The 44,236-nt window shown below is 50.3% G+C and carries 34 protein-coding genes and 3 tRNA genes; 15 read left to right on the top strand and 22 right to left on the bottom strand.

Annotated elements, in window-relative coordinates; translation table 11 throughout:
• Nucleotides 1-709: 709 nt before the first annotated feature.
• Complete coding sequence (syd, locus tag EC843_RS24060; protein WP_064543852.1) at nucleotides 710-1,258, bottom strand: SecY-interacting protein; 549 nt, start codon at nucleotides 1,256-1,258, stop codon at nucleotides 710-712.
• A 67-nt stretch (nucleotides 1,259-1,325) separates the two neighbouring features.
• Here syd and queF point away from each other — a divergent pair, with 67 nt between their 5' ends.
• From queF to EC843_RS24040, 4 genes are all read left to right on the top strand, one after another.
• Nucleotides 1,326-2,168, top strand: coding sequence for an NADPH-dependent 7-cyano-7-deazaguanine reductase QueF (queF, locus tag EC843_RS24055; protein WP_121815003.1), 843 nt, complete (start codon nucleotides 1,326-1,328; stop codon nucleotides 2,166-2,168).
• Nucleotides 2,169-2,283: 115 nt separating this feature from the next.
• The gene (ppnN, locus tag EC843_RS24050; RefSeq protein ID WP_121815002.1) at nucleotides 2,284-3,648 is read left to right on the top strand and encodes a nucleotide 5'-monophosphate nucleosidase PpnN; all 1,365 of its coding nucleotides are present in this window, start codon (nucleotides 2,284-2,286) and stop codon (nucleotides 3,646-3,648) included.
• 486 nt (nucleotides 3,649-4,134) lie between these two features.
• Nucleotides 4,135-5,433 carry an HAAAP family serine/threonine permease gene (locus EC843_RS24045; RefSeq protein ID WP_064543846.1) on the top strand — a complete coding sequence of 433 codons (1,299 nt, stop codon included), beginning with the start codon at nucleotides 4,135-4,137 and terminating at the stop codon, nucleotides 5,431-5,433.
• 69 nt (nucleotides 5,434-5,502) lie between these two features.
• Nucleotides 5,503-6,867 (top strand): L-serine ammonia-lyase, encoded by a 1,365-nt coding sequence (locus tag EC843_RS24040; protein WP_064543842.1) that lies wholly within the window; start codon nucleotides 5,503-5,505, stop codon nucleotides 6,865-6,867.
• A gap of 570 nt (nucleotides 6,868-7,437) precedes the next feature.
• Here the strand turns inward: EC843_RS24040 and kduI are convergent.
• Complete coding sequence (gene kduI / locus EC843_RS24035; protein WP_120063204.1) at nucleotides 7,438-8,274, bottom strand: 5-dehydro-4-deoxy-D-glucuronate isomerase; 837 nt, start codon at nucleotides 8,272-8,274, stop codon at nucleotides 7,438-7,440.
• A gap of 410 nt (nucleotides 8,275-8,684) precedes the next feature.
• Here kduI and kdgT point away from each other — a divergent pair, with 410 nt between their 5' ends.
• Entirely contained in the window at nucleotides 8,685-9,677 is a 993-nt protein-coding gene (gene kdgT / locus EC843_RS24030; RefSeq protein ID WP_064543839.1) for a 2-keto-3-deoxygluconate transporter, read from the top strand.
• Between the two features lie 53 nt (nucleotides 9,678-9,730).
• On the opposite strand, the gene EC843_RS24025 is transcribed toward kdgT, so the two are convergent.
• Complete coding sequence (locus EC843_RS24025) at nucleotides 9,731-10,915, bottom strand: PLP-dependent aminotransferase family protein (protein WP_064543837.1); 1,185 nt, start codon at nucleotides 10,913-10,915, stop codon at nucleotides 9,731-9,733.
• A gap of 220 nt (nucleotides 10,916-11,135) precedes the next feature.
• On the opposite strand from EC843_RS24025, the gene xni reads away from it, so the two are divergent.
• Entirely contained in the window at nucleotides 11,136-11,906 is a 771-nt protein-coding gene (gene xni / locus EC843_RS24020; protein WP_064543844.1) for a flap endonuclease Xni, read from the top strand.
• Nucleotides 11,907-11,984: 78 nt separating this feature from the next.
• Here the strand turns inward: xni and rlmM are convergent, their stop codons facing one another.
• The 4 genes from rlmM to EC843_RS24000 form a co-directional block, all read right to left on the bottom strand.
• On the bottom strand, nucleotides 11,985-13,085 hold the full coding sequence (rlmM, locus tag EC843_RS24015; protein ID WP_064543835.1) for a 23S rRNA (cytidine(2498)-2'-O)-methyltransferase RlmM: 1,101 nt from the start codon (nucleotides 13,083-13,085) through the stop codon (nucleotides 11,985-11,987).
• Nucleotides 13,078-13,473 carry a DUF423 domain-containing protein gene (locus EC843_RS24010; RefSeq protein WP_064543833.1) on the bottom strand — a complete coding sequence of 132 codons (396 nt, stop codon included), beginning with the start codon at nucleotides 13,471-13,473 and terminating at the stop codon, nucleotides 13,078-13,080. Before EC843_RS24010 ends, rlmM begins: the two co-directional genes overlap by 8 nt.
• A gap of 49 nt (nucleotides 13,474-13,522) precedes the next feature.
• The gene (gene gcvA, locus EC843_RS24005; RefSeq protein WP_064543831.1) at nucleotides 13,523-14,440 is read right to left on the bottom strand and encodes a glycine cleavage system transcriptional regulator GcvA; all 918 of its coding nucleotides are present in this window, start codon (nucleotides 14,438-14,440) and stop codon (nucleotides 13,523-13,525) included.
• A gap of 388 nt (nucleotides 14,441-14,828) precedes the next feature.
• Nucleotides 14,829-15,056 (bottom strand): YgdI/YgdR family lipoprotein, encoded by a 228-nt coding sequence (locus EC843_RS24000; RefSeq protein ID WP_064543829.1) that lies wholly within the window; start codon nucleotides 15,054-15,056, stop codon nucleotides 14,829-14,831.
• A 194-nt stretch (nucleotides 15,057-15,250) separates the two neighbouring features.
• On the opposite strand from EC843_RS24000, the gene csdA reads away from it, so the two are divergent.
• Both csdA and csdE read left to right on the top strand, forming a co-directional pair.
• A complete protein-coding gene (gene csdA, locus EC843_RS23995; RefSeq protein ID WP_133523175.1) occupies nucleotides 15,251-16,456 on the top strand; it encodes a cysteine desulfurase CsdA in 1,206 nt (401 codons plus the stop codon).
• Nucleotides 16,457-16,897, top strand: a complete 441-nt coding sequence (gene csdE / locus EC843_RS23990; protein WP_064543825.1) for a cysteine desulfurase sulfur acceptor subunit CsdE — start codon at nucleotides 16,457-16,459, stop codon at nucleotides 16,895-16,897.
• On the opposite strand, the gene tcdA is transcribed toward csdE, so the two are convergent.
• On the bottom strand, nucleotides 16,888-17,697 hold the full coding sequence (gene tcdA / locus EC843_RS23985) for a tRNA cyclic N6-threonylcarbamoyladenosine(37) synthase TcdA (protein WP_064543823.1): 810 nt from the start codon (nucleotides 17,695-17,697) through the stop codon (nucleotides 16,888-16,890). The genes csdE and tcdA overlap by 10 nt on opposite strands.
• Before the next feature lie 83 nt (nucleotides 17,698-17,780).
• On the bottom strand, nucleotides 17,781-18,881 hold the full coding sequence (gene mltA, locus EC843_RS23980) for a murein transglycosylase A (protein WP_064543821.1): 1,101 nt from the start codon (nucleotides 18,879-18,881) through the stop codon (nucleotides 17,781-17,783).
• 208 nt (nucleotides 18,882-19,089) lie between these two features.
• Between mltA and EC843_RS23975 the strand changes: the two genes are divergently transcribed.
• From EC843_RS23975 to EC843_RS23965, 3 genes are all read left to right on the top strand, one after another.
• A tRNA-Met gene (locus tag EC843_RS23975) sits at nucleotides 19,090-19,166 on the top strand.
• A 62-nt stretch (nucleotides 19,167-19,228) separates the two neighbouring features.
• Nucleotides 19,229-19,305, top strand: a tRNA-Met gene (locus tag EC843_RS23970).
• A 62-nt stretch (nucleotides 19,306-19,367) separates the two neighbouring features.
• Nucleotides 19,368-19,444, top strand: a tRNA-Met gene (locus tag EC843_RS23965).
• A gap of 120 nt (nucleotides 19,445-19,564) precedes the next feature.
• Here the strand turns inward: EC843_RS23965 and amiC are convergent.
• The gene (gene amiC, locus EC843_RS23960) at nucleotides 19,565-20,821 is read right to left on the bottom strand and encodes an N-acetylmuramoyl-L-alanine amidase AmiC (RefSeq protein ID WP_064543819.1); all 1,257 of its coding nucleotides are present in this window, start codon (nucleotides 20,819-20,821) and stop codon (nucleotides 19,565-19,567) included.
• Nucleotides 20,822-21,055: 234 nt separating this feature from the next.
• On the opposite strand from amiC, the gene argA reads away from it, so the two are divergent.
• On the top strand, nucleotides 21,056-22,387 hold the full coding sequence (gene argA / locus EC843_RS23955; RefSeq protein WP_064543818.1) for an amino-acid N-acetyltransferase: 1,332 nt from the start codon (nucleotides 21,056-21,058) through the stop codon (nucleotides 22,385-22,387).
• 155 nt (nucleotides 22,388-22,542) lie between these two features.
• On the opposite strand, the gene recD is transcribed toward argA, so the two are convergent.
• From recD to rppH, 12 genes are all read right to left on the bottom strand, one after another.
• Complete coding sequence (gene recD, locus EC843_RS23950; protein WP_133523174.1) at nucleotides 22,543-24,378, bottom strand: exodeoxyribonuclease V subunit alpha; 1,836 nt, start codon at nucleotides 24,376-24,378, stop codon at nucleotides 22,543-22,545.
• Nucleotides 24,375-27,935 (bottom strand): exodeoxyribonuclease V subunit beta, encoded by a 3,561-nt coding sequence (gene recB, locus EC843_RS23945; RefSeq protein WP_133523173.1) that lies wholly within the window; start codon nucleotides 27,933-27,935, stop codon nucleotides 24,375-24,377. The genes recD and recB overlap by 4 nt, the downstream gene beginning before the upstream one ends.
• A 167-nt stretch (nucleotides 27,936-28,102) precedes the next feature.
• The gene (ptrA, locus tag EC843_RS23940; protein ID WP_064543812.1) at nucleotides 28,103-30,988 is read right to left on the bottom strand and encodes a pitrilysin; all 2,886 of its coding nucleotides are present in this window, start codon (nucleotides 30,986-30,988) and stop codon (nucleotides 28,103-28,105) included.
• A gap of 210 nt (nucleotides 30,989-31,198) precedes the next feature.
• On the bottom strand, nucleotides 31,199-34,573 hold the full coding sequence (recC, locus tag EC843_RS23935) for an exodeoxyribonuclease V subunit gamma (protein ID WP_133523172.1): 3,375 nt from the start codon (nucleotides 34,571-34,573) through the stop codon (nucleotides 31,199-31,201).
• Between the two features lie 7 nt (nucleotides 34,574-34,580).
• Complete coding sequence (locus tag EC843_RS23930; protein ID WP_133523171.1) at nucleotides 34,581-34,922, bottom strand: prepilin-type N-terminal cleavage/methylation domain-containing protein; 342 nt, start codon at nucleotides 34,920-34,922, stop codon at nucleotides 34,581-34,583.
• Nucleotides 34,904-35,338: a YgdB family protein gene (locus EC843_RS23925; RefSeq protein WP_133523170.1), complete on the bottom strand. Its 435-nt coding sequence runs from the start codon at nucleotides 35,336-35,338 to the stop codon at nucleotides 34,904-34,906. The genes EC843_RS23930 and EC843_RS23925 overlap by 19 nt, the downstream gene beginning before the upstream one ends.
• Nucleotides 35,335-35,895 carry a prepilin peptidase-dependent protein gene (locus tag EC843_RS23920; protein WP_064543805.1) on the bottom strand — a complete coding sequence of 187 codons (561 nt, stop codon included), beginning with the start codon at nucleotides 35,893-35,895 and terminating at the stop codon, nucleotides 35,335-35,337. The genes EC843_RS23925 and EC843_RS23920 overlap by 4 nt, the downstream gene beginning before the upstream one ends.
• Nucleotides 35,886-36,359 (bottom strand): prepilin peptidase-dependent protein, encoded by a 474-nt coding sequence (locus EC843_RS23915; protein ID WP_133523169.1) that lies wholly within the window; start codon nucleotides 36,357-36,359, stop codon nucleotides 35,886-35,888. Before EC843_RS23915 ends, EC843_RS23920 begins: the two co-directional genes overlap by 10 nt.
• Nucleotides 36,360-36,543: 184 nt before the next feature.
• Nucleotides 36,544-37,338: a thymidylate synthase gene (thyA, locus tag EC843_RS23910; RefSeq protein ID WP_064543801.1), complete on the bottom strand. Its 795-nt coding sequence runs from the start codon at nucleotides 37,336-37,338 to the stop codon at nucleotides 36,544-36,546.
• 6 nt (nucleotides 37,339-37,344) lie between these two features.
• Nucleotides 37,345-38,220 (bottom strand): prolipoprotein diacylglyceryl transferase, encoded by an 876-nt coding sequence (gene lgt, locus EC843_RS23905; RefSeq protein WP_064543799.1) that lies wholly within the window; start codon nucleotides 38,218-38,220, stop codon nucleotides 37,345-37,347.
• 172 nt (nucleotides 38,221-38,392) lie between these two features.
• Nucleotides 38,393-40,639, bottom strand: coding sequence for a phosphoenolpyruvate--protein phosphotransferase (gene ptsP / locus EC843_RS23900; RefSeq protein ID WP_064543797.1), 2,247 nt, complete (start codon nucleotides 40,637-40,639; stop codon nucleotides 38,393-38,395).
• A 12-nt stretch (nucleotides 40,640-40,651) separates the two neighbouring features.
• The gene (gene rppH, locus EC843_RS23895; RefSeq protein WP_034457550.1) at nucleotides 40,652-41,182 is read right to left on the bottom strand and encodes an RNA pyrophosphohydrolase; all 531 of its coding nucleotides are present in this window, start codon (nucleotides 41,180-41,182) and stop codon (nucleotides 40,652-40,654) included.
• A 686-nt stretch (nucleotides 41,183-41,868) separates the two neighbouring features.
• On the opposite strand from rppH, the gene mutH reads away from it, so the two are divergent.
• The 3 genes from mutH (at nucleotide 41,869) to EC843_RS23875 (ending at nucleotide 44,101) form a co-directional block, all read left to right on the top strand.
• The gene (gene mutH, locus EC843_RS23885; protein ID WP_133523168.1) at nucleotides 41,869-42,555 is read left to right on the top strand and encodes a DNA mismatch repair endonuclease MutH; all 687 of its coding nucleotides are present in this window, start codon (nucleotides 41,869-41,871) and stop codon (nucleotides 42,553-42,555) included.
• A gap of 131 nt (nucleotides 42,556-42,686) precedes the next feature.
• Nucleotides 42,687-42,905, top strand: coding sequence for a YgdI/YgdR family lipoprotein (locus EC843_RS23880; RefSeq protein ID WP_064543789.1), 219 nt, complete (start codon nucleotides 42,687-42,689; stop codon nucleotides 42,903-42,905).
• Between the two features lie 155 nt (nucleotides 42,906-43,060).
• The gene (locus EC843_RS23875) at nucleotides 43,061-44,101 is read left to right on the top strand and encodes an NADP(H)-dependent aldo-keto reductase (RefSeq protein WP_133523167.1); all 1,041 of its coding nucleotides are present in this window, start codon (nucleotides 43,061-43,063) and stop codon (nucleotides 44,099-44,101) included.
• The last annotated feature ends 135 nt before the right edge of the window (nucleotides 44,102-44,236 follow it).

Raw genomic sequence — 44,236 nt, 5'->3', positions numbered from 1 at the left:
CGGCGGCCACATCTGTCGCTAAAATACAAAACGCCCGATGAAGTTCATCGGGCGTTGTAAGGCCGAAAAGTGTCAACCTATAGCAGGACTAGTCAATGATTTCTTAGTGCGGGTGAAAAAAGCATAAAAAAAGGGAGCACTGTATAAACAGTGCTCCCGGTTCGTTTCGCAGCTAATCCGGCTACTTTTGTTGCTCCCTGCTCGTCCGTGACAACTATGTCCTGTGGTCTCCTGACCTACAATCCATCGTACTCGCGTCCTGCTACCATCATCCTGAGGTGTTCCGGCATCGTCCTGATGCAATATCCTTTAGTCTTCCAGACCCACCGAACGTCCTGGCTCGGCTCTCATTCTCCATCCTGGAGGTGTCCCTTACTCTTCCTGAGTGCTCCTTGCTTCATCATGAAGCCTTCCGTGCAACACCATCCTGGTGTGTTCCCCTTCTTCAATGAAGTGACATCATCCTGACATCTCCTTCATTTCCCGACATCCTGTCGACGGACATAGAATCCTCTATTTCGTTCAATCTCGCAAGGCACTCACAACCAATGCTTACGTTTCCTTTCATTCAAAAGCGACAAGAAATCAACACAACTAATTAATAAATAACAACTATTACATTAATTATTAATAAAACTCCGAATGAAAAGTTAGAGATCTCTTACAGCTTGTGTAAGAGATCTCTCACAAACTCAGCAGCGATCAACGCTTAAATAACCTGCGGTTGAAGCTCCTGAAGGAACAAACTCAATGACGGTGCGAGTGTTGTCCGCTGTTTAGTGCCGATTTTTTCCAGCACGACTTCTCCCGTGAGATTGCAAAGTGAAACCACTTCCATTTCGTCAGGCGTGGTAGCAAGGAACAGAGTCGGAGAGAGCTTCAGGCGCTTTTGTGTCACCAGATGGCCAATCAGATTTTCCTGAACGCGCTGAAAATCCTCTTCGCTCCAGGCCTGCAAAAGCGTTAATGCCTGATGACCAGACAAAGCGGGCATGTCGCCAGCATACTGAGTGGTATAAAACTGATGCGCACCAGCTTGCAGAGCAATATCCATCGCCCGTTCGACTGCGCTGAGATCGTTTGCAGGAGTAAAAGGCTGTGGTTGCCAGCGCACATCATTACCGGTTGTTGTCACGATACATGGTGAAGGTACACCATAGAGTTCTTCACTCGCGGGCCATCCCCCAGCCTGTTCACGCCATGCGTGACAAAAGCGATTCGTAAAATCTTCCAGCGCCTGACGTACGTCGTTATCCACCAATTTCTCACTCTCTCAAGGTGCGGTACAATAAAGACCAATTGTACCTGCATTCTATCGGTGACACATGTCTTATGAAAAACACCAGGCGCTGAGCGGCCTGACGCTAGGTAAGCCAACCGCTTACCAGGATCAATACCAACCGTCGTTATTACAAGCCGTACCACGTAGCCTGAATCGTGATCCACTCGGCCTACAGGCGGATAACCTACCGTTTAGTGGCGGCGATATCTGGACGCTATACGAACTGTCCTGGCTAAACAGCAACGGTTTGCCGCAGGTCGCCGTTGGGCATGTACAGCTTGATGCCAACAGCGTAAACCTGGTCGAGTCCAAAAGCTTCAAACTCTATTTGAACAGCTTTAACCAGACGCAATTTGCCGATTGGGAAGCCGTCGAAGAAGCCTTAAGACGCGATTTAAGTGCCTGTGCACAAGGCGACGTCAGCGTGGTGCTATTCCGCCTGCATGAGCTTGAAGGCCAGGAGATCGCCGCGTTCACTGGCGAGTGTATTGATGAGCAAAATATCACGATTGAGAATTACGAATTTAACGCCGATTACCTGAGCGGTGCGGCGGGCGATGAGATTGTCGAAGAAACGCTGGTCAGTCATTTGCTGAAATCCAACTGCCTGATTACCCATCAGCCGGATTGGGGCTCTGTTCAAATTCGCTACCGTGGCCCACGTATCGACCGCGAAAAGCTGCTGCGTTATCTCATTTCGTTCCGCCAGCATAACGAATTCCACGAGCAGTGTGTTGAGCGCATATTCAACGACATCCAGCATTTCTGCGCGCCGCAAAGCCTGAGCGTGTATGCACGTTACACTCGTCGCGGCGGTCTGGACATCAACCCGTGGCGTACAAATACCGATTTCCATCCGGCATTTGGCCGTCTGGTTCGTCAATAAGTGCGAAACACCTCGCAGCCTGCGGAGGGAATGTTGTTTTCAGGTTGTTAAATTCAACGCGCCAGGGCTATTGTAATCATTGGGAGCAGCACTTTACGCTTCGTAAGGAGTTAACTTGATTACACATATTAGCCCGCTAGGCTCAATGGATATGTTGTCGCAACTGGAAGTCGATATGCTTAAACGCACGGCCAGTAGCGACCTTTATCAACTGTTTCGCAATTGTTCACTTGCCGTACTTAACTCAGGAAGCCAGACGGATAGCAGTAAAGAGCTGTTGTCGCGTTACGAAAACTTCGATATCAACATTTTGCGCCGCGAGCGTGGTGTCAAACTCGAACTCATAAATCCGCCTGATGACGCTTTTGTCGATGGGCGAATCATCCGGGCTTTGCAAGCTAACCTGTTTGCCGTGTTGCGCGATATTTTGTTCGTCAACGGCCAGCTTTCTAGCGCTGGTCGCTTCCAGAATCTCGACCTGGAAGACCCTGCCAATATCACCAATATGGTGTTCTCGATTTTACGCAATGCCCGCGCACTACATGTTGGCGAAGCGCCAAACCTTGTCGTTTGCTGGGGCGGCCACTCCATTAACGAAAACGAATATCTCTATGCGCGTCGCGTCGGTACTCAATTAGGCCTGCGTGAACTTAACATCTGTACCGGTTGTGGCCCAGGTGCGATGGAAGCGCCCATGAAAGGTGCAGCGGTGGGTCATGCGCAGCAACGTTACAGAGAAAGCCGTTTTATCGGTATGACGGAACCGTCAATTATTGCTGCTGAGCCACCAAACCCGCTGGTGAACGAGCTGATCATCATGCCGGATATCGAAAAACGCCTTGAAGCGTTTGTTCGTATCGCGCATGGCATCATCATCTTCCCGGGCGGCGTGGGTACTGCAGAAGAGTTGCTTTATCTGCTCGGTATTTTGATGAACCCGCACAATCACGATCAAGTGCTGCCATTAATTTTAACCGGACCAAAAGAGAGTGCTGATTACTTCCGCGTACTGGACGAATTTATCGTCAATACCGTGGGTGAGCAGGCGCGTCGTCATTATCAAATCATTATCGACGACCCGGCTGAAGTGGCACGTCAGATGAAAAAAGCGATGCCAAGAGTGAAAGAGAATCGCCGTGAAACGGGCGATGCTTACAGCTTTAACTGGTCGATTCGTATTGTGCCAGATCTACAACTCCCGTTTGAGCCAACCCATGAAAACATGGCTAACCTCAAGTTGTACCCGGATCAACCGGCAGAACAACTGGCCGCCTCTTTGCGCCGGGCGTTTTCTGGCATTGTTGCGGGTAACGTTAAAGAAGGTGGGATCCGCGCAATTGAACAGTACGGGCCGTATAAAATCCACGGCGACGTACAAATGATGAAGCGCATGGACGATCTGCTGAAAGGCTTTGTTGCCCAGCACCGCATGAAATTACCAGGCAGTGCCTACATTCCTTGCTACGAAATCTGTACCTGAATCCCCAGGGCGGAGCAACTCCGCCCTTTTTTTTTCCTGAATTTCTCCCACTTTTTCTGACAAATTACCGTCAATTCCTCCAACCATAGTGTTACCGGTATCAGCATATTCATCTACACAAAAGGTGATGATTTTGTGCGCACTCGTTCCAGAAACCGTGTTTATACAGACAATTACGCTACACGATAAAAATGAAACGACGGTTTATTATCTAAAATAAAACACTTTTAAGGGTATAAATATCAATCAAAATCTCAAATGCAGACATAAAAACTGCAAAAAACCACACAAATAGTGGATTCTTACAATTGCGATCTTGATCACTGATGAATTGACGTCATGAATGTATCTTTCCGCCCTCTGATTATCACTGGCAAAAATTACTATAAAAGCGCCGTGAAACAGCATTTAGTTTCAGTGGTCAATGGCAATACATCGCGGTTGACTCAGATTTCGAATCAATATGTTCCTTTGGAGAAGTAGTAGATGGAAACCACTCAAACCGGCAGTATTGCCGCAGCCGAGAGCAAAAGCTCATGGCGCAAGTCCGATACCATGTGGATGCTGGGCCTGTATGGCACAGCGATTGGCGCAGGCGTATTATTCCTGCCAATTAACGCCGGCGTTGGCGGCCTGATTCCGCTGTTCATCATGGCGATTCTGGCATTCCCGATGACCTTCTTCGCCCACCGCGGGCTGACTCGCTTCGTGCTGTCAGGCAAAAACCCTGGTGAAGACATTACTGAAGTTGTTGAAGAACACTTCGGTGTGGGGGCAGGTAAAGTCATCACTCTGCTTTATTTCTTTGCTATCTACCCGATTCTGCTGGTCTACAGCGTAGCAATCACCAATACCGTCGATAGCTTCATCACCCACCAGTTGGGTATGGTTTCACCGCCACGCGCGCTGTTATCTCTGCTGCTAATCGTTGGCCTGATGACCATCGTTCGTTTCGGCGAGCAGATGATCGTTAAAGCGATGAGCATTCTGGTGTTCCCGTTTGTTGCCGCACTGATGGTTCTGGCGTTGTATCTGATTCCTAACTGGAGCAGTGCCGCATTTGAAACTATGTCTTTCAGCGCCTCACCGGCAACAGGCAGCGGCCTGTGGATGACTTTGTGGCTGGCAATCCCAGTGATGGTGTTCTCCTTCAACCACTCACCTATCATTTCTGCTTTTGCGGTAGCAAAACGTAATGAATACGGCGAAGACGCTGAGAAGAAATGTTCTCGCATCCTGTCATACGCACACATCATGATGGTGATTACCGTGATGTTCTTCGTATTCAGCTGCGTACTGAGCCTGTCTCCAGCAAACCTGGCTGAAGCAAAAGCACAGAACATCTCAATTCTGTCTTACCTGGCTAACCACTTTAACGCGCCAGTTATTGCCTGGATGGCACCGATTATCGCGATTGTGGCCATTACCAAATCCTTCCTCGGCCACTACTTAGGTGCGCGTGAAGGCTTCAACGGGATGATTATCAAATCCCTGCGTGGTAAAGGTAAGAGCATTGAAGTGAGTAAACTGAACCGCATTACCGCGATCTTTATGCTGGTGACAACATGGATTGTTGCCACTCTGAACCCAAGCATTCTGGGTATGATTGAAACCCTCGGCGGCCCAATCATCGCGATGATTCTGTTCCTGATGCCGATGTACGCGATTCAGAAAGTCCCAGCCATGCGCAAATACAGTGGTCATATCAGCAATGTATTTGTGGTAATTATGGGTCTGGTCGCTATTTCTGCTATCTCTTACTCTTTATACTCTCTGTTCATCTAACCGCTCTAAACCGCCTGCTCATGCGGGCGGTTTTTTCGCTTCTAAAGTTACTCAGGCAACGGACGCAACATGATTAGCGTATTCGATATTTTCAAAATCGGTATTGGCCCATCCAGTTCCCATACCGTCGGCCCGATGAAAGCCGGTTTTCAATTTGCTGACGATTTGAAAACGCAAGGGATTTTGCACAACGTCACGCGTGTCGTCGTAGATGTCTACGGTTCACTTTCCCTCACCGGTAAAGGTCACCATACCGATATCGCCATTATTATGGGCCTGGCAGGTAATCTGCCGGACACTGTCGATATCGATGCTATCCCTGATTTCATTCAGGATGTGAATACACACGGTCGTCTGCTGTTAGCCAACGGTCAGCATGAAGTGGAATTCCCGGTCGATAGCTGCATGAACTTCCACGAAGACAACCTTTCACTGCATGAAAACGGGATGCGCATTACCGCGCTCGCGGGCGAAAGCGTTATCTACAGCCAAACGTATTACTCTATCGGCGGCGGTTTTATCGTTGATGAAGCGCATTTTGGCGTGGAAGACACTCAACAAGTTGCCGTCCCATATCCGTATAAAAGCGCGGTTGATTTACAGCGTCATTGCAAAGATACCGGGCTTTCGCTGTCTGGTTTGATGATGCTTAACGAACGTGCAATGCGCCCACAGTCTGAAATCGACGCGCACTTTGCCAATGTCTGGGATGTGATGCGCAGCGGTATTGAACGTGGTATCACCACCGAAGGCGTGCTACCGGGGAAGATGCGCGTACCTCGTCGTGCTGCGGCATTGCGCAGAATGTTGGTCAGCAGCGATAAGAACAACTCCGATCCAATGGCAGTTGTCGACTGGATTAACATGTTTGCACTGGCGGTGAACGAAGAAAACGCCGCAGGTGGGCGTGTTGTCACCGCACCGACTAACGGCGCTTGCGGTATCGTTCCTGCGGTTCTGGCCTATTACGACAAATTTATCCGTGAAGTGAACACTAACTCTTGTGCACGATACTTCCTTGCCGCAGGTGTAATTGGTTCGTTGTATAAGATGAATGCTTCGATTTCAGGAGCCGAAGTGGGCTGCCAGGGCGAAGTTGGCGTGGCCTGTTCAATGGCGGCGGCGGGTCTTGCTGAGTTACTGGGCGGTAGCCCTACTCAGGTTTGTATTGCGGCTGAAATTGGTATGGAACACAACCTCGGTCTGACTTGCGACCCGGTTGCCGGACAAGTTCAGGTACCATGCATCGAGCGTAATGCGATTGCTGCGGTGAAAGCAGTGAATGCGGCTCGTATGGCACTGCGCCGTACCAGTGAACCACGAGTCTGTCTCGATAAAGTCATTGAAACGATGTACGAAACTGGCAAGGACATGAACGCCAAATACCGTGAAACATCACGCGGTGGCCTGGCGATGAAAGTTTCCTGCGATTAGGGATCATTGCCCTCACCCCGCCCCTCTCCCACGGGAGAGGGAGAAAACCGCACAATCCCCTCTCCTTTAGGATCTGTCTCTTATACACAACTCGCCCTGGCAATTTTGTCAGGGTAAGATCTGCAAGCCTCGCTGATTTTCCGTTCACCCGTGCGTTCAGTTATCTCTTTAATTCTAGAAAACGGTGAACGTATCAAGGGGTTAACGCCAACACCTTGATAATCCAGGCACCCGGCAAATCAATCGCCGCTAAAGCGGTAAACACCGTTTTTCACCCAACATTCGGGGTCGTTCGCGACCCGTTCCCGACGATCGCTCTCTCACGTGGTTCCCGACCACGTGACCCCGACTGAAGGGTAAAAAACGGCGCGATTGAAGCCGGGGACAAGGTCAAAACCGTTCTGGCTTTTGACTTTGACCTTGAATTTCTGGTCCGGCTTGGCAGGAAGCGGCCCTCAAAGATGTGACTAAGAGACAGCCTTTAGGATAGGGAGAAAACCGGACAATCCCCTCTCCTTTGGGAGAGGGTTAGGGTGAGGGGAAACAAACAACTCCTCACCCAAAAATCGACTAGCGCAAATCGCCTACCTTCACGTGATCCATATCATCGAACACCTGATTCTCACCCACCATACCCCAGATAAATGTGTACGCACGCGTACCCACACCTGAGTGAATTGACCAGCTCGGGGAAATCACAGCTTGCTCATTCTGCATCACGATGTGACGAGTTTCTTGCGGCTGGCCCATCATGTGGAAGACACAGCTATCTTGTTCCAGACCGAAGTAGAAATAAACTTCCATACGGCGCTCATGCGTGTGGCAAGGCATGGTGTTCCACAGGTTACCTGGTTCCAGCTCGGTCAAACCCATGCTCAACTGGCAGGTTTCCAGCACATCTGGAACGAAGTATTTGTTAATAGTACGACGGTTGCTGGTAACGCTGTCGCCCAAAGTCACCGGAGCAACATCGGCTGGAGTCACACGCTTAGTTGGGTAAGTGGTATGAGCAGGAGCACAGTTGTAATAGAAACGTGCAGGGTTTGCCGGATCAATGCTGGCAAACACCACTTCTTTAGCGCCTTTACCCACATATAAACCATCGCGGGTACCGATTTCATAGCAAGTCCCATCGACAGTAATGGTGCCCTGGCCGCCAATGTTGATAACCCCCAGCTCGCGACGCTCAAGGAAGTAGCTTACGCCCAACTGCTTACCGACTTCACCGCCAACACTCACAGTGCGAGTGACGGGCATCACACCACCAACAATGATGCGGTCGATGTGGCTGTAAGTCATGGTGTACTCATCAGCGGTAAAGATGGTTTCAATCAGAAACTCTTTACGTAAGCCCGCAGTATCCAGGGTTTTTGCATGATCACTATGAATGCTTTGACGAATGTCCATTACTTTTCCTTACTGGGATTAATGAGCGCAATAAAAGAAACACTCATTACTATTAATAAAAATTTAGCAATTAAAATATTGTTGATCACAAAGAATCCACATTTAACCGCACCACTTAGACAGTTTATCACCTGTATAGAAAAATAATGTGATCCAAATTGAAATATTGTTTCAATTTGATTGAATCATCATTCCAATGGATGGATAGTTTGTCTGGAGAGATCATCACCGAGGCATTGATGCTACGGTAAATCACTCGATAAGGTTAATGAAACAGCCATTCAGAGCAAACAACATCACTGACCTGACACTCTATACAACCAAGGAATACAAACGGCTCTCACCGTTAATTATTACGAAATTTTTTCATTAACACTTTGTATATAATGAAAAAATAATAAGGAATTACCATGAAAATTAAAGCCACCATTGAACGCATTCCTGGTGGGATGATGCTAGTCCCGTTGTTACTTGGGGCAATGCTGAATACTTTCGCTCCAGACACTGGCGCATATTTTGGTTCATTTACTAAAGGGATGATCACTGGCACCGTTCCCATTCTGGCGGTTTGGTTCTTCTGTATTGGAGCCTCTATAGATCTACGAGCAACCGGCACGGTACTGCGTAAGTCCGGTACGCTGGTTCTGACTAAAATTGCCGTGGCCTGGGTTGTGGCAATGGTTGCCGCCTCGTTTATTCCTGAAGGTGGCATTCAGACGGGGATGTTTGCAGGTTTGTCTGTTCTGGCCCTCGTTTCTGCGATGGACATGACCAACGGCGGCCTGTATGCGAGCCTGATGAACCAGTATGGTACTAAAGAAGAATCGGGTGCTTTTGTTCTGATGTCGCTGGAATCTGGCCCACTGATGACCATGGTTATTCTGGGTGCAGCCGGTCTGGGCTCTTTTGAACCGCACCACTTCATCGGCGCTGTTCTGCCATTCCTGATTGGTTTTGCATTAGGTAACCTTGACCACGATTTCCGTACCTTCTTCAGCAAAGCAACGCCGGTACTGATTCCATTCTTCGGCTTTGCATTAGGTAACACCATCAACCTGAATGTGATTATGCACACTGGCCTGCTGGGTATCTTGCTGGGTGTAGCTGTTATCGTCATCACCGGTATTCCGTTGATTCTGGCAGATAAATTCATTGGTGGTGGCAACGGTACCGCAGGGATTGCAGCTTCATCCGCCGCAGGTGCGGCAGTCGCAAACCCGGTTATCATTGCACAAATCAACCCAGCGTTTGAGCCAGTGGCCGCCTCTGCAACGGCATTAGTTGCAGCCAGCGTGATTGTGACCGCGATTCTGGTGCCAATTATTACCGCACTATATTCAAAACGTATGGGTGGTACTGCCAAAAATAATAATGACGATGAGCCAGTCGAGTTATCTCATTAATATTGTTCTTTAATTGCATAATAAAATGGAGCCTTTCGGCTCCATTTTTTATTTTATAGCGCGGACTTCAGTCGCTGAACAGCATCATAAAGCTGTTCTTCTGTGGCCGTAGCGTAAGAGAAACGCAGCGTTTTTTTGTCTGCATGATCGCTAAAGAAGAACTCACCAGGCACATACACCACGCCTTTTTCCAGTGTCTGCTGTAACCAACGCGTGGTATCAAATTCATAGCGGAAAGCGGCCCACAGGAACATCCCGCCCTGCGGCTGGTTAAAGGTAATGTGCTCGCTCAGTTCCTGATGTAAAAACTTCGACAGACTCAAGCACTTCTTCTTATACGCTTCGCGAATCAGCTCAATCTGCGGGTTCAGACGATCCAGCGTGAGGTACGCCGATACCAGTGATTGCGTAAATGAGTTGGCGTGCAAATCGGTAGCTTGTTTAATGATAGCCACTTTTTGCTTCATCCACTCTGGCAGCACAATCCAGCCAACACGCAGCCCTGGCGCCAGGATTTTAGAAAACGTCGAGGTATAAACCACGTTTTCCTGGCTGCCACGTTCAGTGGCGACTTGCAGCAAGGTTTTCTCACGGGTATCGGTAAAGCTAATCGCACCGTACGGGTCATCTTCAACGATGACGAAATGATGCTCTTCGGCCAGTTTGACCAGTTGCTCACGACGGCTGGCACTCAACGTTGTGCCGCTTGGGTTACCGAACGTTGGCACCAGATAGACGCCTTTGATACGCGTGGTTTTCAGCAATTCCTCAAGCTCATCGACTTTCATACCGTGCTCGTCGCTGCCAACTGATTTCACATCGGCTTCATTCAGGCTGAGAATTTGCAGTGTTGCCAGATAAGTCGGGCGTTCAACAACAAAAACATCGCCAGGGTTCACTAACGCACGCATCAACAAATCCAGTGCTTGCTGTGAACCAGAGGTAATCAGCAGCTGCTCCGGGTTGGTGGTAATTCCCCGTTCCTGGCACAACCCGACTAATTGCTGACGCAATTCGACAGTGCCTTCAGTCAAACCGTACTGAAACGCGTCGTTAAAGTTCTCAGCGACCACTTTTTGTGTCGCAATGCCCAGACCTTCTTTATCGAATAACTCACTGGAAGGAATGCCACCAGCAAGGGAAATAACGCCTGGCATTTTGCTGTGCTTTAACAATTCTCTGATTGCTGACGGTTGTAGGGCCTGAATACGTTGTGCAAGGTGTGAACTATGACTCATGTTGTTATCTCTGATTTTTTATTCATTAAAAATATCCCCATCATCCTTCAAGCCGCAGGGGTGTTGGCTGCAACTCGAATGCTAATGGGTATTACATAGCAACCTAATTTGTTAGCAATGTATTTATTGCGAGCGGCTTTCCTGAATCAACCTTTCGTATTCGCGGTCACCCCACAGAAATGTTAGTGTGTGCAAAGCGAATGTTGAAAGCGAAATATCCATGATGATTCATTTACTTATCGTTGATGCCCTGAATTTAATACGCCGGATTCATGCGGTTCAAGGCTCACCCTGCGTTGATACTTGCCTGCACGCTCTGGATGCGCTGATAACACACAGTCAGCCCACCCACGCTGTCGCCGTGTTTGATGACGAAGACCGCCGCGAAGGCTGGCGACATCAGGTCTTGCCAGACTATAAAGCTGGCCGTGCGCCAATGCCAGATACCTTACATCAAGAAATGCCAATATTACGTGCCGCCTTCGCCAAAAGAGGCGTGGCGTGTTGGCATTCTCAAGGAAATGAAGCAGATGATCTGGCAGCAACCCTCGCTGTAAAAGTAGCAGCAAGTGGGCATCGCGCCACCATTGTCTCGACTGATAAAGGTTTTTGCCAGTTACTCGCGCCAACCATTCAAATCCGCGACTATTTCCAAAAACGCTGGCTCGACGCGCCGTTTATTGCGCAGGAATATGGCGTGCAGCCTGAACAGCTCGCTGATTTCTGGGGACTTGCGGGGATAAGCAGCAGCAAAATTTCCGGCGTTCCGGGGATCGGGCCGAAAAGTGCCACACAACTGATCACTCAATTTTCTACGCTGGAAGCACTGTACGAACGGCTGGATGAAGTCCCGGAGAAGTGGCGTAAGAAGTTAGAACAGCATCGGGAAAGTGCTTTTATCAGCCGCCAGGTGGCAAAGTTGCAGACGGACCTGGTGCTTGATGGGAATTTGCAGCAGTTACGTTTACCAGGTGGAACGCCCTCACCCTAGCCCCCACCCACAGGAAGAGGGAACCGTCTGGTTTTCCCCCTCTCCCTGAGGGAGAGGGCCGGGGTGAGGGTGATTAAATTAACGCTCGTCGCGACGGCCGCCCACTGCAGCCCACATACGGCGCACGTGTACAGTCACTTCTTCACGGTCATGGTACAACTGGCGTGCCTGAATCTCGGCGCTGATACCATGTTCTGCCAGTTTTTCATGAATCAACGCCAGGTTTTGCGACACTTCTTCATAGCGCTTCTTCATTGGCAACTTGAGGTTGAAAATGGTTTCGCGACACCAGCCATTCACTAACCACGTCGCCATCAGACTCGCCACTTTCGCCGGTTTCTCAACCATGTCGCAAACCATCCAGGAAATGTTGTTGCGGGTTGGCTTATATTTAAAACCATCTTCCTGCAACCAGGTCACTTGCCCGGTGTCCATCAGGCTTTGCGCCATTGGGCCGTTATCGACGGAACAAACCCACATGTTGCGTTGCGTTAATTGGTAAGTCCAACCGCCAGGACAGGCTCCAAGGTCAACGGCGTGCATCCCGTTTGCCAGACGCTCGTCCCACTCATCAGCAGGAATGAAAGTATGGAAAGCTTCTTCCAGTTTCAGCGTTGAACGGCTTGGTGCCTCGGAAGGCAATTTCAGACGCTGGATGCCCATATAGAAAGGCGAGTTGTTCGTGGTATACGAATAGCCGGTGTAGCAGCAACCCGGTGCAATAAAGAACACATGCACTACCGGGCGTTTTGGCGTTTCGTAATTGGTCAGAATACCGGCTTCGCGCAGGCTGGTGCGCAATGGCACCGTCAGCTTACGGCAGAACTTCATCAGTTCTTTGCTTTCGTTGGTATCGGCCACTTCCACGCGTAGATCGCCGCCTTTCTCGACCATACCCGTCAACATGCCGGTGATCGGTGTAATGCGATCGTCGGTTGGAAGATCTTTAAGCAGTTCACTGGCAACGAACATTTGACGGGCAAAGATCAAATCCCTGAACGGCAATTCACGCGCCAGTTTGTCAGCATCATCTTGCTGATAACATTCGTAAACCACATAACCGCTGTTTTCTTTTACACGTGCAAAACCGTACACGCCACGCTGGTTGGCTTTATCGGTAATCTCTGCCGCACACTCTTTCTCAAAACCTTGTCGGCAGTACAAAATAACTTTATTCATGGCTTGCGCCCCTACGTTTCAGGCGCATTGCACCAATCAACATCAAGATCCAACCGGCGAGAAAACTCATCCCACCGACGGGAGTAACAAACGCCCACAGGCGTAAGTGAGACAGCGCCAGGCAATAAAGACTGCCGCTGAATAGAACAGTACCGAGCGCCATAAATACGCTGCTCCAGTAAAACCAAATGCTGATCCGGCGCTGCATGGCAACGGCCAGACCAAAAATCGCTAATGTATGAAATGCTTGATATTCGAGACCGGTTTGAATCCACCCCATCTCAACAACACCAAGCGTTTTGCTTAATACATGTGCCCCAAAGGCGCCGAGGGCGACAAAGATAAAACCGCTAATCGCAGTAAAAATCAGCATGAATCGGCTGGTCATGGTGTAACCCTAAAGTAAGGCGTAGTGGCATGCCTACGCACTGGTTTGCTTATTGATCGTAGCGAAAACGGAATTTTTCTTGTTCGCTCGCGGTTTTCGCCAGAATCCACTGCCTGAAGGCCGCTATTTTACCCAGTTCTGCCTGGCTGTCATGACAAACAAGATAAAAGGCATTTTTACTCACCAGAACATCATTGAATGGGCAAACCAAACGACCCGCTTCAATTTCCGATTGCGCCATCACATTATTTGCCAAAGCAATGCCTTGCCCGTGAATCGCAGCCTGCAGCACCATCGCGCTGTGGCTAAATATCGGACCTTGCTGCACATTGATATGGCTTACCCCCAATTGGCGGGTGTAGGTCTGCCAGTCACGACGAGACGCATCATGCAGCAAAGTATGATGGGCTAAATCTTCTGGGGTTTTGATCGGCTTGTCGCCCGTTAACAGCATGGGTGAACAAACCGGTAGCAGATACTCTGCGTACAGTTTTTCCACACGCAAGCCCGGCCAGTTGCCGCGTCCGTAAAAAATCGCGACGTCGACATCATCTGAAAGTTTATCTTCCTGACGGTCAACCGCCTGTATACGAACGTCGATTCCCGGATAAGCTGTATTAAAGCTAGTGAGGCGTGGCACTAACCAATGAATGGCAAAACTTGGCAACAGACTGACCGTTAACGCCCCCTTGGCGCTACGAGCCTGCAGCTTACGAGTGGCCTCGGTTAACTGTGAGAATATCTCTTTGATGTCCAGATAGTAACTCTGCCCTTCTTCCGTCAGCAGCAACGAGCGGTTGCGACGACGAAACAATTTTAGGCCCAGAAAATCCTCCAGGGACTTTATCTGGTGGCTCACGGCGGCCTGAGTCACGAATAATTCTTCGGCCGCTTTAGTAAAACTCAGGTGACGAGCTGCAGCATCAAAGACACGTAAGGCATTTAAAGGTGGCAAACGCTTGGACATAGTTGATTGGCTTAAATGTTAAAGTCTATTAACAAACAGGTGAAGTTAATTAACCTATTAGTTTTTTTTATCTGAGCCATTATAAATTGTCCGTTGAGGATGCACCAGCAAATACCTATAGTGGCGTCACTTCCTGAGCCGGAACGAAAAGTTATCTGGAATGCGTGTTTCGGAGGGCTTTTGGCTTACGGTTGTGATGTTGTGTTGTTGTGTTTGCAATTGGTCTGGCATTCCAGACCCCGGTAGCTTCGCTACCCCTTTTTCACTTCCTGTACATTTACCCTGTCTGTCCATAGTGATTAATGTAGCACCGCTAATTGCGGTGCTTTTTTTTGCCTGTAGTTTGAGTAATCTGTAGTTTGAACAACCTGAAGTTTGAGCAAAAAGATTACTGTTCCAACTCAACCATCTCTTTGACGTCAGTACGGTTAATCTGCTGTTTGTTCCCATTAGCATCTTTGTACTGAATCATCCCTGTCTCGTCATCGGTGTGAGGTTTGCCATCAGCGACGATGCTTCGACCATCATTGGTGTGCATCACGTAGTTCGGGCTTGAACATGCTGAAAGAGCAAGAACCATTAGACCTGCTGATACTGCTGCGGCTGCCTTGTTCATATTCTTCTCCTTAGTAGCGATTAATGCTGATTAACTCTTAAAAATAACCAGGGTGAAAGATTCACCTAACATTATTCAGCATAACCCTCTTTCACGAGCTTGCCTGGCTAAGCAGACTATTCCGAAGGTCATTGATCCCTTGTGCGATTAAGACAAATGCGCCACGATCGTCTCATAGTGATACGAGGAAAATCATGAAAACATTCAATCCCGCCAGTTTTCGCAGCCAGTTTCCGGCGCTGGCTGATGCTGGTGTCTATCTCGACAGTGCCGCAACTACCCTTAAACCTCGCGCCGTCATTGAAGCGACTCAGCAGTTTTATAGCCTGAGCGCCGGTAACGTTCATCGTAGCCAATTTGCCGAAGCACAACGCCTTACTGAGCGTTATGAAGCCGCTCGTGATAGCGTCGCTGCGCTGCTCAACGCACCTTCGGGCAAAGACATCGTCTGGACACGTGGCACTACCGAAGCGATCAACATGGTCGCTCAATGCTACGCACGCCCTCGCCTGCAAGCTGGCGACGAAATTATTGTTAGCGAAGCCGAGCACCACGCCAACTTTGTGCCGTGGTTAATGGTTGCAGAACAAACTGGCGCGAAAATTATCAAGCTACCGCTTGGCAAAGATTACCTCGCCGACTTAAGCAAATTGCCCGCGTTACTTAACGCACGAACCAAAATCCTTGCGTTGGGGCAAATGTCTAACGTCACCGGCGGCTGCCCGGATCTGGCCAAAGCGATTACGCTTGCCCATGAAGCAGGCGCTGCTGTCATGGTTGACGGCGCACAAGGTGTGGTGCATTGCCCACCGGATGTACAAGCGTTAGATATCGATTTTTACGCTTTCTCCGCCCACAAACTGTATGGCCCAACCGGCATCGGTGCGCTCTATGGAAAAACTGCGCTGCTCGAAGAGATGTCTCCGTGGCTAGGCGGCGGGAAAATGATTACGCATGTCTCATTTGAAGGCTTTAAAACGCAGCCTGTGCCATATCGTTTGGAAGCGGGTACGCCAAACGTTGCGGGAGTTATTGGCCTGAGTGCAGCACTTGAGTGGCTCGAAAGCGTTGATTTAACCGAAGCTGAAACATATAGCCGTGGGCTGGCGACGCTTGCCGAAGCAGAACTGGCAAAGCGACCGGGTTTTCGCAGCTTCCGCTGCCAGGACTCGAGCCTGTTAGCATTTGATTTTGAAGGTGTTCACCACAACGACATGGTTACACTGTTGGCTGAATCGGGCATTTCACTGCGTGCTGGCCAGCATTGTGCTCAGCCTTTGCTTGCCGCATTGGGTGTTGCTGGCACCTTGCGTGCTTCTTTTGCCCCCTACAATACGCAGGCTGATGTCGATGCGCTGGTCAAAGCCATCGACAACGCGCTGGAAATTTTGGTGGATTAAATGACAAGTGGATTTTTAGCCGGTCACCCTTTTGGCACATCGATCACCGCTGACAGTTTACGAGACACTTTTGCTCCGTTGCAGCAGTGGGAAGATAAATATCGCCAGCTGATACTGCTGGGGAAACAACTTCCGGCACTTCCCGCAGACCTCAAACGCGATGAGATAGAAATTGCAGGCTGTGAAAACCGAGTCTGGTTGGGTCACAGCCTGCAGGCAAATGGCACGCTGCATTTCTATGGGGATAGTGAGGGGCGAATTGTTCGCGGTTTGTTGGCGGTGTTACTCACAGCAATCGAGGGGAAAACGGCTGAACAGTTGCTGAATGACGATCCGCTCGCCCTGTTCGATGATTTAGGGCTGCGCAATCAGCTAAGCGCCTCGCGCAGCAGCGGGCTTGCGGCATTAGCGCAAGCCGTTCGTACCGCGGTTCAGCCCTGATTCCGCGCCGCTTTTGCCATCATTTTCTTTAAAACATGGGACACCGCCACAAAACCAAAGCTGGCGGTGACCATCGTTGCCGCACCAAAACCGGATGCACAGTCCATACGTTTCGGGCCATCGGCGGTACTTTTCATTGCACACACTGAACCATCAGCCTGCGGATAAACCAGCGCTTCGGTGGAAAACACGCAATCAATACCGAGCTTTCCTTTACTGTTCTTCACCACGCCAAAATCACTTTTTAGTCTTTCGCGCAGTTTTGCTGCCAGCGGATCCTGAATAGTCTTCGCCAGATCGACCACTTGAATCTGCGTAGGATCGATTTGCCCGCCGGCTCCACCGGTTGTGACCAGCGGGATCTTATTGCGTCGACAGTAAGCGATCAGAGCCGCTTTAGGGCGCACGCTATCAATAGCGTCAATAACGTAGCTAAAACCTTGATTAAGCAGCTGCGCGGTATTTTCCGCAGTAATAAAGTCATCCACTACCGTGACGCGGCATTCCGGGTTAATTTCACGAATACGCGCCGCCATCACTTCGGTCTTGGCCTGCCCGACGTTATCGCGCAATGCGTGAATCTGGCGGTTGGTGTTGGTCACGCAAACATCATCCATATCGATAAGCGTAATCGCGCCGATACCGGTACGTGCCAGTGCTTCTGCCGCCCAGGAGCCGACGCCACCAATGCCAATCACGCAAACATGCGCATCCGCAAACAGTTGTAGGGCATTGCGGCCATACAAACGAGCAGTACCACCAAAGCGTTGCAGCCAGGCATCAGTCAACACTACAGACATTACGTTATCCTCGGAAAAATCTTTGCGGGTGTTCTTGCGGGTAAAGACGACGGGCTGATTATACAGCCCGTCAGGGGGAAAATTTAACCGGTAAATACGCTGTTGGTAGTACCTGGTGCGTTTTTCAGTACCCAAACGCGACCATAATGGTTGTACCAACCTGCTCGGTGACCGGCATCCGCGCCAATCCCCTGGTAGATATCAAAGTGCTGGCCTTTAATCGCGCCACCAACATCCAGTGCTACCATCACGCGTAATTCATATTGCCCGCTGAATTTACCGTTGTTATCCAGTAACGGGACTTCTGCCAGAATCGTGGTGCCTGCTGGAATGATGGAGCGGTCCGACGCGACAGAGGCGCGGCCAATTAACGGTACGGCACTCGCCCCTTTCACTGGCGCGAAACTTGCAGGTTTAAAGAAGACAAAAGATGGGTTCTGCTCAAGCAGTTCCTGTACTTCGGCCTGGCTATGAGTTTCACCCCAGTGACGAATGGCTTGCATCGACATATCTTCTTTCTTTACTTCACCGCGGTCGATAAGCACCTTACCGATACTGCGATAAGCGTGGCCATTCTTGCCTGAGTAACCAAAGAAGGTTAATGGCTGGCCATCGCCAAAATCGATATAGCCACTGCCCTGCACATCCATAATGAAGTTATCCATTAAGGAGTTGCTGTAAGCAATAATGTAGCTGTCGCTCAGGGCACCACTGTAGATTTCGGCACGGGAAGGTAAACGTCCGCGTTTTGGTGGCATGCGGTAAATCGGATACTGGAACTCACCCTGACGGGTGTAACGCGCCTGCACGACTGGTGTGTAATAGCCGGTGAATTGCACGTTGCCGTAGTTGTCGGCACCTTCCATCTGCCAGGCGTCAATCCCGTACTGGCTCAGCTTACTGGTATCGCCACCGGCCTGCAGCCACTGCTGAACCGCGCCGTAAACATCGCTCTTGCTATTATAGAGGCGAGGAGAGGCAGAACGAATCTGGTTAACTTGCTCAGCAAAGTCGCCACCGTTAATGGGCGCCCCTACCGCATCCGGGCGATTGACCAGGGAAAATGGCTGGGTGAACTTCCCGTCCTTATATTGCTGACCTTTATCTGTCGGTTTCGAGGAACAGCCAGCCAGAATGGCAACCATTACCCCAGTTACAATGTACTTCGTCCAACGTCCTATCATTACTTCCTCGCCCTGTTTATGCCGCATTACGCCACGGGAAGATAGCAAACACGCCGCAAGATTTAAACGAGTTGCGCCTCGCACAGCCCAGATGTGTTCGTTATTTGTACTTAAATTAAATTATTATCAGTTAGATGAGACAAATCGGGTATTTTTTAAAAAAAGGGTTGCATCAAAAGCCGAGCAGAGTATAGTGCGCTTCCACGGACGCGGGGTGGAGCAGCCTGGTAGCTCGTCGGGCTCATAACCCGAAGGTCGTCAGTTCAAATCTGGCCCCCGCAACCAATTAAAAAGTCGCTGAGTTTAGCGCGGTGGTGAAAACCATTAGCAGTAAATAGTTATACGGACGCGGGGTGGAGCAGCCTGGTAGCTCGTCGGGCTCATAACCCGAAGGTCGTCAGTTCAAATCTGGCCCCCGCAACCAACTAAGACGCTGAAGTTTAGCGCAATGATGAAAATCATTTGGGTACTAAAGAAGTTTACGGACGCGGGGTGGAGCAGCCTGGTAGCTCGTCGGGCTCATAACCCGAAGGTCGTCAGTTCAAATCTGGCCCCCGCAACCAACATTTAAACACCTTAACGGGTGTTTTTTTGTATCTGAAATCCGGGTGATTTGATGTCCACCCTACGAAATGCAGTTGTAGGTCGGATAAGCGCAAGCGTCATCCGACAATAAATTGGCTCTATCCACGCCGTGCTAATCGCGAACTATCCGCAAAGTACGCCCTAATCCCTGCCAGAATTGACTCCGCAACTTCCTGCTGGAAAGTTGCAGTACGCAGTTTGCGCTCTTCCTCAACGTTACTCAGAAATGCGGTTTCCACCAGAATCGATGGAATATCCGGTGCTTTCAGCACGGCAAAGCCAGCCTGATCAACACTGTTTTTATGCAGCTTGTTCACTCGACCCAATCGGGTTAGAACTTCTTTGCCGAATTTAAGGCTATCGTTGATGGTCAACGACTGCACCATATCGAACATCGTGTGGTCGAGATACCTGTCACCACTCTTACTCACCCCACCGATCAAGTCGGCAGCGTTCTGTGTTTGAGCAAGGAATTTTGCCGCAGTACTGGTGGCACCTTTGGTTGAAAGTGCAAAGACCGAGGAGCCGCGTGCCGCGCCTGAAGTAAACGCATCCGCATGAATAGAAACAAATAAATCAGCACGTTGCTTCTGCGCTTTCGCCACCCTGACTTTTAACGGGATAAACACATCCTCGTTACGCGTCATATAGGCTTTCATGTTCGCTTCTTTATCAATAAGCGCTTTCAGGCGACGAGCGATTTGCAGCACAATGTCTTTTTCGCGCGTCTTATTTGGCCCGATGGCACCGGGATCTTCCCCGCCGTGCCCAGGATCGAGCATGATCACAATTGGCCTGTCGCGCCCGGCTTTACCCGGCTTCGGCCCTTGTTCAGGTGACGGTGGCGCATCTTTGTCCAGTTTGCCGTTGTTGTAATCTTCCAGCAGGGCTAACAGCGGATCTTGCTCGCTGTTCATATTGGCCGGATAGAGATCCATCACCAGGCGTTCTTTAAATTCTGCTACCGGTGCCAGGGCGAAAAGATGCGGCGTGACGTTCTGCTTGAGCTCAAAAACCATGCGCACAGTTTGCGGATCAAACTGCCCGACACGCGCCGATTTGATAAAAGGATCGTCGCCACGAATTTGGCCGCCAATACCTTTCAATACTGAATTTAAATTCACACCTTCAATGTCCACCACCACCCGATCGGGGTTGCTCAGTGCGAACTGCTTATACTTAAGCTCTTTGTTCGATTCCAGTGTGACACGAGTGTAAGACGATGCCGGCCAGACACGCACCGCCACGACCAGGCTCGAGGCTGCAAAGCCAACCTGGCTGACACTCAGTAGCCACATAGCGCCTGCGCCCTGCAATAAGCGGCGACGACTAATTAAAGAACGGGAATCAGACATAGCTCTCCTGAGCGGTGTTTTTCCGTGAACCAAATAACGACATTTATTTTTTGAGCCGAAAACTTTAGCGAAACATCCCCATACTGTCACTCATAAAAGGGTAAACATTCGCAATCAAGCCCCTGACAAGCCAGATGCAGAAATTTCTGCTTTGCGGTAAATCCTGCTTGCACCTGAAGCAATAAAAGAATAAAAATACAGAAATTACGAATAATCATGCAGCGAGGGCTTGCCGTGGTGAAGGAACGTAGAACCGAACTGGTACAGGGATTCCGCCATTCTGTTCCCTATATAAATGCCCATCGGGGAAAAACGTTTGTCATTATGCTTGGCGGCGAAGCCATTGAACACGAGAACTTTTCCAGTATCGTCAATGATATTGGGCTGTTACACAGCCTGGGAATTCGTCTGGTGGTGGTGTATGGCGCGCGCCCGCAAATAGATGCCAATCTGGCTTCGCATAATCATGAACCTATCTATCACAAACATACGCGTGTCACTGATGCAAAAACCCTTGAGCTGGTAAAACAGGCAGCAGGATTATTGCAACTGGATATCACAGCACGTTTGTCCATGAGCCTTGGCAACACACCGTTGCAAGGGGCGCATATCAACGTCGTCAGCGGCAACTTTATTATTGCGCAACCGTTGGGCGTGGATGATGGCGTGGATTATTGCCACAGTGGCCGTGTTCGTCGTATCGACGAAGAAGCCATTCACCGTCAGCTTGATAACGGCGCAATCGTACTAATGGGCCCGGTCGCGGTTTCCGTCACGGGCGAAAGCTTCAACCTCACTTCAGAAGAGATTGCCACGCAACTGGCGGTCAAACTGAAAGCCGAAAAAATGATTGGCTTCTGCTCTTCTCAGGGCGTTATCGATGACAACGGCAATATCGTTTCAGAACTGTTCCCTAACGATGCACAAAAACGCATTGAAGAGCTTGAAGTAGCCGGGGACTATCACTCTGGCACCGTGCGTTTTCTGCGTGGTGCAGTGAAAGCCTGTCGCAGCGGCGTGCGTCGCAGTCATTTAATCAGTTATCAAGAAGATGGTGCGCTGTTGCAGGAACTGTTCTCCCGCGATGGTATTGGTACGCAGATTGTGATGGAGAGTGCGGAGCAAATTCGTCGTGCCACCATCAACGATATCGGCGGTATTCTGGAGCTGATTCGTCCGCTGGAACAACAAGGGATTCTGGTGCGCCGCTCGCGTGAGCAGCTGGAAATGGAGATCGACAAGTTCACCATTATTCAGCGCGACAACCTGACCATCGCTTGTGCTGCACTCTATCCGTTCCAGGAAGAGGGCATTGGTGAAATGGCCTGCGTTGCAGTTCATCCTGATTATCGCAGTTCATCACGCGGTGAAGTTTTGTTGCAGCGTATTGCTACGCAAGCCCGTCAAATGGGGCTGAGCAAACTGTTCGTGCTGACAACCCGGAGCATTCACTGGTTCCAGGAACGGGGCTTTATGCCGGTTGATGTTGAACTGCTGCCAGAAAGCAAAAAAGAGATGTACAACTACCAGCGCCGCTCGAAAGTGTTGATGGCTGATTTAGCTTAGGTTGATGACAAACCTTATTCTTTCGCAAAGCGAACATATATCACCAAATAAAAAACAAGGAAAATCAATTTATTGATTTTCGGCTAATAACCACAAAGAAGGAAAAACCACGTTTTTTCCTTCTTTGTCAGCACCCTAAGCTAGCCCTGAAAAGGCTAGCTAAAACTGTCCATCAATCCACTACGACGTTCCGTCTTCGTTACAATCGCTTTTTCTAACACCCGATCATCGGCGTACAAAGACAATTGATTGCGAGCACGAGTGATTGCGGTGTAGACCAGCTCACGCGTCACCACTGCGGTGTATTGATTTGGCAAAACCAGTGCGGCGTGCTCGAATTCCGACCCTTGAGATTTATGCACCGTCATGGCGAATGCGGTTTCATGGCCAGGCAGACGGCTCGGCTGCACAGATTTGATGTTGCCATCCGGCATCGGGAACCAGACGCGCAGCCCCTCCCCCATGTCCAGAGCAATACCAATATCGCCGTTGAATAACCCCAACGAACTGTCGTTACGGGAAATCATAATTGGCCTGCCGTTATACCAGCGCGATACCGTCGGGTTTGGCCGCTCAATCAATCGTTTTTGAATCAGTGCCAGTTCGATACGGTTATTCAGGCCACTAACGCCAAACGGCCCCTCCCGCAACGCACACAACAACTGATAACGGCCAAAGGCGTCAAGAATCACCGCGGGATCTGCATGGCTACGCATCAACTCAAGATAGGGCCGATAACCTTCCACCGTGTCGGCAATCATCCGCGCATAATCTTCAGTCTCACGGAGCGGCTGTTTCGAAATATCACCAAAACCTTTTGAGAAGACCTCTCTGGCCTGCTTCACATCGCTGGCGTTAACGGCAAACGCCAGTTGCCCAATGCCGGACTTGCTATCAAAGCGGTAGCTTTTTTGCAGCAAACAAAGCCCATCACGCAATACGCTCGCCTGGCTGCCCTCACCCGCAGGCAGTGAATAGCCCGTCAGGTGGCTTAACTCAGTGGCTCTCTCCGGTGAATATCCGTGCGTGACGAAGTGGCATATATCGCCAAGCACCGCACCCGCTTCTACTGAAGCCAGTTGGTCACGGTCGCCGAGGAAAATCACGCGCGCATGGGCAGGCATTGCGTTGATCAATTTCGCCATCATCGGCAAGTCGACCATCGAAGCTTCATCAACCACCAGCACATCAAGATGCAGAGGATTCCCGGCATGGTAACGCAAGCGTTGGCTGTTGGGTTGCGCTCCCAGTAAGCGGTGCAGCGTACAGGCGTCGTTCGGTAATGCCGCTTTCTGCGCGTCATCCAGCGGTAAGCGGCGCAAGGCCGAACCCAGCGATTCCGTCAGCCGCGCCGCAGCTTTCCCGGTGGGTGCCGCAAGTTGGATACGCAAAGGTTTGTCATCCGAAAGCTGCACCAGGGCGGCGAGCAATTTGGCAACTGTAGTGGTTTTGCCGGTTCCCGGCCCACCAGAAATCACAGAAATGCGCCGAGTCAGGGCGACAGCTGCCGCCACCTTTTGCCAGTCGATATCAGCCATCGGTTCAAACAGTTGATTCAGAACGTGGATGACCTGTGTTCCGTCGAGAGTAATAGCACGATTTTCCTCACCAAAAAATCGTGCTACCGACAGTTCGTTTTGCCACATCCGATTGAGGTACAGCCGCTCACCAATCAGCTTCAGCGGCGTAGCACCTTCATGCTCACTCACTGCTTCAGAAGCAAGCAGCGCCTCGCGCCAGCCGGACTTTAGTGCAGCCAGGGAAAACAGTTGCTCTGCAAAATCGGGTTGTCGCCCGGCAAAACAGAACTCGGGCGTTAAACGAGAAAGAGGAATGCAGACATGACCTTCACCGGCATCATGGCTGACTAACGCGGCGGCCAGCATCACGGCGGGTTGCTCGTCACCGGCAATTATCATGGCAAACTGCGCATCGAGTGCGCGCAACAGCTTTTGCTCGACAGCCTGCTGTAACAGCTCAGACATTTTCATGGCGTCACCTCGTCCGTTTGTGCCGCGACATCCGTTTTCATTGCAAAGAGTGCGTCCATTTTCACAATCAATTGTTCATCAGGGCGGGTGGCAAAAATCCCCTGCGACGAGCCGTGGCTTTCAACACCGCGCAAGAAAAGATAAATGACTCCCCCGAAATGAGTCTGGTAGTCATAATCAGCAATGCGGTGGCGCAAATAACGGTGCAGCGCCAGGGTATACAACTGATATTGCAGATCATAGCGATGAGATTGCATTGCCGAAGCCATAGCTTCCTGAGTGTAAGCACTGCTGTCTTCGCCTAACCAGTTCGATTTATAATCCAGCAGGTAATAGCGCCCTTGCCAGCGGAATACCAGGTCGATAAACCCTTTCAGCATGCCACGCACTTGCCTGAAGTTTAACGGTGGGCAACCTGACGATAACGGATCATATTCACGCACCAGGGTATCCAGTTGCGTGGCCTGTAAATCACTCTCAATCGGCAGATAAAATTCCAGTTCGACCTGTTTCTCTCGTGGCGTTAATTGGTTGAGAGACACGCCCGTTTCATTCAACGGAGCCTGTAAAATTGTGCTTAACCAGTCGGTTAACACCGGCTGCCACTTCTCACCAAAACCTTGTTCGTCTAACTGCTTAGCCATCCACGTTTCATCAAGTGGCTGAGTAAAATCAATGCCTTCGAATAAACTATGCAGGAATGTGCCAGGTCCGGCCCCGCGAGGGAAGGTGTGCGGAGTGAGTAATGACTCACTTTGTACCGGCGCAACCCCTGCAGCATCGACATCCAGTCGCGGCAATAAATCCTGTGCCAGGCTACTGCCATGCTGTTGCAAACCGGAATAACTGGTCACACGCCAGTTATCCGCCACCTGTCTTTTCATCATTCGGGCGCTAAGTTGCGGAAGTTCAGCACTCACGGGTTGCCATGGCGTGAAATCCTCAGACCCTGGTTCTTCAATGCTAATCGACTCGCTCGCCAGTTCCTGCAAACAAGCCTGAAGACCCGCAGCATCTTTCGCTTCACCTTTTTGCAGAAGATAACCTAATGCCCCAAGATGCAGGTCACTGGCTCCTTTTTTGGCGCGATTCCCTTTAAACAACGGGGCAACACCGAGACTGCAATGCCAGATAGAACGAGTCAGAGCCACATACAACAGACGTAAATCTTCTGCCAGGCGCTCTTCTTCAGCGAGACTCAGGCTTTCAGCATCGTCGCTTAAATCCAGCAACGGCGCGAATGTAGAACGGTCGTGATACAAACCGCTGTTCTGCGCACGATAGTTGGCGATAAACGGTAACCAGACCAGCGGGTATTCCAGCCCTTTCGATTTGTGAATGGTGACGACTTGTACCAAATGGCGGTCGCTTTCAAGACGTAATTGCTGGCTGAAGGCGTTGCTATCAGGTTCGGCAACTTGCTGCGCCAACCAACGGACCAGAGCATGTTCGCTGTCAGTCTGTGAGGCTTCTTCTTGTAGCAATTCGCTGATGTGCAGAATATCGGTCAGACGGCGCTCGCCACCTGGCGTTGCCAGTAAATTTTCGGCAATTTGGCGGCGGGCGATGAGCGCACGTAACATGGGCATGACGCCCCGACGCAACCAAATGTGCCGATACTCTGAAAACTCCTCGACCAGTTGATCCCAGGCGTTTTCATCTTCGTTTAGCGCTTCAATCATGCGGGCATCAAGGCCAAACATGCTGGTCGCAACTGCACTGCGCAGTGCGGTTTCCATTTCTGGAGCCAGCACCGCCTGCAAAATCCACAAAATTTCACGCGCTTCCGGTGTTGCGAATACCGAGTCGCGGTTTGAAAGATAGACGGACGGAATGTTCAGGCTCGCCAGGGCTTCGCGCACAATAGACGCCTCGCCACGGCTTCGAACCAGAATAGTAATATCCGATGACCGTACCGGTCGCGATTCTTCCCCCTTCCACAGCAACGCTTCGCCGCGCTGCCCGGCGCTTAACCAATCCCGTATCTGCTGCGCGCACTGCATCGCCATGGTTTGTTGGTAATCACTCACTCCGCAGCCATCGCCCGATTGCGCCCAGAACGACATCGCCGCCTGATTTTTACCTTTGAGGGTAAAACGCAGACCGCTATTTTTGGCTGCGGCTTTCACCGCTAAGAAAGGAATTTGCTGGAATAAGAAGGGATTATCCAGCTGCTGGAACAGGGTATTCACACTGCTTATCATCCCTGGAGATGAGCGCCAGTTGGTGTCGAGCGTGTAGTGGGCACTTACCTCATGACGCGCTTTCATATAGGTAAAAATGTCCGCGCCACGGAATGCATATATCGCCTGTTTTGGGTCGCCAATAAGCAATAGCGCGGTGTCCGGCTGATTGATATACAAACGCCTGAAGATGCGATATTGCTGCGGGTCAGTATCCTGGAATTCATCAATCATCGCCGCCGGGAAGCGCCCGCGAATAGCAGCAGCTAGCGCATCACCACCGGGTTTATGCAAAGCTTCATCGAGGCGAGTCAGCATATCGTCGAATCCCAGCTCCCCTCGACGGCGTTTTTCCTGCTGAACCGTATAACGGATTTCCGCCATCGCGCGGGCAATGACTAAATCACGCAGCGTCAGCGGTTCGCCTAATAACGAGTTAATTGCTCTGAAAACCGGATGCTGTGGCGGCTGACCTTCTTTTGTTTTCTCATCCAACATCGATTGAGAGAATCGTTCTAGTTGCTCGGGCAATTTATAGGTCGTGGTTTCTGTTTGCGCCCAGGTGCCAACAATATTCAACCAGTTAGGTAAGTTTTTACTGCTGTAGCTACGGCGATCAATTTTCGCTTCACTGAGAATCTGCACGATGTCGTCAGCACTTGCACGCCATTGTGCTTTTACATCCTCAATCGCAGTGATGATCTTTTGGTGACGCGCCAGCAGCGTTTCATCATCGGCAGGCGGTTGCTTCAGTACCGGCTGCTCACCTTGCAACCAGCTATTTATATCCCGGAGCAACTCTTCAGGCCCCGCCCACTCCTCAGCCATCACCTGCGCTACCGGCTTTGGCAGTGGGTAACAATGGCGACGCCAGAAATCAGCACATGCATGGCGGCGCAACAGCGATTCATCTTCAATAAGCTGTTGCTCGAACAACATGCCTGATTCAAAGGCATTCAGGCTGAGCATCCTTTGGCAAAAACCATGGATGGTAAAGATGGCGGCTTCGTCCATTTGCTGTTCAGCAAGACGCAAAATTTGTGCAGCCTGGTGAAGATCGGGGATCTCCGTCAGCAAGCTTTGGAACAGGGGATTTTCAGTACGGTTACGAACGCAGGCGATACGTAATTCATGAATATTGGCACGAATACGGCCACGGAGTTCTTCGGTCGCAGCCTGAGTAAACGTTACGACCAATAATTCTTCGACGGAGAGTGGACGAGGATGGGCATTTTTCCCACCCAGGCCAAGTAACAGGCGCAAATACAGCGCTGCAATGGTGAATGTTTTTCCGGTACCGGCAGAGGCTTCAATCAGCCTCTCCCCCGTCAAAGGTAAACTCAGGGGATTAAGAGGCTGCGTGGTTCCGGTCATTATTTACCCTTTGTCTTTCAAATTGCAGGTGTGTTGGCTGCTATACCCGTTAGCATTCGAGCTGCTGGTAGGCGGCAAGGGAGCAAATCCCCGGGAGCTTACTTAAGTAAGCGACTGGGGTTTGTGAGTGCAGCCAACACCCTGCAGCTTGAAGGATGACGGGTATATCACTTAGATTCTACGAGCGGCAACGACTGTTGCAACCCGCTGACCTCCTTCCAGGTTTTCCATCCTTCCGGAGCGGCGTACTCTGCCTTGCCATTGTTGCTGCCAGAAATTTGCGACAAAATTGCCATTCCTTGCGGCTCAATCACGGCCTGGTGGAAGAAATCAGCCAGTTTCTGCGGAGTCAGCTTTTTAATTTCGGCGACTACTTTATCACGCGAATCAAAGTCCAGGTTTCCGCGATCGAAATCTTTGCTCAGTTGCGAAGCTTCCTGAGACAAGGTTTGCGGTGCCTGCATAATTTCACTGATCATGCCCTGCTGAATTTGCGCAAAATCCTCAGGACTCATGCTACGCAGCTTTTGCTCGGCTGTTGGGTAAAACGCCTTAAAACGTTGGTACAGATATGCAGGTTGTTTGTCGTTACTTTGCAGCAAGAAACCAACCCCCCATTGACGCCCAACCGACATCGGGAAGGCGAACACTGCGTAACCCAACTGCTCCTGAGTGCGTAACTGGTTGTAGAACCACGGCTGAATAATTTGCCCTAACATTGAGCTGTAAGCGGTACTTACGGTTTCATCATAACCTTTCGGCACGTAAATCGCCGCCAGCGCTGAATCCGTGCTGCTACCCGCCTTTTCGAACATCGCTAAATGTTGTTTATCCACCAGCACGTCCTTATTGCGGCACCATTCATTTCCTTTGGTGGCAAGCTGGCTTTGTACGTTATGCGCCAGCTCTTTTGCCTGCTCAGGAGACATGTTACCCAGCACTAAAAACTCAGGTTTCGCATTGGTTTTTAAGGCGTCACGGTAATCAAGCACATCTTTCAAGGTCAGCTCTGGCAACAGCGCACGGCGAACTTCACGTTGGAAATAAGGCACCTGCGACACCATTTGCACCGGCATAATAGCCTGATCGTAAGCTTTGCCTTTGTCTGCCGAATCCATCATTTGGGTATACCACGACTTCGCCTGATCCAGTTGTTCCTGGGTCGGTGTATAGGAGAAGTAACCCTTTAACAGCGCTTCAAAAAGCTGCGGTAAACGTTGGGTGTAGCCATTGGCATTCACCATCAAACCACTGTTAGCGTTGGTTGAGAAACCAATGCCCCCCACCGCAGCCTGGTTGCTTAACTGATCCAGGGCAATTCCCGCCAGATAGTCATTCAGGGCAAATAGCACCTGATTTTTCGCGCTGTCCATGGCCTGTGGATTACGCAGCACCATCGTCACATTAGCTTTAGGCTCGCTGGCAAAATAGTGGCTTGGCATATACAGCACGCGTAAACCAGGCTCTTTCACCAACAGCTCAGGGTGAGCGTAGGTTTTTTCTGGTTTAACCAACGTAAAATCGTCCGGTATGTACGGGTTCAACTGAGGCAATTCCAGCTTAATTGCCGCGGTTTTTTGCTGCCAGTCGCTGAATACTTGTGGGGTAATTTTATCGACCTGATAAGGCGCTTCGACAAAATAAGCGGTTTTGTTATGTGGCTCTTTCGGGCTGATATACCAGATGCGCGCATTCTGTGGCGTCATCATATCCAGCCGAGCTTTGATGGCTGCCGGGTCGTATTGATCGGCAATATTTACGGCATCCAGCGTATGTTCAACCGGAACGCGCAGCATGGTGTCAGCTAACCATTCCACGTAATCCATATCGCGGCTAATTGACGGATAACGGAAGTCGAGATCCAACACATGGGAAAGCTCATCGAAATAGCTTTTATCGACACCATTTTCACGCAATTGATTTAAATAGCTGAAAATAGCCGCCACAACTTCATCACGTTGGGCAAGACCTTTATCCGTCAATGACACGGAAATGGCGAACACGCCGCTATTGCCGTTAACTATAGGATCGGAGTCGGCACGAATACTGTCTGCAAGGCCTTGCTTTTGCAGCCAATCAGAGAGGGTGTTGTTGCTACGGACGCCAATCAAATAGCCAATCAATTCATCGGTTTTGCTGCGGAATTTATCGCTATTGTTGTCGATTCGGAATTCAACTCGTACCACTTTGCGCGGCAATGCCGGCACGTAGTGAATCACTATGCCTTTTTGTGCGTCTGTCACGACGGGCACGTCAATGCTCGGCCGTTCGATATTTTTATTCGGCACCCGTCCATAGGTTTCCACAGCAATCTTTGCCAATTCAGGCAATGGCTTATTGCTGTAAATAACCGCTTTCATCAGGTTTGCGGAATAATATTTATCACGGAAAGCCACCAGCGCATCCAGCAACTTGCTGCCAGGTTTGTCGCGCAGAGTTTCCAGATTACCACCGGAAAAACGTGAGCCAGGGTGGGCAGGGTTAATGGTTTCGGCACTGACTTGCGCCATGCGCATACCGTCACGAGCACGGGCTAAAGTCAGCTCGGCATTGACCGCATTGCGTTCACGTTCAGCATATTCTGGGGCGAGGTTTGGCTCAGCGATAGCATCAGACAAACGATCGACCGCCCCTTCTAGCGCATCGTTTTCCACTTCAAGGTAAAACGCGGTGCGGTAAGTTGCGGTGCTGGCGTTATGGCTGCCACCATGCTTTTTGAGAAACTCTGACAGGCTATCCGGCTCGGGATACTTTTTAGAGCCCATCAGCGTCATATGTTCAAGATAGTGAGCCAGGCCAAGATGGTCGTCGGGATCTTCTAAGGATCCAACCGGAACCACTAACGCAGACAATGATTTAACGGCTTGCGGATCGGATACCAGCAGAACCGTCATACCGTTATCAAGACGTACAGCCTGATATTGACGAGTGTCTTTCTCACTTTTACGGATAGTTTCCTGGATGGGTTGCCAACCCGTGTCTGCCTGACTTAATGGTGCCCAAAGAGCGACTAACAAGAAAAGCGGTTTTAACCAGGTGCTACATCTAGGCATTCACGAACCTCATAATCACGAAACTTCCTATACCCGTCATACTTCACATGCTATGTATGCCTGTGATCTACAGTACAAAAGGTATAACTCACTCATCATTAACAATTTTCAAACAAATTTGTTATTTTAATTGATGCTTTTTTCGCCAATCCTGAGCAAGTTGCGCATCATAGATGAACCCACGAAATTGTGCAATTTTTATACTGGACTTTATGCTTTGTTAAAACGATACAGCGGCAGCAAGTAACGCTCAGCCTCGGTAATGATGGCTTCGTAGTAGTCAGGTTCCAGCGTTCGATACAAGCGTTGTAGCCACATATCGGCCCCTTCACCTTCGACTCTCTGATTCCCTTCCCAGGCGGCCAATAGCTTACTTTTGGCTTTCTGTTGCGTTTGCTCGTCCCATAAAATGGCATCATTCGCCGGTTCGTAACAGGCTTTTATCCACGCCCCCCCACTAATTGGGAGGAGGAGTAGCGGTTGCGTTAACCCTTTCCGATAACCATCAATAAGTTGCTGGAGATAGTTTTTTGCCTGCTCAACATCAAGTGAGGGGAACTTCCACTCGGTCGAATCCCGCCCGAACAAACGGCTTTCACCACTCCCCCCCATCGCACACCAAACCACATGCTCAATCCACAATTGCAAACCATGTGCTGGGTTGAGGATTGATGGCCGCCAGCGCAGCAGGCCGTCTTCCTGCACATCCGACAGCCAGCCTTCCAGACTTGTTCCATCGATGAGCAGCGACACTTCCTGGCTGTTGCCATTTTGCCGTTCGGCTCTCACTTTTTGCGCCAGTTCTTCCATTTCTGTTAACTGGCTTTCCCATAAAATTTCGCCAAAAGCGCCATATGGCAAGAGGCCAGCAGCCCGGTAGCGGCGGAATAATTGCTGAGTGTCATCTTCCTGAACCAGCGTATTCAGTAATTCCTGGTTCATCTGGAAGCGTTCAAGGCTATCTAATGTGAAAGGTTCCGCATCAGGGAGGTCAGTTTCTTCAAGACGGAAATTGATACCCAAACGCATCTGGAAAAAGGCACGCACCGGATGTCGCCAGAAACGTTGTAGTTGATCCAGAGTGATGACGTCATGAACAACTTCTTGTAATGACTGAATAAACGGAACCTGTGCTTCCCCTTGCTCGCTGGCGGCAGGCAACCATTCCCTGGCATAGCTTTGTGCCGATAGACCAGGGATAAAATTCCCCGCCTCAAATGGGGTACGGTTATGCTGCTGAACCAGATGTTTTTTCACACGCTCACTGCTGTCATCGCAGGTTCGTTCAGTGTCTTGCGGCAAGCAATGGCTTTGGGCGATGTAATCCAGGAGTTCATCAACTAATACAGAAGGATAGCGCTGACTGTTGTCCTGAATAGAGCGCCCGATATAACTGATATAGAAGCGCAATTGTGCTGAGTTAAGTGCCTCGAGGAACAAGTACCGATCGTCATCCCTGCGGCTACGGTCGCCGCGCTGAGGCTTCTGACTCATTAAATCAAAGCCAAGTGGTGCCAACGCGCGTGGGTACACCCCGTCATTCATGCCAAGCAAGCACACCACTTTGAACGGGATAGAACGCATCGGCATCAAGGTGCAGAAGTTAATCGGCCCAGCCAGAAAACGTTGGCTAATACGCTCTTGATCTAGCCGCTGCGCCAGCTCCTCTCTTAATAAAATTAAGGAGATGCTTTCCTGATAATGCGACTCAAGACCATATTTGATGATGTCTTGCCACTGCTGTTCAATCAGCGCCAGAGCACCTTCTGTTTCGGTATCAGGCAGGAAGAAGCTCGCCAACATGTCACGGCAAACGGTCGTCCATTCTGCCAATGGACGCGCCACAGATAACTCGCGCCGCCAAATGTTCAGCTGCATTAACAGCTCAGCCAGTTGCCCTACGAGTTCAGCGATTAAGCCACTCGATTCATCATAAGGAAGGATCGACTGCCACTCACCCGCCTGACTATCCATTGCATAACCCAACAACATGCGCGTTAAACCAAAGCGCCAGGTATGTTGCCCGGTAGCCGGAAGATCTAATTCACGAACGTTGTCGTCATCAATACCCCAACGGATACCTGATTCATTCACCCACAGGCGTAAATAACGCAGCCCTTCTTCATTAATGGAGAAACGGGCAGCCAGTGCGGGAACTTCAAGCAGAGCAAGAACATCCTGTGCGGCAAAGCGGCTGTCAGGTAGTGAAAGTAAGGCGATAAATGCTTGTAGCGCCGGGTGAGCTTGTCTTGCCCGCCGGTCAGAAATCGCAAATGGCAAACGACGTTCGCCTGTGGCATTACCGAATACGGCCTGGATAAACGGGCTGTAGCTGTCGATATCAGCCACCATCACGATGATATCGCGCGGTGTCAACGTTGGATCAGCATCCAGCATCGCCAACAATTGATCATGCAACACTTCTACTTCGCGTTGCGGGCTATGGCACTCGTGGAAGGTGACGGAATGGTCTTCTTGAGCAAGGACACGTTTCTTATGACTGTGTTCAAACTCTTCGACGGTAAGTCCTGTGACCGCATTGTTTTGTAACTCAAGCAAATCGAACTGCAAATTACGCAGCAGGTTATTAGGTTTGATATCGACAAAAACGTCTATTTCTTCGAAATGCTGCAGCTCGGCCAACAAGTATGTGTAGTCTCGCCCTAATTTCCCCCACGAGGCCAGTAATGGGTTGCCAATATCTTGCTCACCGTCGTCGTTGAACAGTGCAGAAGCCGTATTGCTGTCTTTAAAAAGTGGCAGCGTAATGTCTTCCTGAGTGTGTTTGCGACGGCGACGGCTGATAAGCCTGGCAAGATAAGACGGGTCTTTAATATCGCCCCAGTAATAGCGGCAAGGGTTGGTAAACAGCAAGTGCACATCAATGTGTTTACCCAGGGCTTGCAGCGCCTGAAGGTAAACAGGTGGTAACGCTGAAATCCCACAAATAAAGACCCGGGATGGCAAACCTGGCGGGCATTCGCTGGCAGATTCAAGAGCCTTAATAAAACGTTGATACAGATTGGCACGGTGCCATTCTGGTTGCCCAAGTTCTTGCGTATGGCGCACCAAAGCCGCCCATAACGGAGCCTGCCACAATTGAGCTTCGCCCACATTGTCGACAAGTTCTCCCTTTTCCCACTGGCTTAGCCAATCTGGGCGATAAACTAAATACTGGTCATAAAGGTCAGCAATTCTTGAAGCTAGCTGAGAGAGTTTTCGACCGTTGTCATCTTCTTCAAGATACTGTTTAAGCAGGGCAAACTCGCTCTGTTCCAGCATTGTCGGGATGAGCGTCATTAACTTCCAGCTCATGCTTTGTTTGTTGAATGCACTTTGCTCAGGGATATTTGGCAGCACGCGCACAAACATATCCCATATAAAGCTCGCCGGAAGCGGGAAGCTGATGTTTGCCGCGATACCGAATTTTTGCGCCAGCGTCATTTGTAGCCATTGCGCCATACCAGTACTTTGTACCAATACCACTTCGGGCTCGAAGGGATCTGGCAAGGGTCGCTGTTCCACAATAAATTCCATAATTGCTTCAAGCACATCCAGCTGGTTGGAATGGTAAACACGCAACATAGAATCGCTACTCCTGATTTTTCTCTTTCTTCAGGCAATGTAACTGTGACAACTGCCCAGTTCGCCCTGCCGGACTCTTAATCGTAACGTCGATGCTGACACATCCAGCCGTGGATGTCTGCTGCCGACTGACTTTCCATTCATCAGTTGGTAAGGGCGATTCTGGTTCACTCATTTCCACCGCAAGCCGCCAAAGTTGTCGGAATTGCCACTGAGACTGAAAACCCTGCTGCAACACCCGGTGATAACCAAGTAAAGCCAACATCACCACAGAAAACAATGCCATAGCACAAAGCACTTCCACCAGGCTAAAGCCTCGCTGTAATGATTTCATTGGGGAAGCTGGCATCGTGTCACCTCATCAAACGGGCAGAAATCCAGCCAGCCATGCGGCACTGCTGACCAGCGTGAGTTGACCAGTATTCCCCATTCCCAAAGAATCAGTGGCGTTTTTTGCCCAGAGACAATACCGAATGCCGCCATAACAGCTTCATTTTTTTCTTGCATTCGCACACAGGCTTTCCAGCCGTTTTCGGTCTGTTGCTGGCAATGCCAGGATTGCTGTGGTTGCCACGATAACTGACTCCCCCAGGATTGAGCCGAGACAGCACTGGCATATTGTTTAAGAAAACCGACCTCACTGGCGACCAGAAATTTTTGGTGGCTTAACTGCTGCTGTAATCCGCTCAGTATTAGCATCCCCAAAGCGAACAGTAACAGGACAAACCCGAGGGTGACGTTACCCCGTTCGAACCGCTTGTTCACTGGTTATACCCCACGACTATATGACGCAGAGACACTGGATTTCGACCACTTTTGGAGGCTGCAGCGAGATCGATAATCAACAGAGATGACATGGCCTGGCGTGCCAAACGGGTAACAGTAAATTTCTGTATCACCATCGTGGCTGGATCGGATAATTTTTCCCAGCCAGAACCTTCGCAACGAGTCGCTCCGCGTAAAGCTTCCAGGTCAGTACCATTGAGCCGAAAACCTGTCTGTTCTGTTTGTGCATGACTAGCAGGTTCCCAACGTCCGTTGCTGTTGCTATCCCATTGCAACAAAACGCATTCTCCCCCTTTGCTCAGCACCAGCCCCTGCCCCGTACAATTTCCGTGGCAATAACCCGCCCGCTGTAGCTGTTTCCCCAAACTAAACGCCAGTTGCCACAACGATTCTTGCACTGTTTCTTTTTGATATTGTTGTAATACCGCGCGTTGGAGCACCGGAAATAAACGGCCAGCCCCCAGCAAGACAATGCTACTTAAAGCCATCGCGATGAGCGTTTCAAGTAAGGTAAATCCCTGCTGGTTTAGCTGCATTTGTTACTCCCTGTCACGTCACACACCCGGATCCGCCCCTGAGCTGAGAGCACCACGCGCCATTTTCCTGTCGCACTTTGCAACGTAACGTGGCCCGGCCAGGCGGTACTTCTGATGCCATAAAATCCAAGCCCTGCTGTTACTTCGGTAATATCGACATCAGCAAAAGGTTGAACCAACCGCCACCGCCCTGTAGACAGGCATTGGGTTGCTTCAATGAGCTTGCTGGACAGGCACCACGTTTTCCCGTGACGATTCACCGTGAGTAAATGGTCACGATTATGCCAGGAGGCATCACTGCGCAGCTGTTCGAATAAATGACGAATCTGTTGGATGGTTATCCACATGCGCTGCTGTTGTTGCCATTGTTGCCAGCCGTACATTCCGCCCGCGCTAAGTATCACGACAATGGCCATCACCACCATCATTTCTATCAGGCTAAATCCGTACTGTTTTGTTTTCATGGCGGCAGTGTGCCAGCCATAAAATTCCTGGCTACTGGCAAACGTTTGATTCTCGAGGCTTCTCGAAGGAAAGATTGGTGGTTGCTTTAGGTTGCAGAAGTGCTGGAAGGAGGCTCGCAATACCATTGCACAGGCAAAAAAAACCGGCGCACAAATGGCACCGGTTATGGCAGGCTGTGACTCGTTAGATAGCGACAGGTGCTTTGATCGCTGGGTGCGGATCGTAGCCTTCAATGTCGAAATCTTCGAAACGGTAGTCAAACAAAGATTCAGGTTTACGTTTGATTACCAGTTTTGGCAGTGCTCGCGGCTCACGTGTTAATTGCAGGCGAGTTTGCTCAAGGTGGTTGCTGTACAGGTGCGTATCACCGCCCGTCCAGACAAAATCCCCCACTTCAAGGCCACATTGCTGCGCCATCATATGCACCAGCAAAGCATAACTGGCGATATTAAACGGCAGACCCAGGAAAATGTCGCACGAGCGCTGGTAGAGCTGGCAAGAAAGTTTGCCGTCAGCCACGTAGAACTGGAAGAACGCATGGCACGGAGCTAACGCCATTTTATCCAGTTCACCCACATTCCACGCCGAAACAATAATACGGCGCGAATCTGGGTCGTTTTTAAGCTGGTTGATCACGGTGGTTAACTGGTCGATATGGCGGCCATCAGGGGTTGCCCATGAGCGCCACTGCTTGCCATAAACTGGACCGAGATCACCATTTTCATCTGCCCATTCGTCCCAGATGGAGACGTTGTTTTCGTGCAAATAGGCAACGTTGGTATCGCCTTTCAGGAACCACAGCAGTTCATGAATGATGGAGCGTAAATGGCAGCGTTTAGTGGTAACCAGAGGGAAACCATCTTGCAAATTGAAGCGCATTTGATGACCGAAAACCGACAACGTACCCGTGCCGGTACGGTCATCTTTTGGTGTGCCGTTTTCCAGCACATGTTTCATCAAATCAAGATATTGTTGCATGTTTCCTCACGAAAGCTGTTGCTGTGGACGGCGACGATACGCCCAAACCATCATAATCACACCGGCCACAATCATCGGAATCGAGAGGATTTGCCCCATGCTGATGTACTGAACCCACGCACCGGTAAACTGCGCATCTGGCTGGCGGAAGAATTCAACGATAATACGGAATGCACCGTAGCCAATCAGGAACAAGCCGGAAACGGCCCCCATCGGACGTGGCTTGCGGATATACAGGTTCAAGATAATGAACAGTACGATACCTTCCAGAACCATTTCGTAAAGCTGGGAAGGATGGCGTGGCAAGACACCGTAGGTGTTAAACAACGACTGCCATTCCGGGTGTGTCGCCAGCAGGCCAATATCTTCACTGCGAGAACCCGGGAATAACATGGCCCACTTGAAGCTCGGATCGACGCGGCCCCAGAGTTCGCCGTTGATGAAGTTGCCAAGGCGACCCGCACCCAGGCCAAATGGAATCAGCGGTGCGATAAAATCAGCAACCTGGAAGAATGAACGCTTAGTGCGGCGCGCAAACCAAATCATTACGCAGATAACACCGACCAGCCCGCCATGGAAGGACATGCCGCCATCCCAGACTTTAAACAGGTACAGTGGATCGGCAAGAAAAGTAGGCAGGTTGTAGAAGAACACATAACCAAGGCGCCCACCGAGGAATACCCCCAGGAAGCCAGCATACAGCAGGTTTTCGACTTCATCTTTCGTCCAACCGCTGCCTGGTTTATTGGCACGGCGGCCAGCAAGCCACATGGCGAACACGAAGCCGACCAGGTACATCACGCCATACCAGTGCAAAGAGACTGGCCCAATGGAAAAAATCACTGGGTCAAATTCAGGGAAATGCAGATAGCCACTATTCATCTGTCACCACAAACCATTGTTACCCCACCGAAAGCCGACGATGGGTTGCAAGTACGCATCTGTGCGGATGCGCTCCGAAAGCAGCGGATCATAGCACAAAGGGCACCAGGGTTAAGTCGCGGAAGTTGTAAAAGATATGTAATACCAGAAGTGAAAGGAAACGACAGGCGCCTTAGCGCCCGCCGCGAATCAAACCGCCCATACCACGACGCTCCATGAAAGACGCGACCTGGTGGCGCACTTCTGTCGCTAGCTGAGCCTCAAGACTACGCTGTGACAGCAATTGCACCTCTTCCAGACTAATGTGGCGCAGCAAATATTTAACACGAGCCACTGAACGGCCGTTCATCGACAAATGGCGATAACCCATGCCAACCAACAGCGCAACACACATTGGGTCGCCGGCCATTTCACCGCACAGACAGAGATCGATGCCGTGACGTTCAGCTTCTTTGGCAATGTGATTCAATGCGCGCAGCATAGCCGGATGCAGGCTGTCATACAGACTTGCGACGCGGGTATTGTTACGGTCAACGGCCAGTAAATATTGCGTCAGGTCATTAGTACCGACAGAGATGAAGTCAACCCGGCTGGCAAGATGGCCCAGCATGAACACCATTGATGGGACTTCCACCATGATGCCAATACGCAGTTTTGGTAATTCATAACCGAGTACTTCTTCTACTTCGCGCCCAGCGCGGTCTATCAGACGACGCGCTTCGTCTATTTCATCGATGCTGGTAATCATCGGCAACAGAATACTCAGGTTGCCAGTGGCAGCATTGGCACGCAGCATAGCTCGCACTTGCACCAGGAAAATTTCGGGTTGGTCAAGCGTGATGCGGATCCCACGCCAGCCAAGACACGGGTTCTCCTCACTGATTGGCATGTATGGCAATTGTTTATCCGCCCCCACATCAAGCGTTCGCAGCGTGACGGGCTTATCGTTAAACATTTGCAACATCCCCTGATACTGGGCGACTTGCTCTTCTTCCGATGGAAAACCACTTTGCAGCATGAACGGGATTTCGGTGCGATACAGACCAATGCCATCAATGCGGCTGCCAAGCAGTTGTTCATGTTCAGGGCTCAGACCTGCATTCAACATCACCTGGACACGCTCACCGCTTTTCAGCGCTGCCGGGCTATCAACGTCATCCTCTACCAGGCGGGTAAGTTCGTTCTCTTCGGTAATGAGGCGCTGGTATTCCTGCAACAGCACCGTTTCCGGGTCAACCAACAATTCACCACGGTAGCCATCGACAATTAAAGTACGGCGATGCAATACCGAAGGCTGAATATCCGCCCCCATAACTGTTGGGATGCCCAACGCACGTACCATGATGGCGGCATGGGAGTTTGCCGCACCGTCGCGCACCACCACACCAACCAGGCGGTTTTGCGGCAACTCGGCGAGCGTGGTTGCGGATAACTCATCGGCCACTAAGACAAAGCGTTCAGGCCACGTGTTCGCACTCTGAATGGTGTCATCGAGATGGAACAACAAGCGTTGGCCGAGGGTACGCAGGTCGCCTGCACGTTCTTTTAAGTAGCCGTCAGTCAGGCTTGCGAATTGCTCCGCAAACTTTTCGATAACTTTTTTAACTGCCCATTCCGCAACCGAGCCTTTGTCCACTTCTTCGAATAATTCTCGACGAAGCCGGGCATCGGTTAACAGGTGCGAATAGAGATCAAAGATAGCTGCCGTTTCTTTCTGAGCCCCAGCTGCAAAGCGTTTGCTGTAGCGGCGAAACTCGTTAGACGCCTCTTCCAGTGCGGCAGTAAGGCGCTCTCGCTCAAGCGTGGTATCCAGTGTCGACGCTTCAGAAACTTGCTCCATTAACGGGAGCGTCGAATCCATCCAGCCCTCAGCAATCGCCACGCCCGGCGATGCAGGCAATGCCCGAATACGTGTCTGGCGGTACTGGCCGAATAAGGCGGCTAACTGTGATTGAGAGAGGATGGCGGCCATTTGTGTGGCGAGTGTGACGAGGAAGGACTCCTCGCTTTCATCATATTGCCGGTGCTCACGTTGTTGCACCACCAGCACACCCAATAACTGGCGTCGTTGGATGATTGGCACCCCAAGGAAGGCTCGAAAACGTTCCTCTTTTACTGCGGGAACATATTTAAAGCTCGGGTGTTTTTGCGCATCAGCAAGGTTTATCGGCTCAGCAAGGCGCCCGACCAACCCGACAATGCCTTCATCAAATGCGAGTGTTATGGTGCGACCACGCGGCTTTTTAAGGCCGCGCGTCGCCATCAGGTAAAAGCAACGCCGGTCATGATCTGCGAGATAAACCGAGCATACCTCGGTGTCCATCGCAAGGCAGATATCTGTAACCAGAATATCCAGCGCCTCATTGAGGCGCGGAGCGCTGGCAACCTTCTCGACTATTTCTCGCAAACGGGTGAGCATTTTTCGCGTGACTTAACCTCTTTTACGTCGCCAGGCAGGCGCGTTATTACGTGGTGGCGCAACTTCCTGCAGCGGCATTACGACGCTGGCAAACTCTTTCATCACCCGACGATAAACATCGCGTTTAAAGGAGACAACCTGACGAACCGGATACCAATAGCTAACCCAACGCCAGCCATCAAACTCTGGGGTACTACTGGTTTGCATATTGATATCGTTATCGCTGCTGATCAACTGCAAGAGAAACCATTTTTGTTTCTGGCCGATACAAACCGGCTTTGTGTCCCAACGCACCAAACGTTTAGGTAACTTGTAACGTAACCAGTTTCGGGTCGAGGCGAGTATTCGGACATCTTTTCGCTGTAACCCCACTTCCTCGAAAAGCTCCCGGTACATTGCCTGTTCCGGGGATTCGCCAGGATTGATGCCACCTTGCGGAAACTGCCAGGAATGTTGACCAAAACGCCTGGCCCACATCACTTGACCCTGCCGATTACAGATTACGATACCAACATTCGGGCGGTAGCCATCATCATCGATCACCGGACTACCTCAAAACAAACTTAGATTAGGGCGATTGTTTCATACAAGCGCTAGACGGTAAACCACTGTGTAACGGTTGCAAGAAGGAATAACAATTGAATAACTCACAAAATATGACCGAGTTATAAACATTAGCCAGTTTGGAGCATGGGGTTTATTCACTTTTTCTGTGGATATAACTGTGAAGAACTACCTGATACTCTCGGGACAACTTAGGATAAGTCTAAATTCATCGTGATTTTCATAAATAAAAAAAACATAAATTTCAGTTAGATAACCAATGATATATCAACTTACACCCAGGAAGTGTGACGATCGTCACATGCCAGAACCTCACACTGATGAAAGATCGACCAATGACGTTTTTATCCACAGATTGTGCCAACAAGTTAGTCACAAACTGGTGAAAAAATGGGTTTTACCCCCCAGTCAAGGCTGTAAATCGAACCAGTAGTGAGCTTTTTTACCAGTTATCCCATTTTTCTGTGGATAACCCAGTGTAAGATCCTGTTCATTGCCAGTGACCAGAATGGGAAAAGGTTTTTACAGAATCCAAAACCTTTCCTTTTTGACGATAAAAATGATTCAAAATCAGTACATTGCCATTCTTACCCCCGACACGCTAAACTATTTCCATCTTGTGGGTAAACCACGTTCATTTTTTAACCGATCGGCAATCAGGCACAATGGAAGCACTTCGTCCTTTACTTAACCCTCCAGAAAACGAACAGATTTTACTGGCTCAAGCCCAGAAACTCGCGGGATATACGCTGGGTGAATTGGCGACGTTAGCCGATTTGCCGATCCCTAAAGATCTGAAACGTGACAAAGGTTGGATCGGGGTTCTACTTGAATTGTGGCTGGGTGCCAGTGCTGGGAGCAAACCCGAGCAAGATTTCGCAGCACTAGGTATCGAATTAAAAACCATCCCGGTTGATAGACTTGGTCGCCCACTGGAAACCACTTTTGTTTGTGTTGCCCCACTCACCGGCAATACTGGCGTGGTTTGGGAAACCAGCCATGTGCGCCACAAGCTAAAACGCGTGCTGTGGATCCCTGTTGAAGGAGAGCGGCAAATTCCGCTGGCGGAAAGGCATATCGGCTCACCATTATTGTGGGCACCTTCAGCAGAGGAAGAGCGGCAGCTACGTTTGGATTGGGAAGAGTTGATGGATTTAATTGTGCTGGGCCAGGTCGAACGTATCACTGCCCGTCATGGTGAAGTACTGCAGTTGCGTCCGAAAGCTGCCAACAGTAAAGCGTTAACTGATGCGGTGGGTGCCGACGGCGCACCAATTCGGACGTTACCACGCGGTTTTTATCTAAAAAAGAACTTTACAGCGGCTCTGCTAGCTAATCATTTCTCGTTGTAGATTCATTTGGCTTGCCCCCTGATTCTGGCTTCCCTTCTGTTTCTTTTAAGAATTTACTGCTTATCATCTCTGGCTAGTCGAGTTATTACTAGACTGTATAGGTCATACCAAACCACACGAGGCGAATAACGATGAAAAAATGGGCAGTTCTTATTTCCGCTGTCGGTCTGGCATTTGCGGTTTCCGGTTGTAGCAGTGATTACGTGATGGCGACCAAAGATGGCCGTATGATCCTGACTGACGGGAAACCCAAAGTCGATGACGACACAGGCTTAGTCAGCTATCGCGATCAGCAAGGCAACGAGATGCAAATTAATCGCGATGATGTTTCACAAATCATTGAACGCTAGAAAATACAGCCTTTAAAGGTCAGCGCCTCGCTGGCCTGTAACACTTTTTCTTCACTTACCCTCTTCCGCTTTTGCTCCCCCTCTGCCATGTTTATAGTCCATTTTTTGTCGGGCGCTCGCCTGACCGATAAGACATAAGAATAAGGAAAGCGGCTATGCAATATCACCGTATCTCCCACAGCTCCCTTGAAATAAGTACGCTAGGGTTGGGAACCATGACGTTTGGTGAGCAAAACAGCGAAGCCGACGCACATGCACAGCTTGATTACGCAGTACACCAGGGCGTTAACCTGATTGATGTCGCAGAAATGTACCCTGTCCCACCACGCCCGGAAACACAAGGGTTAACAGAGACCTATGTCGGTAACTGGCTAAAGCAGCGCGCGAATCGCGAGAAGCTGATCATTGCCACCAAGGTCAGCGGCCCAAGCCGCAATAATGATGTTGGCATTCGCCCAAACCAAATGCTGGATCGCAGGAACATTCGTGATGCGCTGGATGCCAGCCTGAAGCGTCTGCAAACCGACTATATCGATCTCTATCAAGTTCACTGGCCGCAACGCGCCACCAACTGCTTTGGCAAGCTGGGTTATACGTGGACCGATAACGCAGTGCCGGTCACATTGCTTGAAACCCTGGAAGCACTGACTGAGTTCCAGCGTGCCGGGAAAATCCGCTACATCGGTGTATCCAACGAAACGCCGTGGGGCGTTATGCGTTACCTGCAACTGGCTGAAAAACATGATTTACCGCGCATTGTCACCATCCAAAACCCGTACAGTCTGGTAAACCGCAGCTTTGAAGTGGGGCTGGCGGAGATCACTCAGCGTGAAGGTGTTGAGCTGCTGGCCTATTCCTGCCTGGGGTTCGGCACACTGACCGGGAAATATCTCAACGGAGCCAAACCTGCAGGTGCGCGCCACACACTGTTTAGTCGTTTCACACGCTACAGCGGTGAACAAACTCAGCATGCAGTTGCGGCTTATGTCGATGTCGCTAAACGACACAATCTGGATCCCGCCCAAATGGCTTTGGCTTTTGTTCGCCGTCAGCCGTTTGTTGCCAGCACACTGTTGGGCGCAACTACGCTTGAGCAGTTGAAAACCAACCTTGAAAGCCTGCATCTGGATTTAAGTGAAGATGTTCTTGAAGAGTTAGAAGCGGTGAACCGGATTTATACTTACCCGGCACCGTAATCTGAAATTCCCCTCTCAGCCCGCTGTCTCTTATACACAACTCGCTCTGGCAATCTTGTCAGGGCGAGATCTGTTAGCCTCGCAGGTTTTCCGTTCACCCGTGCGTTCAGTTATCTCTTTAATTCCTGCAAACGG

It is taken from the genome of Buttiauxella sp. JUb87, assembly GCF_004361975.1.
Classification (GTDB): Bacteria; Pseudomonadota; Gammaproteobacteria; order Enterobacterales; family Enterobacteriaceae; genus Buttiauxella; species Buttiauxella ferragutiae.
The sequence above is the reverse complement of the archived record's forward strand: the minus strand, read 5'-3'. Positions and strand labels throughout refer to the sequence as shown.

Excerpts from the sequence above, each read along its gene's own strand:
- queF (WP_121815003.1), top strand. The coding sequence starts at position 1,326 with ATGTCTTATGAAAAACACCAGGCGCTGAGCGGCCTGACGCTAGGTAAG.
- EC843_RS24045 (WP_064543846.1), top strand. The coding sequence starts at position 4,135 with ATGGAAACCACTCAAACCGGCAGTATTGCCGCAGCCGAGAGCAAAAGC.
- EC843_RS24040 (WP_064543842.1), top strand. The coding sequence starts at position 5,503 with ATGATTAGCGTATTCGATATTTTCAAAATCGGTATTGGCCCATCCAGT.
- kduI (WP_120063204.1), bottom strand. The coding sequence starts at position 8,274 with ATGGACATTCGTCAAAGCATTCATAGTGATCATGCAAAAACCCTGGAT.
- kdgT (WP_064543839.1), top strand. The coding sequence starts at position 8,685 with ATGAAAATTAAAGCCACCATTGAACGCATTCCTGGTGGGATGATGCTA.
- EC843_RS24025 (WP_064543837.1), bottom strand. The coding sequence starts at position 10,915 with ATGAGTCATAGTTCACACCTTGCACAACGTATTCAGGCCCTACAACCG.
- xni (WP_064543844.1), top strand. The coding sequence starts at position 11,136 with ATGATGATTCATTTACTTATCGTTGATGCCCTGAATTTAATACGCCGG.
- rlmM (WP_064543835.1), bottom strand. The coding sequence starts at position 13,085 with ATGAATAAAGTTATTTTGTACTGCCGACAAGGTTTTGAGAAAGAGTGT.
- EC843_RS24010 (WP_064543833.1), bottom strand. The coding sequence starts at position 13,473 with ATGACCAGCCGATTCATGCTGATTTTTACTGCGATTAGCGGTTTTATC.
- gcvA (WP_064543831.1), bottom strand. The coding sequence starts at position 14,440 with ATGTCCAAGCGTTTGCCACCTTTAAATGCCTTACGTGTCTTTGATGCT.
- EC843_RS24000 (WP_064543829.1), bottom strand. The coding sequence starts at position 15,056 with ATGAACAAGGCAGCCGCAGCAGTATCAGCAGGTCTAATGGTTCTTGCT.
- csdA (WP_133523175.1), top strand. The coding sequence starts at position 15,251 with ATGAAAACATTCAATCCCGCCAGTTTTCGCAGCCAGTTTCCGGCGCTG.
- csdE (WP_064543825.1), top strand. The coding sequence starts at position 16,457 with ATGACAAGTGGATTTTTAGCCGGTCACCCTTTTGGCACATCGATCACC.
- tcdA (WP_064543823.1), bottom strand. The coding sequence starts at position 17,697 with ATGTCTGTAGTGTTGACTGATGCCTGGCTGCAACGCTTTGGTGGTACT.
- mltA (WP_064543821.1), bottom strand. The coding sequence starts at position 18,881 with ATGATAGGACGTTGGACGAAGTACATTGTAACTGGGGTAATGGTTGCC.
- amiC (WP_064543819.1), bottom strand. The coding sequence starts at position 20,821 with ATGTCTGATTCCCGTTCTTTAATTAGTCGTCGCCGCTTATTGCAGGGC.
- recD (WP_133523174.1), bottom strand. The coding sequence starts at position 24,378 with ATGAAAATGTCTGAGCTGTTACAGCAGGCTGTCGAGCAAAAGCTGTTG.
- recB (WP_133523173.1), bottom strand. The coding sequence starts at position 27,935 with ATGACCGGAACCACGCAGCCTCTTAATCCCCTGAGTTTACCTTTGACG.
- ptrA (WP_064543812.1), bottom strand. The coding sequence starts at position 30,988 with ATGCCTAGATGTAGCACCTGGTTAAAACCGCTTTTCTTGTTAGTCGCT.
- recC (WP_133523172.1), bottom strand. The coding sequence starts at position 34,573 with ATGTTGCGTGTTTACCATTCCAACCAGCTGGATGTGCTTGAAGCAATT.
- EC843_RS23930 (WP_133523171.1), bottom strand. The coding sequence starts at position 34,922 with ATGCCAGCTTCCCCAATGAAATCATTACAGCGAGGCTTTAGCCTGGTG.
- EC843_RS23920 (WP_064543805.1), bottom strand. The coding sequence starts at position 35,895 with ATGCAGCTAAACCAGCAGGGATTTACCTTACTTGAAACGCTCATCGCG.
- EC843_RS23915 (WP_133523169.1), bottom strand. The coding sequence starts at position 36,359 with ATGAAAACAAAACAGTACGGATTTAGCCTGATAGAAATGATGGTGGTG.
- thyA (WP_064543801.1), bottom strand. The coding sequence starts at position 37,338 with ATGCAACAATATCTTGATTTGATGAAACATGTGCTGGAAAACGGCACA.
- lgt (WP_064543799.1), bottom strand. The coding sequence starts at position 38,220 with ATGAATAGTGGCTATCTGCATTTCCCTGAATTTGACCCAGTGATTTTT.
- ptsP (WP_064543797.1), bottom strand. The coding sequence starts at position 40,639 with ATGCTCACCCGTTTGCGAGAAATAGTCGAGAAGGTTGCCAGCGCTCCG.
- mutH (WP_133523168.1), top strand. The coding sequence starts at position 41,869 with ATGGAAGCACTTCGTCCTTTACTTAACCCTCCAGAAAACGAACAGATT.
- EC843_RS23880 (WP_064543789.1), top strand. The coding sequence starts at position 42,687 with ATGAAAAAATGGGCAGTTCTTATTTCCGCTGTCGGTCTGGCATTTGCG.
- EC843_RS23875 (WP_133523167.1), top strand. The coding sequence starts at position 43,061 with ATGCAATATCACCGTATCTCCCACAGCTCCCTTGAAATAAGTACGCTA.